The organism is Actinosynnema sp. NPDC002837 (assembly GCF_040295345.1).
In the GTDB taxonomy this organism is placed as follows: domain Bacteria; phylum Actinomycetota; class Actinomycetes; order Mycobacteriales; family Pseudonocardiaceae; genus Actinosynnema.
In genome coordinates, this window is the sequence record NZ_JBEOVG010000012.1 from 56,974 (window position 1) to 114,644 (window position 57,671).

Below are 57,671 nucleotides of genomic sequence, written 5' to 3' on the forward strand. Positions count from 1 at the left end.
AACTCGACAATCTAACCCGCAGACGGCTGCGCGGAGAGGGGATCGGCGACCTGGAGGCCCAGCGCTTGGCGGCTCAACTAGTGGCTGCGGCGACACACCGCCTCGTGCTACTCGCGCCGATCGCTCAAGATCACGTGGGCTTCGACGTTCGAAGTCTGCAGGAGTTCATGGCAGCTCGTGCCGTCGCCACCGGGCCAGACGATGACGTGCTCCGTCGTATGAAGGCTCTCGCCCCATCTGCGCACTGGCGAAACACGTGGTTGCTAGCGGCTGGACGAATCTTCAGGCACAGCGAGCATCTGCGACATGGCTTGGTCGCCATTCTGGACGAGATCGACACCAGCTCGCCACTGGCGATGATCATCACTCCGGGTAGTCGCCTGGCTCTCGACATGCTCGACGACGACACCGCTGTTCGCGCGCGGGGCATACAGCGCACGATCGTGAAGCGTGCTATGACTCTGATCGACCAACCTCCAAACCAATATACGGAGAATCTGGCGGCCACGCTTCACCCCATGCTCGATCGCGATCCTGAGCTTGAGGAGTTGATCATCCCGATGCTGCGGCGAGCGGTGCATGGAGGGGATTGGTCCCTTCTGTCGGGTGCCATCGTGCTCGCCGAGTTCGCCGATAGAGTCAGTCCTGTTCAGGCGGTCGCCCGCAACTACCTCAGGGCCTTGTTTCGTTCTGCTGACGGCGGCAAAAGGGAGGCGTTGATCCATGTCGCCCTGCAGTTCCCGCATCCATCGCTCAGGCGCTTCGAAAGGGCACCATCGGCAACACGCCTGCCAGATCCACATGCAGCTCTCGAACAGTTGCTACGAACACCGCTGGAAGACCCACGTTGTGAGGCCGCTCGCCGGGACGCCGCAGCCAGGATGAGACAATATGATCCGTCCCGGGAGGACGGCGGCGTGGATGCTCGATCGCTGTGGAACGCATTCGAGGTGACCAGGACCTATGAACTCGTGGCTGAGCATCCTGGCGCGGTCGACGAGACCGGTGAGGCCGAACAGTTCGCGCACAACCTCGCGTTGCTCAGCAATGAGTTGCCTCTTGTCGCGTTCGACGCGGCAGATCAACTACGCGCCTCATTGGTCCAGTTCTACGGCCAACAACAGGTCGCGACGAAACTCGGTAACCTGGTCGTACCCTTGGCGGAGGGCTAGACCGCCCAAACGGCGGGATGGTGCATCGGCACCTGCTATCGCATAGGTGCAGCCCACGCACCGCAGCTCTGAACCCCGTGCTTGTCGGGAATGTCATCCATGCAGGTCAGATGGCTTTCGTGCTGCTCGGTGAACCGGTGTGGCTGTGGCACCTGTCGTCGCGCCTGGCGGTGGTCCACGCCGCAGCCTCCGCCGAGGTGTGCAGTCTGGCTTGGGGCGTGCTGTGCACCGCGCCAGCGCATCAATCGGCATGATGTCCAGCGTGTTGTCTGCGTGGATCTCGGGGGTGCGCGGGCGCGTGGTGGTGTCTTCGATGCCTGTTGGCGGTGGTTGGGGCTACCATCCGGGGTGTGGGTACTCCGGCTGCGCGCTCGTCCCGGTCCGACCGGTCTGTCGGCCGGGTGGTGGATGCGGATGGTCTGGAGTCGGCGCCCGACTGGGTCGGAGATGGCAGGGCGGCTGAGTTGTTCGGCTCGCCGGAGCTGATCCGTGCCGCGTTGCTGCCCGAGCACGCCGACGAGTTCGACGCGGCTTTCGATGCCGCGTTGACCGCGGCCCGGCGGACCCTGCGTCTGGACCAGTTGCGGTCGACCTTGCAGGTGTGGCGGCGGGTCGCGCTGCTCACCCGTGAGGATCCGGACTCGGCCCGTCGACTGGTGGAAGCCACGGTTGAAGTCCGGCGTGCCGGTGCCTCCCGGCCGGGCAGTGTGTCGTGGGACGAGTTGCGGGCCGAGTTGGGTCTGTAGTCGCCACTGGTGAGGTGGCGGTCGACGACGATCATGGCGTATACCCTCGACATCGATCCTGACGCGCAAGAGCAGATCCGGGCACTCCCGTCCGAGGCGCTTGTCGCGCTGGGTGAGGCGTTCGAAGTCCTGACCCTGGTGCCCGAGCGGGGCAGTCCGCTCAACCCGGACAATCCGGATGGTGGGCTGTTCCACCTGACGTTCGGCCAGGGGCGTGGGTTGATCACCTACCTGCTGCTCGCCGTGCACGACCGGGTGGACGTCCTGCTGGTGACTTGGGTGTCGTTCGACCGCGAGCACGGTTCCTGATCCGACTGGTTCTCGGAGCCCCAAGGAAACCCATGGGAGCGGGTCGTGGGAGCAGAATGGGAGCCCTCGGACCCGTTCAACAGCATTGAATCGCATTCAACGGCACCCAATAACTGCATTTTTCCTGCGGTAATTACATCTCCGCTGGTAGAGGCATCGTTCCGGCTTCGTACGCACCGAAGAGATCGTAGGGTGCGGTTGATTGCCGTTCGAGTCGGTTGGGGCGACTTGTGCGACGTCTTGCCGGGGTCGGTTCGGCTGTCATCACCGTGTGCCGGTCCGCTTCCTTGTGAACTGGCTGGTGCCGTCGCGGGAGGGCGCCCGATGATCGAACACCAGCCACGGCTTGATGCACCAGTGCGGCGATCGCTGTGTGATCGGTCCGGTCCGCAGGCGGGGGTTGGTCCGGCGCGCTACGGCGGCCTTATGCCGCAGCGCTGGCAATTGCACATCCTTGGTCGCGGACGATCGGGCGAGCAGAGCCAGCCAGTCGACAAGCCGGACAAAGATCAGGTTCAGCAGTCGTAACGCCACGCTGTAGGGCCATGTCCTACAGCCCGTGATGCACGATCACGCAGCTCAATGCCCCGATGCAGAGTGCTGGTACCCCACAGCCACCGGCCGTTGCGGTGCTGCGACTGGCCGACATCCGACAGCCGCATCGTCCCCACCACCTTCGTCGGCAAGGCCTCAGCCTTCCTCGCCTGCGACGGCCTGGTGTTGTCGACAACCCCGACCGTCCACCTGATCTGCGTGTTCTAACGCGACACGGCCCCTGCGCCACCTGGCCCATGGTGCATGATCACCGCAGCTCAGCAGCCGAGTGCAGAGTTCTGGCACCCACGGGCGGGTGTCTCGTCGTCGATACCGGTCGTCTACCTCTTCCTCGTTCCCTGCCGCTGCCTTCGGCTTCCCTGATCGTTGACGAGGGCGGCCACCAGCGCCGGCACCTGCGCCGATGACGACTTCTCGAGTGCCTTGCAGCCGAGTCGGAACAGCCAGTACTGCCGCAGGACGTGGGTTCCTAGCGCACAGAGACCGAGGACCACGCAGGCGTACCAGGGCATTCCTGCCAGGTACATGGAGGTAGCCAGGGGCGGGAGCACTGCTGCGGTGGCCGCCCCGCTGCTGATCGACATCAGTAGCCCTCGTCCAGTGCCTTGCGGAGCCGTGTCAGCGCGCGGTGTTGGGCCACCCTGACCGCTCCCGGAGTCGACCCCACAGCCTCCGCGGTCTCCTCGGCCGACAGGCCGACCACGACGCGCAGCACGAGGATCTCCCGCTGCTTGTCCGGGAGGACTTGCAGGAGCCTGCCCATGCGCTCGGACAACTCACCCCGGAGTGCCCGCTGCTCGGGACCGATCTCGGCGTCGGGACCGTCCGGGACTTCCGGCACCGATTCGGATCGGTTCCGCGCCGCGGCGCGATGGGCGTCGGCGACCTTGTGCGCCGCGATGCCGTACACGAACGCGAGAAACGGCCGGCCCTGGTCCTTGTACGCGGGCAGTGCCTTGAGTACGGCCAGGCCACTGAGGTTCCCCCGGTAGCCCGGTGGCTTTGATCCTCCCCTCGTTGCACGGAGTCGGGTTACTGGATGATCACTCATCTCAGTAGCCCGGAGGACAACCCACGATGCCCAAGCGGTACCCACCCGAGTTCCGGCGCAAGGTGCTCGACCTGATCGCGTCCGGCCGCCGTGTCGCCCAGGTCGCGGCGGACCTCGACATCAGCGACCAGACGATCTACGCCTGGTGCCGCCAGGAGCTCATCGACACCGGACAGATGCCCGGGACGACCAGCACCGACAACGCCGAGCTGGTCGCGGCGCGTCGGCGGATCGCCGAACTCGAGGCCGAGATCGCCGTCCACCGGCGCGCCGCCGAACTGCTCAAGGAGGGCAGCACCCCAAAAGACGGTACGAGGTGGTCACGGTGATCGCCTCCGAAGGGCGTTCGATCCAACTCGCCTGCCGCGTGCTCGGAGTGTCCGAATCCGGCTTCTACGACTGGCGAGGCCGCGCGCCCTCGCCACGGGCGATCCGTCAGGCCTGGCTCGTCGACCTGATCCGCGAGATCCATGTCGAGTCGTTCCAGGTCTACGGCGCCCCACGAGTGCACGCCGAACTCACCCTCGGCCGCGGGATCACGGTCGGACACAACACCATCGCGCTTCTCATGCGCCGCAACGGAATCAAGGGCCTGCCCAACCGGCGCAGACCACGGCCGAAACACGACACGCCCACCGCGGTGGACCTGGTCGACCGCGTCTTCGCCAGACCTGCGCCGAACCAGCTGTGGGTCACCGACATCACCGAACATCCCACCCGGGAGGGAAAGGTGTACTGCGCGGTCGTGCTCGACGTGCACTCCCGCCGCGTCGTCGGCTGGTCGATCGACTCCAGCCAGACCGCCGCCTTGGCGACGAACGCGCTCGGCATGGCGATCTCGAACCGGTCCCCGCTGTCGGACACGGTGATCCACTCCGACCACGGAGTCCAATTCACATCGTGGACTTTCACCAGGCGTGCCAAGGAATCCGGCCTTCTACCCTCGATGGGTTCGATCGGTGACTGCTACGACAACGCCATGATCGAATCGTTCTGGGGACGCGTGCAGACCGAGCTGCTCGACCGCCGACGATGGCGCACCCGCCTCGAGTTGGCCAACGCCCTGTTCGAGTACGTCGAGATGTTCCACAACCGCCGCCGACGCCACACCGCACTCGGCATGCTCACACCGATCGAGTACGAACTCCGACACGCCAGGATCGCTCCAGTAGCCTGAACTCCAGCAACCCGACTCCGCCAAACGGGGTGAGGATCAAAGCCACCGGGCTACCGGGGGAAGCTCACGGTGAGTTCAGAGGCCCGCGACACACCTCCGAACACGGACGGTGTCCTGTCCTTGGTGCAGCGGCAGGTCCACGTGGTTCCGCGTGTCGCGATCCGGCGCTGGGCCTGGACGTTGCCGACCGGAGGTGTTCGGCCATGCGCCTTCGCGCCCACGACGACAGGAATCCCCGCACGGCTACGGACATCGCGTAGCCGCATTGCAGGTGATTCGTCCGGTATCAGCCACGAGTGTCGTCGGCCGTGGTCAGCGGGAGGGCAGGATGATCCACAGGGCGATGTAGATCAGGAACTGGGGGCCGGGTAGCAGGCAGGACAGGACGAACAGGAGTCGGACCGTTCCGGGCTTCATGCCCCACCGCTGGGCCAGTCCCGCGCAGACGCCGGCGATCCTGCGGTTGTCGCGTGGCCTGCTCAACGTCGAGTTCGTCATGTCGATCGTCTCCGTCGCGGGTTGTGGATCCGCCTGGATCGGCGATACCGCCCCGCACAGTCGGGTGGGAGCGGGTCGGCCGGGGGTGCGGGGTTCAGCCGAGGTTGTCGGTGTCGAAGGTGTTGCAGCGTGCGGGGTCGCCGGTCTGGTAGCCGGTGGTGTACCACTTCTGGCGTTGGGCGGAGGTGCCGTGGCTGAACTTGGTGGTGTCGACGCGTCCGCCGCCGAGTTCGCGTTGGATGTAGTCGTCGCCGATGCGGGCGGCGGCGTCGAGGGCGTTGGCGACGTCCTGTTCGGTGACGCCGGTGATGAGGGGTGTGCCGGAGGCGGTGGGGGTGGCGGTGGCGTGCTGTGCCCAGGCGCCGGCGTAGCAATCGGCCTGCAACTCCAGCCGCACCGAGTCCGACTTCGGGCCTTGGCGGGTCCGCACCCGGTCGGACGTGCCGAGCAGGTTCTGCACGTGGTGTCCGAATTCGTGGGCGAGGATGTAGGCCTCTACGAACGGGCCGCCGGTGGCGCCGAACTTCTGCTGTAGGTCCTGGAAGAAGGTCAGGTCGATGTAGACCTGGGCGTCGGCGGGGCAGTAGAAGGGGCCGACGGCGGAGGTGGCGTTGCCGCAGCGGGTCTGCACGCCGCCGGAGAAGAAGTTGGTCTGCGCCGGTTGGTAGGTGCGCCCGGAGCGGGCGAACTGGTCGGTCCAGAAGGCTTGGATCGAGTTGATGAACGCCACCGCGCGGCAGTCGGCTTCGCGGTTGGCGTCCGCGCCGGTGCGGCACTTGGTCCTGATGGCCTCGGAGCCGACCTGTTGGCCGCGGTTCACGTCGCCGAACCCGGAGCCGGCGGGCAGTTGCGGGGTGCCGCCGATCTGGGAGAGCACCAGGTAGAGGATCAGGCCGACGATGCCGAGCCCGCCGCCGCCCAGGGCGGCCCGGCCGCCGATGCCGCGTTGGTCGGTGACCTGGGAGGTGTCGAGTTCGGCGCCCTCGTTGAACTGCACCCACGTGTCCTTTCGGTGCTGTCGAGCAGGGTTCGGGCGGACGGGGCCCGCCGAGGGGGTGTGTGGCGCGATCGGGTGATCGTGGGCCTGGTGACGCGGTGCGGTGTCCGCTGCGTGTGGTGTGCCCGTCCGGCGGTCGGTCCCACGTCCGGTCCATGTGCGGGCCGATTCTTCGATCCCGGCGTCGGGTGCTCTACGTGTGTGGGCAGCGGGAGACGGGCGGCGCGGCAGGCAGTGGAGGGGGGAGTGGCCGCCTGCCGCGCCGGTCTGGTGGGGTGTCAGACCCGTTTGCGGCCGTACATGCCGGCGGCCAAGGCGACGCCGCCCGCGGCGAGAGCGACCTGGATGACGATCTCGATCCAGTCGATGCCGCGGGTGTCGCCGACGCCGAGGGCGTTGGCGATGAACGTGCCGATGATCGCGGCGACCACACCGATCAGCATGGTCAGCCAGATCGGGATGTTCTGCTTGCCGGGCACGACGAGTCGGCCCAGCGCACCGATGATCAGGCCGCGATCAGTGCACTGATGAGTCCGGAAACGGGCATGTCCACTCCTTGCACGAGGCTCGGGTGAGCCGTACTTGCCCTGTCGGTGTCCGGTTACTCCTCGAAGGCCATGTCCTCACCGCCGCCGTCGTCGCCCTCGAACGCGTCGTCGAGGACCTCGCCGAGGATCATGCCGCCGACCACGCCGGCCGCCGCGCCGGCGACGACGCCGCCCACGCCCGAGCCACGGTGATGCCCGTGATGGTCGTCGTGGTGGCCACCGTGGTGCCCGTAGCCCGGCTGTCCGTAACCGGACTGGCCGCCGAAGGCCGGGTTGCCGTGCTGCGGGTAGCCCGCCGCGTGGCCGCCGCGTTCGGCGATCTGGGCCATCCACTGGTTGATCGCACCGGCCCAGTCGGTGTTCATCGCGTCCTGATGCGACACGTGGAACCGGCCGAACGAGTCGCCACCGGAGGAGAACATGCCGCCGCGCTTGTCGGCTTCCAGCACCACCACGAGCTCGTGCGGGTTGGTGACGAAGGTCAGCTCGACCTGGTTGACCCTGCCCGCGTACTGACCGGGCGGGAAGAACTCGATCTCCTGGTAGAAGCCAAGTTCCTGGTTGACGCCGTGGATGCGACCGGCTTCGACGTCGGCGGAGCGGAACTGGAACCCGAGCTGCCCGAACGCCTCCAGCACCCGGTCCTGCGACGGCAGCGGGCCCACCAGCACGGGGTCCAGGTCGCCCTTGTCCGGGGCGCCGGAGATGACCAGCTCGGTGCGCACGCCCACGGTCATGCCGGGCAGCTGCTGCCCGCCCACGGCCGTGATCGGGGTCTCCCACGGGATCGGGAGCTGGAACGGCACCGTCATCGGCTGACCGGCAGGGACACGGACGCTGTGGGCCACTGTAAGGCGTTGGAACTCCGACACGCCGCCGTACTCGTGGTCGCCGTGCTCGACCTCGACTCGCGTCACGAGCGACAGCACGATCTGGTCGATGTTGGCGTCGTTGCTGCCGCCCTGGATGCGGACCTGGCCGGTGATCACCTGGCCGGGGGTGGCGTGCGGGGTGTCCAGGACGGTGTCGACGGACGGTCCGCCGACGCCGAAGGCGCTGAGCATCCGTTTGAACATCAAGGGTTCCTTCCGAAGGGTGCGGGTGTGAGGGCGGTGCGAAGCGGGGTGTCGGTCTCGTCCTCGAAGTCGCCGATCAGCTCTTCGAGGAGGTCTTCCAGCGCGGCGATGCCGATGACCCGGTTCTCGGCGTCTGCCACCAATGCCAGCTGCGCCCGGTCGGCGCGCATCGCGGTGACCGCGCTCGCGACCGGCATGGCGGCGGGCAGGGTCAGCGCGGGGGCCATCATCTCGCGGGCGGTCCTGCGGCGCCCGGTCGCGGCGGCGCGCACGGCCTCGCGGATGTGAACCAGGCCGACGAAGTGGCCGTGCACGTCCATCACCGGGAAGCGGGAACGTCCAGATTCGCGGCTACGGCGTTCGACCGCTCGTGCGCTGCTGTGCTCGGACACGCTCAGCGCGTCCTCGATCGGCACCATCACCTGAGTCAGGGTGGTGTTCTGCAGTTGCAGCATCCGGGTCAGCAACCGCCGCTGCCCTTCGGGGATCAGACCGTGCTCGGCGGACTGACGCACCAGCATCCGCAGGTCCTCGGGCCGGTGCGCCTGCGCCAGCTCGTCCTGCGGCTGCACCTTCATCGCCCGCAACAACGCGTTGGTCACGCCGTTGAGTCCGCTGAGGATCCACCGCACGGAGTGCGCGAACGCGCGGAACGGCAACGCGAGCAACCGCGCGGAGCGTTCGGGATGGCTGATCGCCCAGGACTTCGGCGCCATCTCGCCCACGACCATGTGCAGGAACACCACCAGCACCAGACTGAAGGCGAACGCGATGCCGTAGGACACCCCCGAAGGCAGACCGGTCGCGAGAAGCAGCGGGTCGACCAGATCGGCCACCGCAGGCTTGGCCAACGCGCCCAACGCCAGTGTGCACAGCGTGATGCCCAACTGCGCCCCGGCCAGCATCAGCGACAGCTCGCGGATACCGGCGACGGCCGCGCGCGCGGCGCGGCTGGTCTCGGCGTCCTGTTCCAGGCGGTGCCGCTTGGCGGCGATGAGCGCGAACTCGGCGGCGACGAAGAACGCGTTGGCGACCAGCAGCACCAGGGAGATCAGCAACGACCAGGTGGTGCTCATCGGGCGGCCTCCCGGTCGGCTGTACGGGCGTCGGCGCGGGTGGCGAGCAGCACGCTGCCGGGCACGTTGCGCCTGACAGCGGTGACCCGCAGGGACACCCCGTCCAACTCGATCTCGTCATCCACCCGGGCGGTGCGGCCCAGCCGGCTGAGCACCAGGCCGGACACCGTGTCGTAGCTGTCGTGCTCGGGCAACTCCACACCGGTGACGTCGGCGATCTCGTCCACCCGCATCCGACCGGGCACCCGCCACACCCCCGCGCCCAGCGGCTCGATGACGTCCTCGACCACGTCGTCCTCGTCGTGGATCTCCCCGACCAACTCCTCGGCCAGGTCCTCCAGCGACACCACGCCCGCGAAGCCGCCGAACTCGTCCACCACGCACGCCAACTGCCGCCGCTCGGCCCGCAGCCGCTCCAGCACCGCGGGCAGCGGCAGCGAGGCGGGCACGACCAGAGCGGGGGAGGCGATTTCGCCGATCAGGGCGTCCACGCGCCGGTCGGGGTCCACGGTCAGTACTTCGGCCAACCCGACGACGCCGCGCAGGTCGTCCAGGTCGTCGCCGAAGACGGGAAAGCGGGAGTGGCCGGTGTCCAGCAGCTCCACCACCCGCACGACGGGCTCGTCGGCGCGCACGGTGTGCACCATCACGCGCGGGGTCATGGCCTGCTCGGCGACCAACTCCCGGAAGCCCAGGCCGCGATCCAGCAACCGGGACAACTCGGCGTCCAGATGGCCCCCGGCGTGTGCGTCGGTGACGATCTGGCGCAGGTCCTCCGGCGTGGCGCCCTGCGGCAGCTCCTCCACCGGTTCGATCCCGACCGCGCGCAGCAGCCGGTTGGCCGTCGCGTCGAACAGCCGGATCACCGGACCGGCCACCTTCAGGTAGGCCAGGGTGGAGGCGCTCAGCGCCTTGGCCAGCGGCTCCGGGCGGGCGATGGCGAAGTTCTTGGGCAACAGCTCGCCCAGCACCATCTGCACCACCGTGGCGAACACCAACGCCACCACCATCGACAGCGACACCGCCACGGCCGTGGACAGACCGGTCAACCCGAGCAGGTCGGCCAACCCGGTACCCAGCAGCGGTTCGGCGACGTAGCCGGCGAGCAGCGCGGTCACGGTGATGCCGAACTGGGCGCCCGACAGCATGAACGACAGCTTCTGCGTCACCAGGTAGGCCCGCTCGGCGGCTTTGTCGCCGTCCTCGGCCATCTGCCGCAACTGGCCCCGGTCCACCGCCATGTAGGCGAACTCCTGGGCCACGAAATATCCCGTGGCCACGGTGAGGGCCACGATCGCGAGCAAGCCGGTGAAGATCAACACGGCGCACCCGCCACGCGCGGGGAAACTATGATCAGCCGGGTCGTCGCACCCGGCCGACTACTACAAGGCTCTGTGTCGGCACCATCAGGCATGCTTCACACTAGCACGCGGCACTGTACGGTTGACGGTGAGTGCCCCGGAAGAGGAGGTGGCAGTGTCCGAGGTTCTGCTCAAGATCGGCGAACTCGCCGCCCGCGCCCAGGTCAGCCCCCGCACCGTCGACTACTACACCAGCATCGGCCTGCTCACCCCGGCCAAGCGCACCGCGAGCAACTACCGCCTCTACGCCCCCGCCGACGTCGACCGCATCCACCTGGTCCAGCGTCTGGAGGTCCAGGGAGTTCCGCTGGAGGAGATCGCCGCCGCCCTCACCACCGGCCAAGTCGACGTCGCCTCGATCCTGGACCGCATCGACGTCGACCTGCGTGCACTCCAGGCCGCCTCGGAGACCGCCTCGCCCGAACTGCAGGGCCTGCTGGCCGCCATCGCCACCAGGGTCCACTCACTGATCACCGTCGCCCTGCAGATCCCCCCGGACCTGCTCCTGCCCTGACCCCGGCTCCGCCCGACCCGTACCGTCCGTCGCCGGTCGCGGACGCAGCCGCACCTCGGTGATCGCATGGTGCTCGACCCCCAGCACCTCGATCGTCCACCCCGACACCGTCACCCGGTCACCCGGCGCCTCAGGGATTCTGCCCAGGACGACCAGGACCAGGCCGGCGATGGTGGCGTAGTCGCCCTCGGGCGCGTCGGGCAACTCCACCCCGAGGTCGACCAGATCGTGCGCCGGGAACGTGCCGGGCAGCACCAGTGAGCCGTCCTCGGCGGCGTGGACGGCCATCACGTCGCGGTCGGTCTCGTCGTAGATCTCCCCGACGATCTCCTCCAGCAGGTCCTCCAGAGTGACCATGCCCGCCACCGCGCCGTGCTCGTCGACCACCAGCGCCATCTGTTCCCGCTCGGCCTTGAACCGGCGCAACGCGTCCGACACCCGCACCGTGTCCGGGAACACCAGCGCCTCACGGGTCACCCGCGCCAACGGCACCTCATCAACCAGCAGGTCCCGCAGGTGCACCACGCCGACCAGGTCGTCCAGATGCCCGCCGCGGGCCACCGGGGCCCGGGAGTGCCCCGAGCCGGCCAGCTGTGCCCGCGCCGAGGCCACGTCCAGCTCCGCGGCCAGGGTCACCACCGACCGGCGCGGCACCAGCACCTCCCGCAGACGGCGCTCGTGGATCTCCAACGCCCCCGAAATGATCATCCGCTGCTCGACGTTCAACCCGCGCTGCGCCGCCACCAACTCCCGCAGCTCCTCCGGCGACATCTCCTCCGACTCCGCGTCCGGCTTCCCTCCGAACAGTCGCACGACCAGGTTGGTCGAGGCGCTGAGCGCCCACACCGCCGGCCGAGAGATCGTCGAGAGCAGGTCCAGCGGTCGGGCCACCAGCAGCGCCCACCGCAGCGCGTTCTGCATGGCCAGCCGCTTGGGCGCCAGCTCGCCGAACACCAGCGTCAGGAACGTCAACACCACGGTCACCAACGCGATGGCCACCGCGCCCGCCGCACCGCCGAGGAAGCCCAGTAGCGGCACCAGCGGCTCGGCCAGCGACACCGCCGCCGTCGCCGAGGCCAGAAACCCCGCCAGGGTGATCCCGATCTGGATCGTGGCCAGGAACCGGTTCGGGTCACGAGCCAACCGCACCAGCGTGCGCGCCCCGGCGCGGCCGTCGCGCTCCAACGCGCGCAGCTGACCCTCGCGCAGCGAGATCAACGCCATTTCGCTGCCCGCGAACACCGCGTTGAGCAGCACCAACACCGCGACCAGCGCGACGGTGAAACCGTAGCCGTCCACACCCACTCCGCATCCCCAACCGAGTGGCGACACGCTACTGCGGACATGCCCCGCCCACCGGGCGAAGCCACGCCTCGTCCGTCACCCTCGTATAAGGCGGTACGCCGCAGGTCGTGCGGAAAACCGACGGGGTGCGGGCCCCAAGGTCCGCACCCCGTCGTAATCAGCGACCGCGTGACGCTACTTGGCGGCCTGGTCCAGGTCCACCAGCGCCGCGGCGAGCTTGAAGTACTTGCTCGTCCCCAGGTCCCGCACGGTCTTGATCCCGAAGGCCGCGGCCAACTTCTCCGCGTCACCCTCGCTGACCCCGGCCAACGCCGCGACCGGCGCGTCGAGGACCTCGGCCACGGTCAGCCCCTCGTACGCCTTGTCCAACTGCTTGGCCAAGTCCACGGAAACAGCCACTGGTGACTTCCCCTCACGTTCGTAATCGATCATGACCACACCACCCTATCGGGCCCGACGTCCGCTTCGCCGCCTATGACCGGATCAACATGCACGACCACCGGGATGGAGCACCGGCCCCACGCTGGCCATCGACCCCACGGCACCACGTCCCACAAGAGTCCACGGCGATAACCGAGGACAGACCCTTATAGCCCTGTGGCCTCGCCACTAGGACCGTCCGCCCGTCTTGCGCCACAGGTGGCCAGGCTGGGATGAAGTCAAATAGAACCCGATCGTGTTCCCGTCGGCGTGGGCTGCTGGCGGGATGGGTACGCCGATCGGTCGCGTCCTCAAGGGCGGGGTCGAGCTTGTCGATGACGACACTATGAATATGCCCGTGGCGGACGGTCTGACCGAGCAGTTCGTCAACGCCTCGGTTGGGGTGTACGTGGACTTCGAAAACCTGGTCTGCGGCGCGGGCCGAGGGCTGCCGGGTCGGGCCAACCCGGTGCCGTACGCGGCGATCACCCGGCTTGTGTCGGGACTACGGCAACGCGGTCATCCGCCGCGCGTACGCGGATTGGGCTAAGAGGGCATCTGATCTTGGTTTGGGGCGGTCTGTCCGGTTTGCCGACCGCTCTAAAGTTGATCACCCGTGAGCTCTCGGCGTGCGTACCCCAGTGACCTGTCCGATACCCGGTGGGCGTTGATCGAACCGGTGCTGACGGCCTGGCGGGCCGCCCGGCGCGGGCCGGGAACCGCGGCACGGGTGCACGACTTACGGGAGATCGTCAACGCGATCCTCTACGTGTGCCGAACCGGGATCGCATGGGCCTACCTGCCGCACGACTTCCCGCCGCACAAGACGGTCTACGACTACTACGCCAAGTGGGAGACCGACGGCACCGCCGAGGCGTTACACGACCTACTCCGAGAACGGGTCCGTGTCGCGAGTGGACGCGCGACCTCCCCGACGGCAGCGATCCTCGACTCGCAGAGTGTGAAGACTTCCTGCAATGTCAACGAATCCGATCAGGGCATCGATGCGAACAAGAAGATCAAGGGCCGGAAGCGGCACATCGCCACCGACGTACTCGGCCTGATGCTCGCGGTGATCGTGATCGTGATCGTGACCTCGGCCTCGGACTCGACCGCCGGTCGGCAGCTTCTGGACCACTTGGCCGTCACGCAACCGGACGTGTCGATCGCCTGGGCGGACGGCGGCTACAACGACGAGGTCGTCCGCCACGGCGCTCGAAGGGGAATCCGCGTCGAGGTCGTCAAACGCATTGCCGCACAAGGGTTCCACGTGCTGCCCAAGAGGTGGGTGGTCGAACGGACCCTGGGCTGGCTGATGCAGCATCGCCGACTCGTGCGCGACTACGAGACCCTGCCGCAACGCTCACGCACGATGACCCTGTGCTTGCCGAAATGTCATCCGTGCAGGTTAGGCGGCTTTCGGGGACTGTTTCAAGATCGGTGTGTTCGGCCCGACACGCCGGGCCTGGGGTCCGGCGGGATGGGCACTGTGAGTGATGACATCTGAGCTTGTGAGCGCACGGAAGAGTGAAACCGGGCGGCAGCTGTCGCCGGAGCAGGCCGCCGCGGCGACGATGGTGGCCGAGGCCAAGGCGCGAGGGCTGGCGCTGACTGGGCCGGACGGGCTGCTCAAGCTGTTCACCAAGAGCGTGCTGGAGACCGCCTTGGCCGAGGAGATGACCGAGCACCTCGGGCACGAGAAGAACCGCGCGGAACCCGGACGTGAGTCGACCAACGTGCGCAACGGCAGCCGGACCAAGACCGTGATCTCGGACGCGGCCGGCGAGGTGGAGATCGAGGTGCCCCGGGACCGGGAGGGCACCTTCGAGCCACAGATCGTCAAGAAGCGGCAGCGTCGTCTCACCGACGTCGACGAGATCGTGTTGTCCTTGTATGCCAAGGGATTGACCACCGGGGAGATTTCGGCGCACTTCGCCGAGATCTACGGCGCCTCGGTGTCGCGCGAGACGGTCTCCCGCATCACCGACAAGGTGGTCGCGGAGATGAACGACTGGGCCGCCCGCCCGCTCGATGCCGTCTACGCGGCGGTGTTCCTGGACGCGATCGTGGTCAAGGTCCGTGACGGCCAGGTCGCCAACCGGCCGGTCTACGCCGCCATCGGGGTGACCGTGGACGGGCGCAAGGACGTGCTCGGGCTGTGGATGGGCACCGGCGGCGAGGGCACCAAGTTCTGGATGAGCGTGCTGGTCGATTTGAAGAACCGCGGCGTGCAGGATGTGTTCTTCCTGGTCTGTGACGGTCTCAAGGGACTGCCCGAGGTGGTGACGAACGTGTGGCCGCAGACTGTCGTGCAGACCTGTGTGGTGCACCTGATCCGCAACACCGTCCGGCTGGTGGCCCGGCAGGACTGGGACGCGGTGAAACGGGGCATCACCCCGATCTACACCGCACCCACCCCCGACGCCGCGGCCGCCGCGTTGGAGGACCTGGCGGAGAAATGGGGGCGCAAGTACGGGGCGATGATCCGGTTGTGGCGCAACGCCTGGGACGAGTTCGTGCCCTTCCTCGACTACGACGTCGAGATCCGGCGGATGATCTGTTCCACCAACGCGATCGAGTCGCTCAACGCCCGCTACCGTCGGGCGATCCGCGCCCGCGGGCATTTCCCGACCGAGCAGTCCGGGTGGATTCAACCGGTCAACGCAACACCGCTGATAAGCGAGGTGTTGCGTGGGTGTTGGAGGTCGACCGGCGATTCCGGTCGCGGTTCGGCGGGAGTTCTGGGCCGCGGTCCGGTCGGGGATGGTCGTGGCGGAGGCGGCGGCATCGGTCGGCGTGTCGATCACGGTGGCGTGGGAGTGGTTCCGGCACGTTGGCGGCGTGATGCCCGAGCCCTTCCCCGCAGGCCTGACTTTGTCCTGTGCGCGTCGTCTGTCGTTCCGGGAGCGGGAGGAGATCAGCTGCCGCCGGGCCGCGGGCGAGGGAGTGCGGGCGATCGCGCGGGTGCTGGGGCGATCGCCGTCCACGGTGAGCCGGGAGCTGGCTCGCGGGACCGTCCGTCGGAAGTCCGGGTACCGGGCCTCGGTGGCCCAGGCGGTGGCCGATCAGCGTGCCCGGCGGCCGAAGGCGAGGCTGCTGGCGGTGGACGACCGGCTGCGTGAGCATGTGCAGGATCGGTTGCGGGCCAAGGACAGCCCCGAGCAGATCAGTCGGCGCCTGCCGCTGCTGTTCCCCGACGATCCGGGCATGCGTGTGTGTCACGAGACCGTCTACCGCAGCCTTTACGTGCAGGGTCGCGGTGGTCTGCACCGGGAGCTGGTGAAGACGTTGCGCACCGGGCGGGCTCTGCGCCGGACCCGACGCACCACCGAGCGGCGTGGGCGCCTGGCGGGCATGGTCAACATCGCGTTGCGGCCGTCGGAGGTCTTGGACCGCGTGGTCGCGGGGCATTGGGAGGGGGATCTGATCACGGGCAAGGAAAACAAGTCGGCGATCGGCACGCTCGTGGAGCGCTCCACCGGCTTCGTGGTGCTGTTGCACTTGCCGGACAGCCACGGCGCCCTTCCGGTCGGGGAAGCGACGATCGAGGCGATGAACCGGCTGCCGCCGTTCCTGCGCCGCACTCTGACCTGGGACCAGGGGCAGGAGATGGCCAACCACACGGCCCTCGCCGAGGCCACCCGACTCGACATCTACTTCTGCGATCCCCACTCGCCCTGGCAGCGGGCGACCAACGAGAACACGAACGGGTTGCTGCGGCAGTACTTTCCCAAGAGCACGGACCTGTCCGGCTACCACCGCGACTACCTCGAGTTCGTCGCGGCACAACTCAACGCCAGGCCACGCAAACGGCTCGGTTGGCGAACCCCGACCGAGGCATTCGACAGGCTACTCTCAGCACGGCACGACCGACCTAGTGTTGCGTTGACCGGTTGAATCCACCCCGCGATGAAGTGCCGGTACCTTGTCACCCGCAGCCTCGACCCGACCGGGACGGGACGCGCCAGGTGGACGATGCGCTGGAAGCCCGTGCTCAACGCCTTCGCCATCACGTTCGGTGACCGCTGGCCGAACGCCGAAACCTACTGATCAACAACGCCGAACACACCGATTACGGGATGGACCCGGCTTTCGTGCTGCTCGGTGAACCGGTGCGGTTGTGGCACTTGCCGTCGCGCCTGGCGGTGGTCCATGCCGCAGCCTCCGCCGAGGTGTGCAGTCTGGGTGGGGGCCTGCTGTGCACCGCACCGGTGCATCGATCGGCATTGTGTCCTGTGGGGTGTCAGAAGTCGGCCGCATGGTCTGACCTGCGGTTAGGCTGCGGTGGGTTCGTACTCGTTGATCAGGCCACCGAGGACTGGTCGGCGGCGTATCGAGGTGTAGCCCTGCTCTGCGGTCGGTGGGTCTGGTCGCGGTGGTGCGAGTTGCAGTGCTCGGTGGGGTCGTCGGTGGTTGTAGTGGGTCGCGTAGCGGTCCAGGACCGCTCGCAGGTGGTGTTCGTTGAGGATGAGCAGTCGGTCGGTGACTTCGCGTGGGACGGGTGCCGACGAACCGCTCGGCGTAGCAGTTGGCTCGTGGACACCGTGGTGGGATCTTCACGACCCTGATGCCTGCGCCGGAGAAGACCGCGTCGAACGAGGCGGTGAATTGGCCGGCCCGGTCCCGGATGAGGAACCGGAGGTCGTCTGCCGGGTCTCTGATGTCCATGAGCAGGTTGCGGGCTTGTTGGGTGGTCCATGCCCCGTCGGGGTTGGTGGTGGCGCCGAGGATGTGGACGTAGCGGGTGGCGACCTCTATCACGAAGAACACGTGGACCCGCTTGAGGGTCAGGGCGCAGTCGACGTGGAAGAAGTCGCAGGCCAACATGCTCGCGGTCTGGGCGCGCAGGAATCGTCGCCACGACGTGTCGGTGTCGCGCTCGGGTGCGGGCGGGATGCGTAGGCGCTTGAGCACGCGGCGGATGGTCGAGGCGGCTACCCGGTGCCCGAGTTTGAGCAGCTCGCCCTGGATCCGGCGGTAGCCCCAGCTGGCGTTCTCCCGCGCCATCCGTTCGATCAACGCCACGACCGTGTCGTCGATCGGTAGTCGGCCGGGTGCGGTTCGGGTAGGTCCACTTCTGTGCGACCAGGCGTCGGTGCCACCGCAGGACGGTGCCCGGCGTCACCAACCGGTGGAGTCGTAACCAGCCGGGTAGGCGTCGCACCAACGCGGCGAGCACCGCACGATCGGCCCAATCCAGTCGCGGGCGAGGGTTGGTCCGGCGCAGCACGGCGACTTCGTGCCGCAGTACCAGCAACTCGACGCCCTTGGCCGCTGAGGACCGGCCGAGCAGGACCAGCCAGTCACTGAGTCGGACGAAGATCAGGTAAAGCAGTCGTAGCGCCATGCCTCACGATCATGCTCCTGCAGCACATGGTGCGCGATTGCCGCAGCTCAGCGCCCCAGTGCAGAGTTCTGGCACCCCGCAGGACTTGGACAGCGTGAGCATTCCTCACTTCAGTGGTGGCCGGCGGATCCTTCGTGTCGGCGGTACGTGCGGACGCAGCCGCCTGCGAGGCCGTACCGACAGGGGTGCGGATCGAACCGAAGCGCCGCCGGGCGTGGACCTGGGTTCAGGCACGTCCAGGAGCCGGCGGGCGGCCTGGCCGGGCAGGGTCGGCTCCGCCGTCGCCACGATCCGGGTCCGACGGGCGCCGACCGGCGAGGTGGCGGTCGAGGACCCGGTCGACCAGCCGGGACGATGCGCCCAGGTAGCCGGTCGGATCGCACAGGGCCCGCCACCGGGCCGGGTCGCTGGAGTGGCCCTGGGCGTGGAGTTGTCGCACCAAGACCTCGGCGGTGTCGCCGGTGGTGGCGGTGACGTCCGTCATGATCTTCTTCGCCGCGACCCTGCCGAGCAGCGGGGTCAGCGCGGCGCTGAGGCGTTCCGAGACGATGGCGCCACCGGTGAGGGCGAGGTTCTCCCTCATCCGGTCGGGGAACACGGTCAGGCCGGAGGCGAGGTCCGAGGCGTTGCGCGCCGCGCCGGCGGCGAGGCGCAGTGCCTCGCGCAGCGGCTGCCACTCGGCGTGCCAGCCGCCTGCCGAGCGCTCGTCGGGCACGACCATGCACTGGTGCAGGACGGAGACCAGGGCCGGCACTTGACGGGCGGCGGTGAGGATGGCGGTGGCGTAGACGGGGTTGCGCTTCTGCGGCATGGCGGAGGAGGCGCCGCGGCCCGGCGCCGCCGGTTCGGCCAGCTCGCCGATCTCGGTGCGGGTGAGGACCTCGACGTCGGCGGCGAGCTTGCCGAGCGTGCCCGTGACCAGGCTGAGCGCGTTGGCGACGTCGACGACCGGCAGCCGGGCGCCGTGCCAGGGGATCAGCGGTGCGGTCAGGCCGAGGTCGGTGGCGAGGTGCTCGACGAGGTCGAGGCTGTCGGCCTCGGTGAACTCCTGGTAGGCGGCCAGGGTGCCGGCGGCGCCGCCCAGCGACACGGGCAGCCCGTGCGAGCGCAGGTGGTCGAGGCGGTCGACGACGTCGAGCACGGCGTTGAGCCAGCCCGCCGCCTTGAGGCCGAAGGTGATCGGGACGGCGTGCTGGGTCAGGGTGCGGCCGGCCATGGGGGTCTCGCGGTGCTCACGGGCCAGGCCGGCCAACGCGTCGGCGGTCCGCCGCAGGTCCCCGAGCACCCGGCCGAGCACCTCGTGGCAGATGAGCATGGTGGCGGTGTCGAGGATGTCCTGGCTCGTGCTGCCGCGGTGGACGAAGTCCGCCGCCTCCGGGTCGATCCGGCCGACGATGTCGGTCAGTTGCGCAACGAAGCCGACGGTCGGGTTGCCGGTCTCGCGGACCTTCGCGCCGAGGTCGGCCCAGTCGAACGCGTCGGCGTCGACGCCGACGAGCGCGGAGGCCGTGGCGGGCGGGACCATCCCGACGCGGGCCTGGGCGCGGGCCAGCGACTCCTCGACCCGGATCATGGCGGTCAGCCAGGCTCGGTCGTCGAGCAGGTCGTCGATCCCCGTGCCGGCCCACCCGGGTGAGAGCAGACCGCTGTCTGCGAACATGTCGGTTCCCTTAGGCGCTGGCTGGTTCGTTGACCGCGTGGGCGGTCAGGTTCAGGCACTCGCGGGCCAGCGCGTCGGCGTCGCCGAGGATGACCGAGTTGACGCCGGGTCGCACTCCGGCGGCGGTGGCCCAGTGCACGGTCTCCGTGGGCACGCCGAACGCGAAGCGCCGGGGGTGCGGCCGTCGTTGTGCGTCGAGCAACGCGTAGGGGCGCGCCGTCACGGCGATGCCTCCGGTCTCGTACCACCCGGTCGTGCGGTTCGGTATGCGGTTGAGGGCGCACGCGCCGCGAGCGAGCAGGCGGGCGAGCAGGGGATCGGTGGTGCGACGGGCGTCGACCTCGGGCAGTTGCGCCTCGACGAGCGTGCGAGCCCGGTAGTGGGACCCCGGGACGAGCGGGCTGCGGGCCAGGAAGCCCTGGCCGTCGTCGAGGTGCTCCACGACCATCCCCGGCCCGACGACGGTGAGGATGCCGGCCTCGATCAACGCCGCGGCCTGTTCGACGCGCTCGACGGGCGGGCCGATGGACAGGAAGGCGTTGAGCGGCGTGTACCAGTTGTCGAGGTCGTCGCGGTAGGAGGTGCCGGTGAGGCCGCCGTGGTCGACCAGGAGCCGGATCTCGTTGCGCAGGTCGCGCAGGACGTCCAAGGCGGCCTTGAGCGGGCCGCGGACGTTGCCCAGGCGCGCTTCGCGGACATCGGCGTCGAGGTAGGACAACAGCCAGTCGCGGAACGCGGCCGGTCCGGAGAACCGCGTGCGGCAGGGCGTGGCGACGGGCTCCCAGTCCCACCGCGGCGTCGGACCGAACCCGTACCGGCTCAGCAGTCCGTCCTCGGCACCGGTCGCGGGTGCCGACTCCGCCAGGTCGCGGAACTCGCGCAGGAAGCGCGCTCCCTCGGCTTCACCCGACCGGTTGACCACGATGGTGGCGTAGTAGACGGCGCGCACCTCCCGGTCGACCCAGGGCCAGATGTCGGCGCGGAAGTCCACCGGACCGGACGCGCGCAGGGCCGCGATGCGTTGCGGGGTCAGGAACAGCGGGACGTGCCGGCCCGCGACGCCCTTCTGGTTCTCGCCTCGCGCGTGGTAGGGCACCCCGCGCCGGGAGCCGGCGATCAGGTGGGGTTCCCCGTGGGAGGGCTCGTAGCGCAACCGCCCGTCCCGGTCGCGGTGGAACACCCCGCCGCGGCCCGAGGTCAGCAGCGCCAGGTGGTCGAAGAAGCTCAGGCCCAGACCGCGCAGGATGACGGGTTCGCCGCCGGTTACCGCGCTCAGGTCGACGTCGGCCGGGTTGCGCGGGGGCACGTAGCGCAGCCCGTCGCGGACGGCGAGGTCCTGAAACCGCTGCTGCGCGGGGGTCGCCGCGGTGTCGAGGTGGCCGAGGGCGAGCACGACGGAGTGCAGCCCCGTGAGCTGCTCGCCGTTGGACAGGACCACCGCCTGCAGGCCGTCGTCCTCGTCGACGAGGACGACCACCCGCTCGGGGTGCCGCGTGATGACGAGGTTGGCGGGGGCGTGCTCGACCAGGTGCCGCAACGTCCAGTCCAGATAGTGGCCGTAGAGAGCCCGGGTCGGGTACGAGTCGGGACCGAGGGTGAGCGCCTCGTGCCGTACCCAGGCGGGGAGGTCCGGGAACGGGTCGAGCAGGGCGACGAAGCGCGCCCACTCGTGCAGGCTGGGGCCGGGCACCACCGGGCCCGCGCAGTCGACGCTGTCGTCGACGAACACGGTGACCTGGGACGCCACGGTGTTCATCAGCAGGTGCCGGGACTGGTCGGATCGCCACACCTGGCCACCGACGCCCAACCGGGGGTCGACCAAGCGCACGCGCGCGGTGCGGTGCGGGATCTCGCGGGCGTTGGCGCAGAGCCGTTCGAGCACTGACAAACCGCGCGGGCCGACTCCCACGAGGCAGATGTCCCGAGCGTCCCGGGGATCGCCGGGTTCGCTCGGACGCGTGACGGTGAGGTGACCGCTCATCGCAGAAGTGTCCTGGGCGGTCGTGGACCGCGGAGCACGGAATCACGAAGCGACAGCCGACGCCTGCCGCGTCGGGTCCGTCTGCCGGTCGGCGGAACTCGAACGCCCCGGCGGCGCGGTGGTCGCGTAACTCCAGTCCCTCGGCGGCGGCGCGGGCCTGGTTCTGGACCTCACCGCCCGCAGGCGAGCGCGGGTACCCGACTTCGGCGGCTCAGGAGATCACACCTCCGAGGTGGAGGAACCGCAATTGTGCAGGCATGAGAGGCATCCGGGTGATCAGCGCTTCACATGACGGAACCAGCCCGGCCCGCTGGTCGACGGACCGCCGTCGACTTCAGTCTCGGAGGCATCACTCACAGCATCCCAGGCCCCGACCGGCGGCCGAGACGCTAATCGCGCACGAGTCGTATTTGTCACGTGGCCCCTCCGATTCTCCGCTGAAGTACGGTGACGTCGCACATGCCCCGTGAATGAGCGATCGATTCTATCGAGAGCGGGCTGTTCCCGGTGACAATGCGGAATATTCCAACGTCAATCGACTACGAGTCCGACCGCCCCGCGCAGGGCAGTCGTCCACGCGGCCAACACGGCCGGTAACCCTCGATGCCGAAGTCGAACTCCACGCGACGGGTGTCCACCCTGTGACTACGGCTGTATAGCTCCAACGAAACTTCGCCACTTGATTCGTGTCAGGGAGCGGGCGAGGAGGAGCGGGCGGGCGAGAACTCGTTGTGGTGCAACGGGTTCCGCCTGCATCGAACTGTCCTCAACTAGGGCGTGTCCGCCGGAAGGTTGATCATGAAGTTTGATCAAATGTCGTCGTGGTGGTACTCACTGAGGATGCCGCCCAACCGTTGCCGTCTACAACACCCGCCGGCCCCGCCAACGTCCGACCACTACACCCACTTCCACAGCCGACCACCGATCAAGCAGCTGTCACCCGGCTCGATATCCGCCGCCAAGTCCTCGTACTCGTGCAGGGCGTGGAGTAGGTCAGGGCGTCGTCAAAGTCGTGATATGACGGTGTGACCTGCGGTTTCGGTGCGTCGTTGTGGGCGGGCGCGATCCCACGGTGATGATCTTGGTTACCACACCTGATCGTCCCGAAAGCCGGTACCGTGCCCGCGTTGTCATCATCTCCTGTCGTATCCGTCCACGACCAATCGGCCTCGTCCCGAGCGGCCATCGGTGATCGTGACGAGCGATCGCTGGTTCCCGCCGGGTTGCTCAGCCTGCTGGCGCAGGTGGCTGACCCGCGCAAACGGCGCGGTGTCCGGCATACGGTGACCTCGGTGGTCGCGGTCGCGCTGGCCGCGACCCTGGCCGGCGCGCGGTCGTTCGCGGCGATCGCCGAGTGGGCCACCGATGGCCCGACCGAGACACTGACGCGTGTGGGGGTGCGACGCCGACCGCCGTCGGAGGCGACCATCCGTCGGCTGCTGACCAGGCTCCCGGCCGACACGTTCGACGCGGTGGTCGGGGCATGGATGTGGTTGCGCACCAGCACGATCGGCGGGCGCCGGGTGATTGCTTTTGACGGCAAGACCCTGCGCGGGGCGCGACGCGACGGGGAACCCGGTGCATCTGCTGGCCGGGTTGTGTCAGCGCACCGGTGTCGTTGTCGGCCAGGTCGCGGTCGGCGTGAGGACGAACGAGATCCCGATGCTGTCAGGCCTGCTCAAGATCCTGGACATCGAGGATGCCGTCGTCACCGCCGACGCGATGCACTGCCAGCGCGAGGCCGCCCAGACCGTCCGCGACCGCGGCGGTCACTACATCCTCACGGTGAAGGGCAATCAGCCGAACCTGCGCAAGCGGGTGAAATCGTTGCCGTGGAAGGACATTCCCTCCTTGACGGTCTCCCGGGAACACGGTCACGGCCGTCAGGACACCCGTACGTTGAAGGCGACCGAACTGTCCAGCGGGATCGGGTTTCCCGGCGCTGTGCAGGTGTTGCGGCTCACTCGTACCCGCACGATCCGCAAGACCGGCAAGCGCACGCGGGAGACCGTGTACGCGATCACCAGCCTGACCGTCATCGACGCCGGACCCGAGCAGATCGCCGCGTGGTTACGCGGACACTGGGTGATCGAGAACCGGCTGCACTGGGTCCGCGACGTCGACTTCGACGAAGACCGCAGCCAGATCCGCACCGGCTCGGGCCCGCAACTCATGGCCACCCTGCGCAACACCGCCATCGGCCTGCTCCGGCTGGCCGGTCACACCAACATCGCCACCGCCTTGCGACATCACGCCCACGACTTCAACCGACCCGTCGAACTGCTCCTGACATGCTGAAACACGACTTTGACGTTGCCCTGTGGAGTAGGTGCTGTTGGTTCCAGATGAGGGTGCGGTCGAGGAGTTCACGGCGGCAGGTCCGGATCCAGCGTTCCGTGGTCGCGTTCATCCGCAGGATTCGAACACAGCTAAGGAGGACCTGGACGTCGGTGTCGGCCAGAACCGCGTCGAACAGGGCGGGGTACTTCCCGTCGCGGTCGCGGATCAGGAACCGTGCGGTGCTGCCTACATCTTCGAGGTCCATGACGAGGTTCTTCGCGGCCTGGGTGACCCAGGATGCGGTCGGATGCACGGTCGCGCCGAGGACGCGGATCCGGCGGCTGGTGTGCTCCATGACCGCGAGTACGTAGAGACGGGTGCCGTTCAAAGTGGAGGTCTCGAAGAAAGTCGCAGGCCAGCAGAGCGTTAGCCTGGGAGCGGAGGAAGGTCGACCAGGTGGTCGAGGCCCGCTCAGGTGCTGGGTCGATTCCGGCGTCCTGGAGGATCTGCCACACCGTGGATGCGGCGACCTTGATGCCGAGCACGAGGAGTTCGCCGTGGATGCGGCGGTAGCCCAAGGTGAAATTCTCCCACGCCATGCGCAGCACCAAAAGCCGGATCGAGCGGACGGTCTGCGGACGGCCCCGCCGCTTGGGGCGGGACTCGACTGCCTGGCGGTGGGCGAGGAAGGTTCCGGTGCCAGCGCAGGACCGTCTCCGGGCGCACCAGCGGTCGGAATCCACGGAGGGCGTCGATCGGGACTCTGTGCAGCAGTGCTGCAAGGAAGGCCCGGTCACCTGGGGAGAACCGTGGACGGACGCTGCCCAGTTGCCGTTCCAGGACGGTGATCTTGTGCCGCAGTGCCAGGATTTCCACGTCCTTGTCCCGGTCACTCATGGGCAGCAGGCGCAGTAGCGCGAACGCGTTGGTCACGCCCAGATATGCCAGTCGTAGCAGCACGACCGTCCATCATGCCGTGCCGATCGATGTCGCCGCAGACCACGACCACATCGATTATCCTCTCGAGCACTTGTGCCGGGCACGCCATCAACCTGCGTGGATAGGTTTTCGCCAGGCACAGGGTGACGTGGCCGGGGTCGCAGGTAGCTACCTGCGACCCCGGCCACGTCACGGACGACAGTCTCAGAGCAGATCGCACTCCTCCAACGCGTCGGGTGTCACGGTCGGCAGGATCACGTCCGGCGGCACCGGCTGCCCCTGTTTGATCGCGTCCACCCAGAACGGATCCTTCTCCAGGATGCGGTTGGTCCGGTACCAGCTGGTCATGTGCGCACCCCCGCTACAGTTGTCCCCCAGCGGCACGATCTTCACCGAGAAGTGGATGCCGGCGGAGGCGCCGCCCTCGTGCGTGGAGGCGAACGGGAACTCGTCGCACGACGGCTTGTTGACCCCCGCTTTGCTCAGCAGCTCGCACTCGTCACGGGCCCGCTGGTAGTTCTTGTAGGCCACCGATCCGGTGGTTTTGCGGTTGGACGTGGTCCGGGTCAGGCAGCCCTTTGCCCCGGCGCACCCGGGATCCGACAGGTCGACCAGTCCGGGTATCCGTTTGGTCTGACCGGACGGCGCTTTCGGGTCGGTGTTCTGCGGGTCGTGCAGCGCAGTCCAGATGTGCTCTGCGGTCTTCTTCGCCTTCCCGTCGTTGGCGTTGCCGTCGAGCACAAAGACCGGTCGCACGGACCACACCACGCAGCCGCCCTTGTAGTCCTTCAGGCTGACGCTGTCGCAGCGGAAGTCCAGCCGGTCGTCGTCCAGCCAGTTGTGCCTTTTGCCCTCGGACTCGGGGTAGAGGATTGACGGCTTGATGGCGCAGATCTCCCGGTATTCCGGCAGCGCGGTGGACTTCGAGGTGAGCATGATCGTCCGCTCTCCGCCGTGGATCCACGAGTACGCGGACTGGCTGATCCCGTCGGGGAAGTCTGCCGTGCAGTTGGCGGTGGGGTTGAGTTTCACCACGACCGGCCGGTGGATCCCGGTCACCCAGTTCCTGTGGTCGTAGCCCTTGAAACTGATGGAGACCTTGATCTGCCTGCTGGTCGCGCCGGGCAGGCCACGTGCGTTACCGCTCGCGTCGCCCACGTAGCTGTGCACGGTGATGGAGATGTAGGACCGCCACCACTCGCCGGTCGGCGCGTCCTGCGCGTTGAGCATGTTCTCGCCGACCCGTCCGCTGTAGCAGACCGAGAAGTTGCTGTTGACGTAGCGGCGGACGCTGTTATCGCCAGGTGCCCTGGTACGGCACGCATCGTGGTTGATGTGCCCGTATGGGTGGGGTGTCGGCGCGGCGGCGGCCCGCATCGGCGCGGCGGACGGGTCGACCGGGGTGTCCATGTCCGCCTGAACCTGCTCCGGGGTCTGTGCCCGGTCGTAGATCCGGACCTCGTCGATCGCGCCCCGGAAGAACTCGCCCCAAGAGCCGTTGCCGCCGATGTGCAGCTCGCCGGAGGCCGTGTCGAGCGGGGTGGTGCGTGGTGCGGAGGCCACTTCGACGCCGTCGAGCAGGAGCCTGACCACCGCACCGTCGTAGGTGACGGCGAGGTGGCTCCACTCGTCGGTGGGCAGTGGTGACGGGCCGTCGAGGATGGTGTGGTCCGCGTCGTCGGCCAGCCACACCGACGGCACGTCGCCGTTGGAGGCGTAGAGGCCGTAGGCGGAGCCGAGCTGGTGGTCCTTCATCAGTACCGTGGACCAGTCGTCCACGGCTTCCGGAAGCACCCAGGCCGACACCGTCATACCGGTGGACAGCCGCAGCGACGGGCTGTCCGGTACGGTCACCATGCTGCCGTCGAGACCGTCGAAGGCCAGCGCCTCGCCGAACCGCCCGGCGCGCCGGGTCAGTCCGGTCGCCGTGCCGGTGTTGCCGTTCCCGGACCGGTCGGCGACCACGTCGCCCGAGCCCTCCTCCATGCCGTACGCGGCGACCAGACCTTCGGGTGTCGGGTCGGCGGTGCCGGTGGTGAACGTCCAGGCGTGCGGCGCTGCCATGGCGTTGCCTGAACCGTCCACCGCGCCGCCGACCTCGGCGGTGTAGGCGGTGGCGGGCGTCAACCGCGCCGACGGCGCGAGCGTCACCGTGCTTTCCCCGGTCGACACCGTGCCGCCCACCGCCGCGCCGCCCGGATCCTTGACGACGAGCGTGGCGTCGGTGACGGGTTCGTCGAACACCGCCGTCACGGTGGCGGCCAAGGGCACGTCGGTCTGCCCGGCGGACGGATCGGTCCACGCGACCGCGGGCGGTGTGGTGTCCGGTTCCGGCTCCCACCCGGCGGCGGGCAGGTCGAGGTCGTCCACCCACTGCTCGCGGGTGGCGTCGTCGGGCGGGTAGAAGCCGTAGCCGGAGTCGTGCTTGACGGCCTGGTCCGCGTTCTGCCGCAACGGCAACGCCTGCTCTTCGGTGAGCACCGGCACGTACGGCGCCTCGTCGTGGCCGTCGCTGTGGTCGGCCATCTCCTGCTCGGTCGGCGCGGGGTCGGTCTCGGGGCCCGGGATATAGAACGGCACCGCCTTCTTCGGTTCGGGCGCCTCGTACTCCACGAACAGCACCGGCCCGCGCCCGTCCACGCCGTTCCACTCCGACGACAGGTACTCGCGGAAGTTCGACGGACCGCTGCTCTCGTTGAGCGCGGCCACCTGGAGGCCGTAGTTGGGAGCGCCGTCGGCCCACGCCTGCACGACGCCCTCGATCGAGTAGTACAGCTCCTGGGCGGGCTGCGAGCAGTACTGGTAGCTGCCATCGCGCTTGAGTACGCGCCCGACGCCGCCCGCCTTCACGCCCTGGCCCGCCGTGGTGACCGACGGCTGGTTGTTCCACCGCAGGTCGACCGGGCTGTTGGCGTCCAGCGCCCAGTTGCCCGTGACGCGCCGCACCACGATGTCGCCGGCGGCGGAGCCGCACTGACTGGTGATGTAGTTCCACGGCCGCATGTCGGCGTTGAGGATGGGCCGCCCGTAGAACGGGGCGCTGTCCAGGTTGAACTTCAGGTAGCTGCGGTAGAGATAGTAGGTGGAGACGGCGCCGTCCCAGTTGTGCCGCCCGGCCAGGATCTCCTGCCGGTACTGGGTCGAGCGGGCCGTGGCGTAGCGCGAGTCGGTGGCCACGAACACGTCGGTCGGGAAGCCGGGGCCGAACCACGGCGTCGGGTTGCCCGCGATCGTGACCGGGTAGGTGGTGGCGGTGTCGGCGAGGAAGGCCGCGTCGGGCGTGTAGGTCAGTTCGGTGCCCTGGTCGTCGACGGCGACCGCGACGTCACCGGCCGACTTGTCGGCGTCGAGCAGCACGGGCGGGGTGAGGTCGGCGACCTTCGCGCCGTCGTCCAGCACCTCGCGCGCCCGGTAGCTGATGCCGTTGCCGGTAGCGACGGGCAGCCGGAACGAGACCGGCCGGTCGGGCCGCCGGTGCACGACGATCCGGTGCCGGATGCCCGCCGGGGTGACGTCTACGACGAGGTCGATGTCCGGGCCGTAGGCGGCGGGGTAGGTGGCCGTGGACCCATCGAGCACGGGCTTGGGCAGCACCGCGGGCGCGGCGAGATCCGTGGTGCCCTTGCCGTCCGCGTCACGCACCGACAGCAGCACGGTGTCGCCGCCCGCGGACAGCCGCACGTCGTCCCGGGCAGAACGGGGCCGGACGGCACCGCCGCTCTCGACCAGGGTGAGGTCGATCGCGCGCCAGCCGTCGGCCGCGGTGAACCGCACCGGATGGGCGTGCACGGTGGTGGACAACGTCCGGCCGCCGGGGTTGGCGACCGTGGTGGAGTTCTCGGTGTGCAGGCTGGGCACCTCGACCGGCGCCTGCTTCCGGTCGGCTTCGGCCAACGCGGTGTGCACGGGATCGGTGGTGGACGACTCGGGTGGCTGCGCGATGGCGGGGTAGGTAACGGCCAGTGACGCGACCAGCCCCACTACCGCGGCCATGGTCGGGCCCCGTCTCCGGAAGTATGTGCTCAACAGGATCCCCCTGGTCGGAACAACAGGTCCAGAACTTTGTTTTCCGGTCGCCGGGGCGGCTGCGGTGAACCGCCCGGCGGACCTTATGCGGCTTCGATCCAGACACAGGCGAGATCGCCGTCGTGCCAGGTGATCGCCCCGCTGGAGTCCGCGAGTCCCGCTCGCGTGCACACCCGTGTATCGGCTTTGAACGCGATGCCGGTCGCCGGGCGCCGGGTACTGTTCTCGCCGACCACGGCCGTGGGCCCTCCGACTACACGGGCGGGGTGGCCGCCGGAACGGCACGGCGGGTGCAGCGAAGCCTCGGTCTTCACGGTGTGCCCCGGCGTCACGCCAGCGGGAAAGCTCTGTTCACGCATGGTCCCCTCTTCCTCCGGGCGCCCAGCGTCACGAACCGAGGCGCCACGTGCACCATGACGAGTCCGGTCCCGGAACGGGTGGCGTCCGGCACCATGACGCGCCCCAGGGCCGCAGCGCGCGTCGACGATTTGGCCGGCGGAGGCCGCAACGGATTTCTCTCCCCCGAGAGAGGTCGATCGGAGTCGACGCGGTCGAGTGTCGTCCGCGGTCCGCCGCGTCGGCAACGGAAACGCCGTTCGGACGTGTTCGGAACGTTGCTCGATCCGTTCGTGAACACACCCGAACAGCCCAGCCCGGTCCGCTGGATCGGCGCTCGCCCGCACTGCACCGGTCCGCCATGCTGGGACGGTGAGCCAGGGAGGGGGTCAGCCGAGTCGCTGGCGACGTCACCACAGCCGACGGAGGCCGGCACCCCGTCGGAATTCACGGCGGCACCGCGTGCGTTGCGAGCCTGGTCCGGGCTGACCTACCGGCAGTTGGAAGGGAAGATCGCCACGTATCGGGATTCCCTCCCGGCCAGCATGATCGCGACCACCCTCGGCCGCTCCACCTGCCCAGGCAAAGGTTCGTCGACCCCTTCACCCGAGCGTGCGGCCTCGGTGACGACGAGGTGCGACAGTGGCTCGAGGTTCGCCGCCGCAGCGTCACGAGCCGCGCCTCGTTCCAGCGCCGTGGATGCCACCGGCGTTGGCCCGCGTCTCGATCGAAACGGCGCGGGGTCGATGTACTGGACGAGCGCGCCGTCCGACGCCACGCAGAAGTGGCTCTCCACGACCACTCCCAGCTGAGCGGAATCGTTGTAGAGGCTGGCCGCACGGGAAACAGCCTCATGCGCGATCACCAGCCTGCCGGACCGGCTTGAGCCGCCACGTTGTGCGGTGTTCTGCGCTGTGTAGGTGCAGTTCGGAGCGGTTGAGACCATCGGAGGTGGGCAGGATCGAGTCGCCGAGGTCACCGGTCACCTCCTCGGCGGCCTTGATGTCGTGCAGTCTGCACGGGTCGATCTTGCGATAGGTCGCCGGCGCCGCAGCGGTCTTTGTCGGGTATCGCCGGTTGGCTCTGCGGTGCCTGCCGGGTCTGGCTGTCCGGAGGCGGCCTGTCCGGAGGCGAGGCGCCGCCGGTGCATGCCGAGTGCGATCTTGAGACCGGTGATCGCCTCCGGGGAAGCGAGTCGGTGCGGTGCCCAGTAGGTCTTGCCGATCTCCGGGCCGGACAGGCGGGCCTCCAACGACCACGGTCCGCGCAGTTCGGCCAGCGCCCGCGAGCACAGGGTGTGCAGTTGTTCCAGCCGCAGGTCGAGTACGCCCGGTTCCAACGTGTCGACAGGCCGTCGACTTCCTTGAGCCATTTCATCGTGACGTCGCAGGTCACGGCGCAGGCTGAGTGGTGGGCGCGGTGGGCGAGGCTCCCGGTAAGACAGCAGTCAACCAAGATCCGATGCCCCAACCGGGAGCCTCACCGTGCTGTCGTACCCTGCCGCGATTCCGCTGTCCAACCACACCCTCGTCCGCCTGGCCGATCTCATCCGCGCCGAGCGGGCGCGGCGCCGGTCCCGGTGGCGGCGGCTCGATCCCGGCACGCCCGAGTTCGTCGCGCCGGTCGACCGGCAGTCGCAGGGCCACGGTGTGGTCGTCGGCGACGACACGGTTCAGGCCGTCGGTCCGCAGTGCGACCTGTGGGGTTCCAAAAGTCAGCCACATGGCCTGACCTGCGGTTAGGCGGTTGTGGCTTCGTACTCGTTGATGACGCCGCCGAGGACTGGTCGGCGACGTATCGAGGTGCAGCGCGGCTGTGTGATCGGCTGGTCCGGTCGCGGTGGTGCGAGCTGTAGCGCCTGGTGGGGTCGGGGGTGGTTGTAGTGGGCCGCGTAGCGGTCCAGGACCGCTCGCAGGTGGGTTCGTTGAGGATGAGTAGTCGGTCGGTGGCTTCGCGTCTGATGGCGCCGACGAACCGTTCGGCCTGGGCGTTGGCTCTCGGGCAGCGTGGTGGAATTTTTATGATCTTGATGCCTGCGCCGGAGAGGACAGCGTCGAACGAGGCGGTGAACTGGCCGGCCCGGTCCCGGATGAGGAACCGGAAGTCGTCGGCCCGATCGGCCAGGTCCGTCACCAGGTTGCGGGCCTGCTGGGTAGTCCAGGGACCATCGGGGTTGGTGGTGGCGCCGAGGATGTGGACGTAGCGGGTGGCGACTTCCATCATGAAGAACACGTACACGCGTTTGAGGGTGACGGCGCAGTCGACATGGAAGAAGTCGCAGGCCAACATGCTCGCGGCCTGCGCGCGGAGGAACCGTCGCCAGGAGGTGTCGGTGTCGCGCCGGGTGCGCGCGGTATCCGCAGGCGCTTGAGCACGCGGCGAACCGTTGCATCGCCTACCCGGTGGCCGAGCTTGAGCAGCTCGCCCTGGATCCTGCGGTAGCCCCAGCCGGTGTTCTCCCGCGCCATTCGCTCGATCAACGTCATGAGGGTGTCGTCGACCGGCGGTCGGCCTGTGCGGTTCGGATAGGTCCACTTCCGCGCGATCAGGCGTCGATGCCATCGCAGGATGGTTCCCGGTGTCACCAACCGGTGCTCGCGCAGGGAGCGGGGAAGTCGGCGAACCAGCGCGGCGAGCACCGCGCGATCGGCCCAGTCCAACCGCGGGCGGGGTTGGTCAGGCGCAGCACGGCGACCTCGTGTCGCAGCACCAGCAGTTCGACGTCCTTGGCCGCAGAGGACCGGCCGAGGAGCACCAGCCCGTCGCCGAGTCGGACGAAGATCAGGTACAGCAGTCGTAACGCCATGCCTCACGATCATGCCCTGGAGGTCCAGTGTGCGCGATCGTCGCAGCTCAGCATGCCAGTGCAGAGTTCTGGCACCCCACACGCCCGCCAGAAGATCCTGACCGACGAGCACCCTCGGCGCGCAGGAGCACGCGTCAGCGACGAGGTCGTGCTCTTCCCGCTTAGGGTCGAGCCTTTCGTGTTCAGAACGCTGAAGGAGGGGGGTACGGTTTCCGGTGTCACCGGAGCAGAATGGGAAGAGTATCGCAAGAAAGTCGTCATCGACGCCGAGAAGGCGTTCGTGCACCTGCTCGACCCTGAGTACAACGTGCAAAAGTTCGCCACCTACCCCCGGAGCCTGGACGGCCTTTGAGGGTATGGCCACCAGCGCTACGGTTTCGGACTGGCCGAGAATCTCACCTTCACGACGGCGAATGCGACCTTCTGCGGATCGGTAAACGCCCGGCTGGGCATCGTCGACGAGTATGCCGACATCATCCTGACCACAGGGGACGAAGTCGAGCTCATCGTCGGGCGCACGCGACCGCCGAACGAACCGTAGCGAGGTCCGCTCTCACCGCACTATTGCGGTCACACACATCGCCGAGCCGGTAGTTTGCCGACAATGTCACCGAGAAAGATCGACCACCGATGGAACCGGTAACAGCGGATCACCGTTCGGACGACTACACCCGTGCCACGGTCGACAACCCGGAGAACGCGCTTGAAGACGATCCTGTTCGTGCACGGCACCGGTGTGCGTGACAACGCGTACTGGAACACGTTCCGCCACGTCTGCGCCGGCGTGGCCTCGATTCGGCCCGGCTGGCGGGTGGAGCACTGCTACTGGGGCGACCGGCACGGGGCCAGGTTGAACGCGAACGGCGTCACGATTCCGGGCACGTCCGACCGCGGCTTCGGGGTCCCCGAGGACGACCCGGACACCGCCCTGTGGTGGATGCTCGACCACGACCCGCTGGTCGAGTTGCGTGCCCTGGCGGTCCGACCGGCCGAGGCGGTCGACCTGCCCCCGACCGCCGACGCACCCGGCGAGTGGCTGGTCGAGGCGGCGCGCGACCTGCCGGACGAACGGCTGGCCGCCCTGCTGGACGACGCTGGCCTGGCCGACGTGTTCGGTGACGCCGTCGACGAGGTGCTGGCCGACGACGGCTGCCGGCGGGCGCTGGACCGCGAGCACGAGCTCGGCGGCGTCCTGACCACGGCCCTGGCCAGGGCGATCGTGGCCCGGTGCCTGCACTTGGCCGACGAGCGCCAGGGGCCGGACTTCCCGCTGGACGGCGACACCCGGGACGACGTGGTCGACGCCATCGTCTCCGAGTTGGGCGGTTCGGACCGCGGCATCGGCGCGGTCGCGGTCGAGTTGGTGATGCGCGCGGGCGTCGGTCGGGCGATCGACCGCCGCCGCGCCGTGTTGTCGCAGGCGGCGGCGCCGGTGGCCGGTGACGTGCTGCTCTACCTCACCAGGGGTGCCGGGTTGCGGGGGTTCATCGCCGACCGGATCGCCGGGATCGACACGCCCGTGGTGGTGCTGGCCCACAGCCTCGGCGGCATCGCCGCGCTGGAGCTGATGATCGAGCGCGAGCTGCCCAACGTCGCCCAGCTGATCACCGTCGGGTCCCAGGCCCCGCTGCTGTACGAGCTGAACGCCCTGCCGGCGCTGGCGCACGGCGCGCTGCTCCCGGACAGCGTCCCCGCCGACTGGGTCAACATCTACGACCGGCGCGACCTGCTGGCCTACGTCGGCTCGGGGGTGTTCCCGGACCGGGTGCGCGATTTCGCGGTGGACAACCGGGCGCCGTTCCCGCGGTCGCACAGCGCGTACTTCGCCAAGCGGAACAAGCGGTTCTACGGGCTGCTCGACCGGGAGCTGGCGTGACCGCGTCACCGGAGCGCACCATTGCGATCGTCGTCGGCATCGAGGAGTATGCCGCCGGTGGGCGCTGGCGGCTCGACGGCCCGGTGCCGGACGCGTGCCGCTTCACCGCGTGGTTGCTCTCGCGCGGCGTGCCGCCGTCGAACATCACGCTGCTCACCGCGCCGCTGGAGCAGAACCGGCACCTGGTCGAGGAGCACCGCGCCGGTGGTGTCGACGTGGTGGACGCGCGGGCCGAGACCGTGCGCGAACGCCTGATCACCCGGTTGCCCGAGGAGCACAGCGACCTGCTGCTGGTCCACTGGGGCGGGCACGGCGTGATCGACGAGCGCAACGAGCGCCGGTTGATCTACAACGACTCCCGGGCGCACGACCGGCGCAACCTCAACGTCACCCGCCTGCTGGCGCTCCTGCGGAGCGCCCCCTACCGCGGCCACCCGCACCAGAGGATCATCATCGACTCCTGCCTCACCTCCGCCCGGGAGACGGGCTGGCGGACCGGCCTGCCCGACGAGAGCTTCCAGCCCAACGACACCCTGCCCGCGGTGGACCAGCTGTCCCTGTTCGCCGCGAGCGACGGCGAGCGCGCCAAGAACGACGACGCCCTGCAGACCGGCCTGTTCTCCAACGCCGTCCTGGAGAGCCTCGGCCAGGTCCCGGACGAGCAGTGGCCACCGGACTTCACCGACGTGCGGCGCGATGTCGGCACCACCTTCGAAACCCTGCGCGCCGAGCGCCGCACCCGCCAGGTGCCCAGCCACATCTGGTTCCGCGGAGGCAGCGACGAGGACTACCTGGTGTTCACCACCGAGCCCCGCTCCCCCAGCGCCGGCGCGGGCGCCCTCGGCCTGGCCCTGCTCACCCCCGCCGAGTACACCGAGCTGCGCCGGATCCTGCGCGTGGGCGCGCCGGCCGACCTGCGCGGGCCGTTCCGCGAGGCGACGCGCTCGGTGGAGCTGTCCCCGCCGGACAACCCCGACGACGTGCGGTCGGTCGTGGACGCGTTGCGCAAGCCGGTCAACCCCCTGCCGCTGTTCGAGTTCCTGGTCCGCTTCGCCGCCGCGACAGACGACGACGTGACGCGCGACCGGCTCTGGGAGTGGATAGAGCGGGTCGGGCCGCCCTACGTCGACGTCGACCTGCTGCGCGACCTCGACGCGCAACTGCACCGGACCTTCCTGCTGGTGCGGCTCGAACCGGACCTGATCGACCCCGGCTACCGGACCACCGTGTGGCGGTACCTCGGCGACGACGGCAGGCAGGTGGCCGTCTCGCCGGGACCGTGGCGGCTCGGGCAGGTCGCGGACGCGCTCGGTGACCTGCTGGCCGACTTCGACCCGGCGGACAAGGCTGCCCCGCCGGTCGTGGAGTTCATGGTCCCCACCGACATGGTCGACGAGACAGTTGACGAGCTGCCGGTCCGGCTGGCCCGGCAGGAGGTACCGCTCGGCGCCGCGTGCCCCGTGGTGGTGCGCCCGCTGGAGCGCTCCGACAACCCGGCCTGGCGCACCGCGCACGCCGTCGCGTGGGCGAAGGTGGCGGACTTCCACGCCTACGACGAGCACGCGATCCACTGGATCGAGCACGAACCCGGCGACCCGCCGCTCGACCCGACGGTCCTGCACGGCCGGGTGTGCGCGGCGCTGGCCTACGCCTGCCGCGACGCGGGCCGCAAGGACGTGCTCCACCGCCTGTTCGACGCCGGGCTGCCCATCGCCCTGTGGCACCGCGCCGGGCGCCCGACCGGCCGCGACGTGCTCCACCAGGTGCTGCGTGGACAGCCACTGGTGGAACTGCCCGACGTCGTCCACGGACAGCGCGACAGCTCGCGCCGCACCGCCCGCCCGGACCACCCGGGGCGCGACCTCGTCCTGCTCTGGGACGACCCGACCCGCGTGCCAGATCGTCCGGACTGGCGCGTCCCCGCAGTCCTCGAAGGAGTCGCGCCGTGACCGCCTGGCCGATCTACCGGGGTGTCGCCGAGCCCCACGACGGCGTCGACCAACTGCCCGAGCCGCCCAACTGGCGCAGGTTCGACGGCGCACCGGTGCTGTCCGTGCCCGGCGGCGCGGGCGACCCCACGGCGGCCCGCCGCCTGGGCCGGGCCGAACACCGCCGCAAGCCCTCCGAGCGGGAGGTGCAGATGGTCAACGCGGCCCTGTTCCTGCGCCGCCCGCTGCTGGTCACCGGGCGGCCCGGCACCGGCAAGTCGACCCTGGCCTACCTCGTCGCCGAGGAGCTCGGGCTCGGCCCCGTGCTGCGGTGGCCGATCACCAGCCGCACCACCCTGAAGGACGGCCTGTACCGGTACGACCCGATCGGCAGGCTCCGCGACGAGAACCTGCGCAACGCCCGCAACCAGAGCGCCACCGGCGACCGGGACATCGGCAAGCACCTGCGCCTGGGACCGCTGGGTACCGCGCTGCTGCCGTTCGGGCGCCCCCGCGTGCTGCTGGTCGACGAGATCGACAAGAGCGACGTCGACCTGCCCAACGACCTGCTCAACGTCTTCGAGGAGGGCGAGTTCGAGATCGACGAGCTGGCCCGGCTGTCCGAGGAGGACGAGCACGTCCCGGTGCGCACCGCCGACGGCGGCGACCCCGTGGAGGTCCGGCGCGGCCGCGTGAGGTGCCGCGCGTTCCCGTTCGTGGTGCTCACCAGCAACGGTGAGCGCGATTTCCCCACCGCGTTCCTGCGGCGCTGCCTGCGCCTCGACCTGGAACCGCCGGAGCCCGACCAGATCGACGCCATCATCGCAGCGCACCTCGGCCCCGAGGCCACCGCCGTGGCCCGCCGGCACATCGAGGACTTCCTCGCCCGTCGCGACCAGGTCGAGCTCACCACCGACCAGCTGCTCAACGCGGTGTACATCGCGATGTCCGGCGGTGACGTCGACTCGATGGACGACGTCGTCCAGGCCCTGCTGAAACCGCTGAGCGGCACCGGGTGATCGAGGACCTGTCGGCCAGGCTCGCCGCGGCCGGTCTGGACCCGACGCTCTACGAGCTGCGCGACGCCCTGTGGCTCTCGCAGCACATCGCCACGCCTTCACGGCCGACCGCGCCGGTTGATGAGCCGGTGTTGTCGGACGTGCCGGAGGATGCGCCGCTGCCTCCGGCCGAGGCGGTGCCCGAGAACGTCGTTGTGTCCGGCGGCACGACGACGGAGGCGTACGGCGAGATGTACGCGACCGGTGCCGGCACGGACAGCGGCCTGCGCGGCGTGGCGGTGCGCAGCCCGGCGGTGCTCGCGCTACCCGGGCAGTTGGAGCTGGCTCGGGCGCTGCGGCCATTCGGTCGGCGGGTGCCGAGCCGTCGGTCGTTCGAGGTGGACGAGGAGGCCACGGCCGCCCGGGTCGCCGAGGAGGGGTTGTGGGCCCCGGTGCTGCGGCCGGCGTCGGAGCGTTGGCTGAGCCTGACCATCGTGGTCGATACGGCGCCGTCCATGGTCGTCTGGCGGCGGACGGTGGCGGAGCTGCACGACCTGTGCGCTTGGCTCGGGGCGTTCCGGCGGATCCGGGTGCGGGCGTTTAACAGCGTGGCGGACGGGCCGGTGGTGGATCCGCTGCACGACCTCGATTCCGTGCGGCAGGTCGTCGTGGTCGTGACGGACGGTGTCGGTGCCGCCTGGCACGACGGGCGGGCGATTGCCTTGCTGCGCGGCTGGGCTGGGGTGGCGCCCACCGGAGTGGTGACGGTCCTGCCGCAGCGCATGTGGTCGGGCACCGGGTTGCACGCCGGGGCGGGGCGGGTCGTGGTGCCCCGGCCGGCCGCGCCCAACGCCGAGTGGCGGGCTGAGCCCGCGGGTGGCGTTCCGGTTCCGGTGTTCGAGCTGTCTCCCCGGTGGCTGGGCCTCTGGGCGCGACTGGCGACGGGGTCCGCGACTCCTCAACGGGTCGCCCTGCTGGCCGATCCGAGGGCCGGGCAAGGCGTCGAGGGAGGCCGGCTCGACGCCAAGGGGCTCGTGCGCCGGTTCCGGTCGGCGGCGTCGCCCGAGGCGTTCCGGTTGGCGACGTACTTGTCGGCGGCGTGGCTGACCCTGCCCGTCATGCGCTTGGTGCAGCGCGTGATGCTGCCCGACTCCACCATCGCGCACCTGGCCGAGGTGTTCCTGGGTGGGCTATTGCAGCAGCGCGGACGGGGATCCGACCCCGAGGCGGTCGAGTACGACTTCCTGCCGGAGGTGCGGGCGGAGCTCAACGGGTACCTGCTGCGCGACGACGCGCTGACCGTGCTGAGGGAGACCAGCGAGTTCATCTCCGAGCGGCTCGGCCAGCCGTTCGACTTCGCGGCCATGCTGGTCGACCCGGAGGGGGTTGAACTGCCTGCCGTGCGGGCTGACGGCGGGGCGCCGATGGCCCACATCGCCGCTGACGTCCTCGCTCGGTTGGGTGGGCGTTACCGCGCCCTGGCCGGTCGGTTGACGACGGTTCGCGGCGCGGTGTCTTCGGGTCATGGGGAGACGGCCGTTGCGGTCGAGACCCGGTACACGATTGACGACCTGTGGATCCGCCCGGTCGGCGCACGGACCTTCCGGGTCGGGATCACCAGCGCCGGCACGCCCGCGTTCGGCGCTCTATCGATGTATGAGGGGTCGTCCGCGTTCGCTCCGGGCGAGGACATCTGCTATCTGCACACGCTCTTCGGCATCCGGCACGTCAACCTGCCGGTCGGCGGACGGATGCACTCGGTCAACCACGCGGCGCAACAGCAGGAGTTCATCCCGACAGGTGAGCCGGAAGGGTGGATCCTGGAGTTCGAGGCGGAACGACCCGGGTTCTTCACGGACCTGCTGGACGACAACGCCTACCGAGCCTACCTGGAAGACAAACACGCCAGAGCACTGGCCCAGTTCTCCCAAGAACTGCGCCGACTCCGCGCTGTGGTCGGGTACCCATCATTGAGTGACATCGCGAAAGTTTCCCATTATTCACGCCTGAGGATAAGACGACTGTTCTCCGGCGGCCTGCGCACCGCCCCTCCGTGGACACTGGTCAAAAATGTCGTGACAGCATGCTCGGCGCTCGGCGCGAAGCACGCGGACGCCTTCCGAGTCGCCGACCTAGGGCGATGGCGGAACCTGCACCTGGAACTCCTGGAAGCACTCGGCCATGCCCCGGAGGGCGAGCCGTCGCCGGAAAGGTTCTTCGTCTTCCTCGACGCCGAGCAAGATCGTCCCGATAGCATACTCGCCATCGCCCAGGAGGCGCTCAGCAGCATCGGTGTCGATTGGACGGAGGTGATAATCGAAATTTCGGCCAGTGGATTGATGATCATCCTGCCCGACGATGTCGATGGGCCGACACTGAGCGATTCACTCCCGGGGGAACTACAGAACTCCCTGCGCCGACACAATTTTACGTCGGGTTTGCACGCATTGCTGAGCACCGTACACGTCAGCACCGAAAATGTTGCACTCGCCCGACTGGACGCGTCCCGCGTACTGAGCGCACTTCGGACGAGGGCGACCATTTCAACCACCACAACCTTGACCGTAGCGGTATCAACAGAATTCTTGCACGCGGTGGACGTCGACCTCACCGGGTACCAGAACGTCGAGGTCCACACCGAAAAATTCACCACAGAAGTGCGGATCCGCACTTTCGACGACCCTAGTGCGCGGCGACCGCCACTACACAGGGATGAGCAGGCCCAGCACCTCATACCTCGGGTCTACATCTCCTACGCCTACGACACCCCCGAGCACGTGGAATCGGTCTTGCGGTTCGCGACACTGCTGCGCCAACAGGGGGTTGACGCACGCCTGGACCTATGGGCATCGGACCGCAGGCGGGACTGGGCAGCGTGGGCGGTCGAGCAGATAACGGCTGCCGACTTCGTCGTAGTCGTCGCCTCGCCCGCCCTCCGCACGACACGCGAGAACGGTTTGATCGAACAGATCCTCCTCCGCCGCGAGGACCTCTCCTCCTATCAAGCTCTTCATTCACGACGCATCCTGCCGGTGGTGCTGCCCGGAGGGTCTGTCGATGACATACCGGCGTTCCTCCGACCACACACGAGCACCCACTACCGCCTCACCGAGTTCACCCCCGAAGCAGTAGAAGACCTTGTCAGAGCGTTGATCGGCCAACCCCCGTCGACCGAGGCGCGGTCGCCGCTGCTCCCGGCCCTGGACACGTCGAACGCGCTGCTGGTCGGCGTGGCCCGATACCAGGCGTTGCCGGACCTGCCGCAGGTGGAAAACGGTCTCCACAAGCTGCATCAGCGGTTGACCGGTCATCCCGAACCGACGTTCCAGGTGGACCGCACACCGGTCCTGATCAACCCCACCGGCGACGCCTTCCTCGCCGAGGTCGCCGAGGTCGCGGCTGCGGCGGAGGACACGTTGCTGCTGTACTTCGCGGGTCACGGCCTGGTGTCGTCTCCTCGCGGCGACCTGCTGCTGGCCACTTCGGACACGCGGCCGAACGCGCAGCACACGGCGGTGTCATACGACTCGATCCGCCGACTGCTCGCACGCAGCCCGGCGAGGCGGTCGGTGATCATCCTGGACTCCTGCTTCGTGGGCCGCACGATGAAGAGCACGGAGCACGCCGGCGACCTCGCTGGCACGCCTGGCACTCTCGTCCTGGCCTCGACCAGCGACAGCACCGCGGCATTCGCCCCGGAGCACCGCCGGTACCCGGTGTTCACCGGCGCGCTGGCGGACGTCCTGGCCAACGGCGAGCCGGGCGACAGCGAGTACCTGACCATGGACTGGATCTACCGGGGTATCCGCCGCCGAACCCCGGAGCGGGCGTCCGCGCCACAGTTGGTGGATTACGAAACGCCCCCACTGGCGCTCGGCCGCAACCCGGCGTTCCAGCCGCGCGACCTCAGCGCCACCTGATCACACCCCATAGTCCGGGCCGGGTCTCGGCGGCCACTGCCGGGTTGAATGCGACCACCGGCACCTCAATTGTTCACATGTGTGATCGGCAGCCGTCGATTCTGTTCACAAGTATGACTGCCCGCATCTACCCCACAGCTGGTCGATGACCGACTTCACGACCCTCTACCTGCGCGTTCGATCGTATTCGACACTTACCCGAAACCGGCCGTCGAAGCCGTTATTGACCGGCCACTTCCAGGGCATCTAAAATTCGGCGGAAGCGATTTCCCGCAACGGTGTGAGGAAGCGCCTCGCATACGTGGTATTGACTGTCGCGTGCCGGTGGATTTTGCGCCAGCGGGTTGAATAGTCACCCCTGCCAGTTCCCGCGTCCGGGTAAGTCAGAAGCGGAGTAGTCGATGAATGTTCAACTTTATACCACGCGCGACGCACGGCCGCGCCGCGCGCGATGGCGCGCGGGCCTGGCAGCAGCAGCGGGCGTCACGGCGTTGGCCGCCACGCTGGTCGCCTGGCCGATCACGACCGCTTCGGCGGCGGTCGGCGCGGGCACGTACACGGTGAAGAACGTGTGGGACTCTGTTGCTCAATTGGATATGCGCTGGTCATCGATGGTTTCGCATCGTGATCGGCGCGATGGATGATGATCCACTGCGGCAGGCGTCCGTCCTGTTCGTGGAAGGGGCAGGTGATGTCGGTCCAGCCGCGTGCGTGGTCAGAGGTGCCCGAGCAGACCGCGGTGGTGGTCGCAGCGGCGTTCCCGAAGGGGACGTTGCCGATGCGGGTCCGGGACGAATTACCGGAGCTGTTCGCCGACGAGGAGTTCGTGTCGGCGTTCGGGGTGAGGGGCCGGCCGGGGATCTCGCCGGGGTAGTTGGCTCTGGTCACGGTGTTGCAGGTCGCTGAAGGGCTGACCGATCGGCAGGCGGCGGACGCGGTGCGGGCCCGGATCGACTGGAAGTACGCGCTCGGGCTGGAGTTGAGCGATCCGGGGTTCGACCACACAGTGCTGACCGGGTTCCGGCAACGGCTGATCGAGCACGGGCTCGAGGAGAATCGGGCATGGTCTCGGCGCCGAGCGCCATGCGTGCCGGACTGGAATGTCGCGACCATCCCGCGGGGTCCGTTCCGCCTCGTGCGGGCGGACGGCCGCGGTGGTCCGGACCGTGCTGAACTCCCCCGTGCCGAACCTGACTTCGACTACGATGGGGAGTCCGGATCACCCAGGCCGCTGTCGCGCGAACTGATCGGATGGTCGGATGACGGAGATGGCTCCTCCTGACAACGTCGGCTCGTCAGCGAGACCGATGACCATCGCCGCCCTCGCCCGGCACGTCGTGGGGAAGATCGAACCGGCGCAGCTCGACTACCTGGATCTCGTGACCGCGGACCGGGAAGGTCGTGGCACGGCACCGGGTTCCCGGAACTGGACCGGGGGCACCGTCGGCTCCGGGGTGCAGCCATGGGTGCTGGCCGACCTCGTGTACCCGTTGCTGGCCGGGACGTTCGCGCAGGTGCTCGGCGCGACCGCGTTCGCCCGTCTCCAGCGCAGGCGGTGGTGGCGGCGCAAGCGTGAGGTCCCGCCGTCGGCGCGGATCTTCCTGACCCCCGAGCAGGTCGAACGGGCACGGACCGCCTGCGTCGAGCACGGCATGACGCTGGGTCTGTCGGAGGCGGAGGCGACCATGCTGGCCGACGCCGTGCACGGCGCATTACAGAGGACCGGCGACGAGTGAACACCCCCGCCGCGGGTGTGCCGGCACGGGCTGCCGCACCGCCCCGCTTGTGGTGGGTCTACGTCCTGGTGGGTACCGCGTTGGCCGTTATCGGGGCGGGTGCCGGCCAGGTCCTGTCCATCACCCTCGACCTCGGTGACGTCGCACCCTCGCACGCTTGCCTGGTGCGCAACGGGATCTCGGTGTACGGCGGCGACCCGGTGACGCTCGACCAGGCCGCGTACGGGTCGTGCATGGGGGACTACTCGCGTGTGCAAGCCCTCGCCGCCCTCGCGGGTGCGGTCGCACTGCCGGTGACCGCGTGGCTGCTCATGCTGGTGGGCGGCATCGGCACGCGGTGGCGGTTGCGACCGGGCCGGATCGCCGGGGCGCCTGCGGCCTCGCAGCGGCTGGCCGATCGGTTCGCCGTGCTGTGCGACAGCCAAGGGCTGACCGGGCGGAACCGACCACGCCTCGTGCCCGCGCCACCGGGGACCGGTGTGACGCAGGCGTTCACCACGGGCCTGCCCGGAACGCGCCCGTGGGTGGTGGTCCCGCTGGCCTACGCCTACACCGACCCGGCCGCGTTCGACGCGGTGGCGGTCCACGAGCTGGGCCACGTCCGGTCGCGCGACGTGCTGTGGGCTTCGGCCGTGTGGTGGGCGGGGTGGCTGGCGGTACCCGCCCTGCTGCTGGCCCTGCTCCCGTTGGCCGGCATACCCGCGGTGGTGTGGGAGCTCTATGGAGGGGCGCTGGTCGCAGCGGTGGTCGTGGCGCTGGTGATGTTCGTGCTGCGTGCAGGGCTGCTGCGCCGTCGCGAACTGGCCGCGGACCGCCACGTGCTGGAGGTGACGGCCGACCCGACCGCGTTGACCGCCCTGATCCGGCCTTCGGGGAAACGCAGGGCGGGCGTGTTCGCCACCCATCCCACAGCCGCCGACCGGCTCGCCCTCGACCCGGACGCGCGCGAGCGGGAAGGTGGATTCGTCTTCACCGCCGCGGTCGGCGTCGTGGCCATGGCGGCCTACCATGTCGTTTTCACCGCCTCGACCAGCCTGCAGTGGACCATCGACACCGATACGACCACCTGGGCCCCGGTCGTGGCGGCCCTGCTGTGGGCGTCGGTGGTGGTGCCGGCGTGGACCGGACGGGCGATGTCCGGGCCGTCCGGGTGGACCGGTCCGCTGGCCGGCGCCGTGGTGGGGCTGGTCGTCGGTTACTTTCTCCAACCACCCGGCGTGATCACCACCATCGTCGCCCTCTCCGGACGTGGCCTGCTGCTGTCGGTGCCCGGCCTGGTGGTCATCGCGTTCGCGGTCGCCCTGCTGACCTCGGGGATGGCCACCCGTCTTGCCAGGCACAACCGCCCGCGCCTGGGCGGGTTCGGCGCGGTGCTCGCCGTGACGGCCGCCCTCGCGGCGGCCTGGGGCACGATCACCTCGGCCGCGGTGATCCACGTCGCGATCGGGGGTGTCGAGTCGATCCGGTGGTTGCTTGTCGTCAACGGCCACCACGGGATCTGGCGCTACGCGGCGGCCTTGGCGCTCGTCGGGCTGGCGCTCGTCGTCCCGCGCTCCCACCTGCGAGGCCCCGTCCCGGCGGTGATCGGGATGGCCGCCGTGACCGGTGGCACGGCCTCGGCGTTGTCGTGGTACTTCCGCTCGGGCGGTGATCTTTCCGATCCCCGGCACGGCTTCCTGACCTACCAGGCCTGGTGGGTCTGCGCACTCGCCGGGTTGGTCACCGCCGTGGTCGTGGCCGTGGTCAACGGCGGCGCGCTGTCCGCCGCGCCCACATCAGTCCTGTGTGGACTACTCGCGGCGGCGTCGGCCGGTGCCGTCCAGTACGCGGTGCTGCGGTTCGGCTACGGCGTCCGCTCGGACCTCTTCCGGGGCACACTGCAACAACCGGGCTGGCTGCTGTTGCTGGCACTGATCGGCACCACACCGCTGACCGCGCTGCTCGCGGCCGCGGTGCGACGCCCGCAACCACGACGTGGGGCGGTCCGCTGGGCCACGGGCACGGCAGGTCTCACCGCGCTGCTGGCCCTGCTGCTCGTGGCGGGCGGCCTGACGAGCGTCACGGTGGCCGAGCGCGACCTCTCAGACCTCGCCACCCCGTCCGCGGCTGCGAAGACCCCTCCGGTCGCCCCCGCGGACACCCCGCGCCCCCTGGACCAGGACGCCGCCACCGCAGCCCTGGCCGACGTGCCCGCCGTGCTGCCGCCCGGCGCGCAGAACGTGCCCACCCTCCCGGACAGCTCGTCGACCCGCACTCCCGCCACCTGCGATGAAGCCGTCAAACGGGCGACGGTGAACGAGAAGGCCCTGCCTCGGACAGCGGAGGTCGAGCAGCGGTTCACCTTCCCGATGGGTGACATCCCGAACGGCGCTGGGATCAGGGTGGCCGTCACCTCGTACTCGGCTGCGTACCCCGGCTTCGCCGACCTCGACGCCGAGAACCAGGCATGCGCCAACTTCCGACAACCCAGCACGGAGGGCAACGGCTACCTGGACTGCTACATCACCCCACGACCCGCGTCCGACTTCCCCCTGGCACGAAAGCGGACCCTCACCGCACTGGGACAGGTGAAGGGAACAGCCCTCGTCGTCACCATCCACCACTACGCGGCGATCTTCGGCTCCACCCGCGTCGACGTCGCCGTCGATTGGTTCTACCTCGCCGCAGCCCCACCGCAAGCGGTCCTCGACGAAACCGACCGGCTCGTGACGAGCGCGATGAACGTCATCGCCGTGAAGCTGTGAGCCGGATACCGGGCAACCGGTCCCTGAGTGGTCGTGGCCGCGTGAGGCGGCCCCCGCAGCGCCTCCCGCGCTCGATCACGAGCAGGACGTGCCGACGCTGCCCGGCGGGCTGATCCGCTGGGCGGACCCGCCGAGCGAGGGGCGAGTAGATCATCTTCGACCAGTGGCAGGTGCCGTTGGTGCCGGTACAGCGCTGGATGTTGTGCCGCTCGAAAAGTCATCGCTGCCGGTCAGGCGGCATTCTTGTAATCGTTGATGAGGCCGCCGAGGATGCGGGTGCGGAGCGGTCTGTGGGTGTCGAGGTCGTGTACCGCGGCAGGGTGCTGTAGGGCTTCGGGTGGTAGTTGGTCGCGGGCTTGGTGGGGTCGGTGCCGGTTGTAGTGGTCTTCGTAGGTCTTGAGGACGTGTCGTGCGTGGGCTTCGCCGGTGATCAGGATGTGGTCCAGGAGCGTCGATCTACCAGCCCGGCCAGTGCGGCGAACCAGAACCGGTCCGCGGGTTCGTAGCGGACCGGACCCGCCAGTTGCCGACGGAGGACCGCGTTCTCGTGCCGCAGCACGAGCAGCTCGGCGCCCTTCGCCGCCTCGCCGCGTAGCAGCACCGACGGGACCGACAACAGCTTCCGGGCGACCTCGTACAGCAAAAACAGGATCACCCAGACATGCTCCAACACCGTGACAGCCTCGCTCTACCAGCGACGATGACTTTTCGAGCGGCACAGGGTCGATGCGGCGTCCTGGAGGATCCGCCAGATGGTGGACGCGGCGATTCTGATGCCGAGAACGAGGAGTTCACCGTGGATGCGGCGGTAGCCCCAGGCAGGGTTCTCGTGCGCCAGACGCAGCACCAGGAGGCGGATGGAGCGGACGGTTCGTGGTCTGCGGGGCCGCTTGGGGCGGGATCTGGCTGCGTGGCGGCGTGCGATGAGGTCCCGGTGCCACCGCAGCACCGTCTCCGGACGGACCAGTAGCCGGAGTCGGTGAAGCGTGGCGGCCGGGAGTCGGTGCAGCAGTGCCGCGAGGAACACCCGGTCGCCGGGGGAGAACCGCGGACGGGCCCTGCCCAGTTGGCGTTCCAGGATCGTGATTTGGTGCCCCCCGTGCCATGCGCTTGATCAACGCCACGACGGTGTCGTCGATCCGAGGTCGGCCGCGATTGAGATAGGTCCACTTCCTCGCGACCAGGCGCCGGTGCCATCGCAGGATGGTTCCCGGTGTCACCAACCGGTGCTCGCGCGGCCAATGGGGGAGTCGGCGAACCAGCGCGGCGAGCACAGCTCGATCGGCCATTCCAACTGCGGGCGGGGGTTGGTCCGGCGTAGCAGGGCGACTTCGTGCCGCAGTACGAGCAGTTCGGCGTCCTTGGCCGCGGACGGCCCGCTGAGCGGGACTAGTAGGACTTCGTTAGGTGCTGTTGAGCTGGGGTTTTGTCGGGCTGCTTGTGGTCTGGACGGGTTGTCGGCAGGTGTGACAGTGGCCGGTCCAGACCGCGAGTAAGTGTTGGAGGTGGCGCAGGACGGCGTAGAGCGTCAGCCCTGCGCAGGGGCTTTTGGGGTGCGGCGCAGCTGCGTGCAGACGGCCTGGGCGACGGAGGCGAGGGTGACGTGGCGGTGCCAGCCGAGCCAGGAGCGGCCTTCGAAGTGGTCCAGGCCGAGGGCGTCTTTGAGTTCGCGGTAGTCGTGTTCGATGCGCCAGCGGATCTTGGCGATCTTGACCAGGTCGCGCAGGCGGATGTCGGGCGGGAGGGTGGACAGCCAGTAGTCGGTGGGCTCGGCGGCGCCGGTGGGCCATTCCGCGAGCAGCCAGCACTCCGGGAGACTGCCGTCGGGGTTGCGCGGGATGTGGCGGTTGGCCGGGCGGACCCGCAGTGCGAGGAACCGTGACCGCATCCGTCCGGTGGGATTGGTCGGGCTCTTGTGGGAGCCGTGGCGCCAGACGACGAATTTCCCCGCCGACCGGCCCGCGGTCATGGACAGGGTCTTCAGGTCGACGGGCGGGTCGGGGTAGCGGGGTTCGGGTCGGCGGCCGGTCCCGCCGTAGGCGGCTGTGACCGGCACCGCCGTGGCGGGGTGGGCGGTGGCGATCGGGTTGACCGCCACGACGTAGGTCAGGCCGCGGTCGGTGAGTCCTTGGCGGAAGCCGGAGGCGTCGCCGTAGCCGGCGTCGGCGACCACGGGTCGCGCGGGCAGGCCCCACTCGATGAGTTCGTCGATCATGTCCAGCGCCAGGCGCCACTTCTCCCGGTGCCGTTGGTCGTCCGGGATCGCGCACCGTTGCCGCCTGCGCCGGGTTTCGGCGGCCTGGTCCGGGTCGGTGTGCTTGCGGTCGTCCCAGGACTCGGGCAGGAACAGCCGCCAGTCCAGCGCCGCCGACGCCCAGTCCGTCACCGCGTGCACGCTGACCCCGACCTGGCAGTTCGCGGTCTTGCCCAACGCCCCGCAGTACATCCGCGCCACCCCGGGCGAGGAGTTCCCGTCCTTGGGAAACGCGGTGTCGTCGACCGCGAACGCGTCCGGATCGACGAAGTCCCGCGCCCACACAGCCAACCGCCGACGCACCTCGACGTGATCCCACGTCGAGGTCGTGACGAACTGCTGCAACTGCTGGTGATCCACCCCGAGACGCTCACCCATCGGCTGCATGGACTTGCGCTTGCCGTCCAACAACAGGCCACGCAGGTACAACTCGCCCTTGGCTCGCTGGTCACGCCGGGCGAAGCCGCCGAACATGCCTGCGGCGAAGTCCTCGATCACCGGGCGAACCAGCGCCATCTCCTCCGGCCTCACCGCCATAGAAGATCACACCACCGACACACCCCACACCCGACCTAACGAAGTCCTACTAGCCAGTTGCCGAGGCGGGTGAAGATCAGGTACGGCAGTCGTGATGCCATATTTCACGATCATGCTCTGGGGGCCGGCGTGCACGATCGTCGCAGCTCAGCATTCCAGTGCAGAGTTCTGACACCCCACAGGGTTTCATTCCGACCATCGTCCCGGCTGCAGCGGTCGGGTACGCATCGACCGATTCGATGCACGATGAGTGATCGATTGGGTACGTTGCGGTCATGTCGGTGCTGCTCAATCAGGCCGTGGTCCGGGTTCGGAGCGCGGACGGCGGCGTGGTTGGTGCCGGGTTCCTGGTGGCGTCGGACCTCGTGGTCACTTGTGCGCACGTTGTGGGCTCCGCTCAAACCGCAGTGCGGTTGGAGTTCCCGCTGGTACCCGGTATTCCGGGTGGGTTAGCGCGGGTGGTCGAGTGGCGGCCGGAACTCGACGTCGCGCTGGTGCGATTGCCTGCGCCTGTCCCGGGAACCGCGCCGGCTCCTGTCATCAATCTGGGGGACGGCTGGCATCGGCCGGTCCGGGTGTTCGGCTTCCCCAGGGACAACGACGACGGAGTGTGGCTGACCGCGCGGTTGCTCGGGCCGACGGGCGCCGGCTGGGTGCAGGTGGAGGTGGACGCCGGCGGTCAACGGGTGCGGCAGGGCTTCAGCGGTGCGCCGGTGTGGGACGACGATGCCGGCGGGATCGTAGGCATGGCGGTTGCGGCTCAGCCTCGCGCCACCACCGCCTATTGCCTGCCGCCGTCGACGTTCTTGGACGGCGTGTCCGCCCTGGTGCCGTCGCCGTACCGAGGGCTGCGTCCTTTCGACGTGGGCGACGCGGCTGTGTTCCACGGGCGGAAGGAGGAGACGGAACGGCTGGTCGAGGCGGTGGCGCGCAGATCCCTGGTGGCGGTGACCGGTCCGTCAGGGGTCGGTAAGTCGTCGCTGGTGCGCGCCGGCCTGTTGCCGCGGATGACCGGCCCGGTCGCGATCCTGCGGCCCGAGGAGGACGTAGGTGTGGCGGACCTGCTCGCCGCCGCGCTCCTGCCGATGCTCGCGCCGGGTCTCGACCGCGCCGAGCGGCTGGCCCGTGAACGTCGGCTCGCGGCGCTGCTGGAGCCCGGACGGATACGCGCAGTGGCCGATGACGTGCTGCTGTTCGTGGACCAGTTCGAGGAGTTGGCCGAACTTGATCCGGACCGGGCGGTCGAGCTGCTGCGGTGGGTCCGGGATGCGCGCACGGTGGTGACGCTGCGGCCCGCGTCGCTGGACCGGCTGCTCGCCTCGGAGGCCGGTCGTGCGCTGGCCGACGGTCTGTTCGTGCTGGCGCCGATGACCTCCGAACAGCTGCGTGAGGCCATCACCGCCGCGCCGGGCGCCTGGCATGAGCCGGGCTTGGTCGACCTCGTGCTGCGGGACGCGGGCGGTGAGCCCGGCGCGCTGCCGCTGGCGCAGTTCACCCTCGACCTGATGTGGGCGCGTCACCATGGCGTGTTGACCGTCGACGGGTACCGGGAGATCGGCGGCATCGCCGGCGCGCTGTCCCGCTACGCCGACGGAGTGTGGTCCGACGAGTTCGCCGATGACGATGCGGTGCGACGGTTGCTGGTCCAACTGGCCAGACCCGACGTAGACGGCAGGTTCGTCCGCCGGTCGGTGCGCGTCCGCGACCTCGATCCCGCGTTGGCCGGGGTCGCCGGCCGTCTGGCCCGGACACGCCTGGTCGTGACCGGCCACACGCTCGGCGGCGAACCTGTCGTCGACCTCGCTCACCAGGCGCTGATCGATCACTGGGACCGGCTGCGGGAGTGGCTGGCCGACGCGCGAGACCTGCGAACATGGCAAGAACACCTGGACACCAGGATCGCGCGATGGCGGGCGACGGAACGCGACCGCGGATCCCTGCTCGGCGGCGCCGAACTGGCTCAGGCCGACAAGTGGGACACCGCCGAACTGACTGCGGAGCAGCGCGAGTACCTGGCCGCGAGTCGAACCCACCGCCGACGCTCGGTGCGGCGGTTGCAGACCACGGTCGCCGTGCTCACCGTGCTGCTACTGGTCGTGGCGGTGCTGACGGGACTGGCCCAACGTCGCGGCGACGAGTTGGCCAGGCAGGCCGCGCAGGCCATCGCACGGGTGCTCGCGGCCGAGTCGATCAGCAGGCAGCACAACGCGCCTACCGACGCGCTGCAGCTCGCGCTGGCCGCCTACCGTGCGGATCCCGAGGGCGAAGAGGCCCGAGCGGCCCTGCTGAAGCAGTATCCCGGGCTGGCACAGGCAGACCGGGTGTTCGCCGACCTGGCCGACGAGAACCTGCAGGGTTTGGATCTGAGCGCCGACGGCGACACCGTGCTGATATCCGACGGGAACGACATGACGGTCGTAACCGGCCTGGCCCACGACGAACCTCGACTCTGGGCCCCAACCGACGCCCCGGCGGACGCCACCTTCTCACTGAGCCCGGACGGCCGCTGGCTGGTCGCCGACGACGGAACCCGCTTGTTGCTGTGGGATCTGCGGCAGCGGGCAACGCCAGCCGTGCTGCGCACCGGGCCAGCCAGCAACGGACAGTCGCTGTCGTTCGACGCCGAAAGCAGCCGACTTGTCTGGGTCGGTACGGGACGAATCGAGCTCTGGGATCTGGGAACACGCCAACAGATACCGCACCGCCTTGATCCGACGAACGTGACGGCCGCGTGGCTGCACGGTGACGAGGTGCTGTTGCGCAGGTCCGCGCCGAGTGACGCGAACTCAACAATCACCGATGATGCGGACGTGGTGATCTCGGTACACAACCCGACTACCGGTACGGAACGCGCTGTCCTGCCCGCAGGAAGTGTTGTCGCCCGCCTGGGTGCCTACTACTATACATGCAACAACGCCTCCGACACGCCGAACGTCTACCAGCTTTCGGTGTTCGACACCATGAACAACGCGCTTCAGCGCACGATCCGGATGCAGAGCTGCGACCAAGTCAGACTCGAAGCGGGGAGAAGTTTCGTGGTCGAGCGCCCCTTCAGCGCCGAACCTCCGGACTTCACCAGACTCAAGATTACCGACGTCACCACCGGCAAGTCGCACACATTCGTCACACCTGCGCTTCCCCGGCCAGTGCTCCGGGAGGACCGGGCGACGCGCATGCGCTTGATAGGTACCTTCAGTGACGTATCAGGAAAGCTTGGTGTCATTGCCGCCTTCGGCCGATCTCTGGTCCGCTACAACAATCCGCCGTCCGCATTGCCGCCGCCCGCAGCACCGTGGAGTACCGTCACTGCGATCCATGACACGCTGATCGCACGGATCGACGGCAACGACGCCGCCGTGATCGACAACACGACCGGCAAGGAAGTATCCCGTGTGCAAGCCTCGGCTCTGCCCGACGGGCACACCTTGTATGCGGTCGGATTCATCGGCGATTGGCTCGAGGTGACGAGCCTCCGACGTGATGTACGGACCGTGTCGCTGTTCTCCTACCCCGAACTGGTACTCCGTCATCGATTCGATCTTCCCACTGCCGACCTCGGTTCGACCCCAAACCCTCAATACGCATCGAAGCCCTCCACGGCCACCGTCGAAGGCAACCGACTGCTCACCTCATACCTGGGCAAGGTCACCACCTGGGATATCGAAAGCGGAGTGATGATCGGCGAACCGCTGGACCTCGCAGAAATCCAAGCGGATCGCGAATGGCTGGCAGGCTACAACGTGACTCGGGTCCGCCCAGGGCATCCCGACGAGATCGCGGTCGCGCACCGCGACGGAACCTTGCGACTATGGGACCTTCGTACAAGAAAGCCTCGCGTCGAGATCAGCGCCAACCTCCGCCACGGCGACACACTTGAAGTTTCATTTCAGCCTGAGTTCTCACCGGACGGTACCCAACTAGCCGCGATGACAAGAGTTGGTCGCATCGACGTATGGAACGCCGACACCGGACATCATACCCAGAGTATCCCGGCCAACGAAGTAAGCAACATCCGGGGCTTCACCGCTAACGGACTACTGGTGGGCGTGGATACCGAGTACGGGTCGTCGACCGGTCACGTCAACTTCTGGCGCCAGCCTGAAGGTCGCAAAATCGCAGATCTGACGGTCGAGGGATTTAGGCTGAAAGTCTACCTGTCCGGTGACTCTTCGCTCATTGTCTTCGACGAGGTGAGCGTCACCACTGTCGCCCTGGACGATGCCGTGTGGTTCTCCCACCTGTGCCGGGTGGCCGCGCGCGATTTCCGCCAAGAAGAGCTTGCACTGCTTCCCCGTGGTACCGACACGAACGCACCGTGTTCCTAGTGGCGCGCCCCGAGGCCCTGTATCGCTCGAAAAGTCATCGCTGCTGGTCAGGCGGCATTTTTGTAATCGTTGATGAGGCCGCCGAGGATGCGGGTGCGGAGCGGTCTGTGGGTGTCGAGGTTGTGTACTGCGGTGAGGTGCTGCTGGGCTTCGGGTGGTAATTGGTCGCGGGCTTGGTGGGGTCGGTGTCGGTCGTAGTGGTCTTCGTAGGTCTTGAGGACTCGTCGTGCGTGGGCTTCGCCGGTGATGAGGATGTGGTCGAGGAGTTCGCGTCGGATGGTGCCGATGACCCGTTCGCGGTGGGCGTTCATTCGGGGCGCCTGGGGTGCGCTCTTGATCACGTGCAGGTCGTCGGCCTGGAAGACGGTGTCGAACGTCTGGCTGTACTTGCCGTCGCGGTCACGTAGGGGAAGCGCAGGGACTCCGTCCGATGTCCGAGGTCGGCCGCGATGATGCCCTGGGCCTGGGAGGTGAGGAACTGTCGCCAGGTTGGGCCGCAACGGCGTGGTGCCGGGTCGATGCCCGCGTCGTGCAGGATCCGCCAGACCGTCGAGTAGGCGACGCGGTGGCCGAGTCGGGCCAGTTCACTCTGGATCCGCCGATAACGCCACCGCGGGTTCTCCCCGGCGAGCCGCAGCACGAGCGTCATTACCGCCGCTCGGGTTGGTGGGCGTCCGGTGCGTCGACGAGCGGAGTAGTCCCACCTGCGGGCCACGAGTCTGCGGTGCCAGGCGAGCAGGGTGCCCGGGGTGACTGGAAAGATCTCCGACCAACGTCGACGATCCACCAAGCCGGATAGGGCGGCGAACCAGAGCCAGTCTGCGGGCTCGTAGCGGACTGGACTCGCGAGTTGCCGACGGAGTACGGCGTTCTCGTGGCGCAGCACGAGCAGTTCGGCATCCTTCGCCGCTTGGCTGCGCAGCAGCACCGCCGGAACGGACAGCAACCTCCGGGTCGTCTTGTACAGCAGGGACACGATCATTCGGCCATGCTCCCAAAGACGACGGTGCCCACGCTCTACCAGCGGCGATGACTTTTCGAGCGGCACAGGCCGCATCCAAGTGGTCCGAGCACACGGTTCGCCATGATGTCGATCATGAGGCAAAGCCGCTGTGATCTCCACCAGTCCTGATCACGCAACGTCACCGCTCCACAGAACTTGAGCCAGAGCCAGTTCTGACCTACGTAGCCACGGAATCGACTCGCGGACAGCTTGATCCGCGTCCATCTGGGCGAACCTGAGGTCCAGTTCCCGCTGAGAAGAGCTGTCGGTCGGATCGCGGCTCGCTCGGCCACGGCCTGGTGACGCGCTGTCCGACGTGGTGGGCGTATGAAGCTGGCCTCGGCGGGGTAAGCGACGACGAACTGCCCGAGCTCGCTGCCGACCCGTGGACGGTGGTGATGACGACCAACTTCCACAAGTCGCCCGCGAGGTCGAGGTGTGTCATAGCGGCCAGCGGCTACTCCCGCAAACTCTGGCCAGCCAACTAAGACGGGCAATGTGAGCGTGTGGGGTGCCAATAGTCGGCCACAGGGCCTGACCTGTGGTTAGGCTGCTGTCGGTTCGTACTCGTTGATCAGGCCGCCGAGGACCGGTCGGCGGCGTAGCGAGATGTGGCCCGGTTCTGGGATCGGCTGGTCCGGTCGTGGTGGCAAGAGTTGCAGTGCTCTGTGGGGTCTGCGGTGGTTGTAGTGGGCCGCGTAGCGGTTCAGCACGGCCCGCAGGTGGTGCTCGTTGATGATGAGCAGGCGGTCGGTGACTTCTCGCCTGACGGTTCCGATGAACCTTTCGGCGTAGCAGTTGGCTCGTGGACACCGTGGTGGGCTCTTCACGACCTGGATGCCGGCGCCGGAGAAGGCCGCGTCGAACGATGTGGTGAACTGGCTGGCCCGGTCGCGGATGAGGAACCGGAAGTCGTCGGCCCGGTCACCCAGGTTCATGAGCAGGTTGCGGGCCTGTTGGGTCGTCCAGGGTCCATCGGGGGTGGTGGTGGCGCCGAGGATGTGGACGTAGCGGGTGGCGACCTCGATCACGAAGAACACGTAGACCCGCTTGAGGGTGACCGCGCAGTCGACGTGGAAGAAGTCGCAGGCCACCAGGCTCGCGGCCTGAGCGTGCAGGAACCGCCGCCAGGAGGTGCCGCTGTCGCGCTGGGGCGCGGGCGGTATGCATAGGCGCTTGAGCACACGGCGCACGGTTGAGGCGGCTACCCGATGGCCGAGCTTGTGCAGCTCGCCCTGGATCCTGCGGTAGCCCCACCCGGCGTTCTCCCGGGCCATCCGCTCGATCAACGCCACCACGGCATCGTCCATCGGTGGTCGGCCGGTGCGGTTCGGGTAGGTCCACTTCTGTGCAACCAGTCGCCGATGCCACCGCAGGACGGTGCCCGGCGTCACCAACCGGTGTTGCCGTAACCAGGTGGGTAGGCGTCGCACCAACGCGGCGAGCACCGCACGATCGGCCCAGTCCAACCGCGGGCGAGGGTTGGCCCGGCGCAGCACGGCGACTTCGTGCCGCAGCACCAGCAACTCCACTTCCTTGGCCGCCGATGACCTACCCAGCAGAACCATCCAGTCGACGACCCGAACGAAGATCAGGTAAAGCAGTCGTAGCGCCACGCCTCACGATCATGCTCCTGCAGCACGTCATGCGCGATCGCCGCAGCTAAGCACCCCCCCGTGCAGAGGCGCGGCACCTCACAGGATCCGGACGCCGCTGAGAACGACTTGGATGCCCGCGTCGGCGAGGACGGCGTCGAACAGCGCCGGGAACTTCCCGTCCCGGTCGCGGATCAGGAACCGCGCGCGTCGGCCCTCGGCTTCGAGGTCCATGGCGAGGTTCCTGGCGGCTTGGGTGACCCAGGAGGCGGTCGGGTGAGCTGTGGCGCCGAGGACGCGGATCCGGCGGCTGGCGTGCTCGATCACCGTGAGCACGTACAGACGGGCGCCGCTCAAGGTGGAGGTCTCGAAGAAGTCGCAGGCCAGAAGTGCGGCGGCCTGCGAGCGGAGGAAGGCCGACCAGGTCGTCGTAGTGCGCTCGGGTGCCGGGTCGATCCCTGCGTCCTTGAGGATCTGCCAGACGGTGGAGGCGGCGACCTTGATGCCGAGTACGAGCAGTTCTCCGTGGATTCGGTGGTAACCCCAGGTGGGGTTCTCCCGCGCCAGGCGCAGCACCAGGAGTCGGATCGAGCGGATGGTCCGTGGTCGGCCTGTGGGGTACCAAAGTCAGCCACATGGCCTGACCTGCGGTTAGGCGGCTGTGGGTTCGTACTCGTTGATGAGGCCGCCGAGGACTGGTCGGCGACGTATCGAGGTGCAGCGCGGCTGTGTGATCGGCTGGTCCGGTCGCGGTGGTGCGAGCTGTAGCGCCTGGTGGGGTCGGCGGTGGTTGTAGTGGGCTGTGTAGCGGTCCAGGACCGCTCGCAGGTGGTGTTCGTTGATGATGAGTAGTCGGTCGGTGGCTTCGCGTCTGATGGCGCCGATGAACCGTTCGGCGTGGGCGTTGGCTCTCGGGCAGCGTGGTGGGATTTTCACGACCTTGATGCCTGCGCCGGAGAGGACAGCGTCGAACGAGGCGGTGAACTGGCCGGCCCGGTCCCGGATGAGGAACCGGAAGTCGTCGGCCCGATCGGCCAGGTCCATCAGCAGGTTGCGGGCCTGCTGGGTGGTCCAAGGACCATCGGGGTTGGTGGTGGCGCCGAGGATGCGGACGTAGCGGGTGGCTACTTCGATCACGAAGAAGACGTACACGCGCTTGAGGGTGACCGCGCAGTCGACGTGGAAGAAGTCGCAGGCCAACATGCTCGCGGCCTGGGCGCGGAGGAATCGTCGCCAGGAGGTGTCGGTGTCGCGCTGGGGCGCGGGTGGTATCCGCAGGCGCTTGAGCACGCGGCGAACCGTTGAAGCGCCTACCCGGTGGCCGAGCTTGAGCAGCTCACCTTGGATCCTGCGGTAGCCCCAGCCGGTGTTCTCCCGGGCCATACGCTCGATCAACGCCACGACGGTGTCGTCGGCCGGTGCGCGGCCGGTGCGGTGGGGGTAGGTCCACTTCTTCGCGACCAGGCGCCGGTGCCATCGAAGGATGGTGCCAGGTGTCACCAAACGGTGCTCGCGCAGCATCTGGGGGAGTCGGCGCACCAGGGCGGCGAGCACCGCGCGATCGGCCCACTCCAGTCGCGGGCGGGGGTTGGTGCGGCGTAGTACGGCGACTTCGTGCCGCAATACCAGCAGCTCCACGTCCTTGGCCGCCGATGACCGGCCGAGCAGAACCAGCCAGCCAACGAGCCGGACGAAGATCAGGTACAGCAGTCGTAGCACCACACCTCGCGATCCTGCCTCTACGGCTCATGATGTGCGATCACCGCAGCTCAGCGCTCAGATGCAGAGTTGTGGAACCCCACACGACCTACCGCCCGACGCTGGTCGACCCCTACCGCGAGCATCTGCGCGCCCGCCGCGCGGCCGATCCCGCGGTCCCGGTCACCGGCCTGCTCGCCGAGATCCGGAAGCTGGGTTATACCGGCAGCGCCAACCTGCTGGTCCGCTACCTCAACCAGGGCCGCGCCGAAGGCGAGCGCCCCGTCACCACCTCCCGCCATGCAAGCAGCCTCCTGCTTACCAAATCCGACAACCTGCGCCCGAAGGACACGGAGTTGTTGGAAAAGATCACCGCGGCCTGCCCGGAGATGACCGCGCTCGCTGGCCTGGTACGTGGCTTCGCCGCCCTGCTGACACCGGCCGCGGGCAACGACGTGAAACTCACCGAGTGGATCACAGCGGCCCGCGCCGTCGACTTACCGTACTTGCGCAGTCTCACCAACGGTCTGGAGATCGACCGGTCCGCTGTGGACGCTGCCGTGACCTTGCCCTACCACAACGGCCGCACCGAAGGCGTCAACACCCGCACCAAAAGGATCATGAGGCAGATGCACGGACGCGCCGGGTTCGACCTCCTCCGCCACCGCATCCTCCTACCCTGACAGATACACAGCGTCACCACCGACTACGGGTCAGAGCCGCTCGTTTGACAGACCCAACAAGGGATCTACGAATTCGAAGATCAGCTTAACCCCGGGAAGATGTACGTAGGAAAAACGAATAACCTTGGTCGTCGTTTGCAGAGTCACGTCGACAGTGGTCGACTGAAGAGTGTCGAGGAGGCGACCTGCACTCA

43 protein-coding genes and 9 pseudogenes (2 of these 52 only partly in view) are annotated in these 57,671 nt (G+C 68.6%); 26 read left to right on the forward strand and 26 right to left on the reverse strand.

What is annotated here, in order from left to right; translation table 11 throughout:
- The 4 genes from ABTZ99_RS11655 to ABTZ99_RS11670 form a co-directional block, all read left to right on the forward strand.
- On the forward strand, positions 1-1,172 hold the end of the coding sequence (locus tag ABTZ99_RS11655) for an NACHT domain-containing protein (protein WP_499610634.1). It extends 1,720 nt beyond the left edge of the window; the window shows 1,172 of its 2,892 coding nt (coding positions 1,721-2,892); its start codon lies off the left edge, out of view; it ends in the stop codon at positions 1,170-1,172.
- A 110-nt stretch (positions 1,173-1,282) separates the two neighbouring features.
- Positions 1,283-1,426, forward strand: a complete 144-nt coding sequence (locus ABTZ99_RS11660) for a hypothetical protein (protein ID WP_499610636.1) — start codon at positions 1,283-1,285, stop codon at positions 1,424-1,426.
- Positions 1,427-1,522: 96 nt separating this feature from the next.
- Positions 1,523-1,918 (forward strand): DUF6247 family protein, encoded by a 396-nt coding sequence (locus tag ABTZ99_RS11665; RefSeq protein ID WP_499610638.1) that lies wholly within the window; start codon positions 1,523-1,525, stop codon positions 1,916-1,918.
- 33 nt (positions 1,919-1,951) lie between these two features.
- Positions 1,952-2,227, forward strand: coding sequence for a hypothetical protein (locus tag ABTZ99_RS11670; RefSeq protein WP_499610641.1), 276 nt, complete (start codon positions 1,952-1,954; stop codon positions 2,225-2,227).
- A 264-nt stretch (positions 2,228-2,491) separates the two neighbouring features.
- Here ABTZ99_RS11670 and ABTZ99_RS11675 read toward each other — a convergent pair whose 3' ends face one another.
- Both ABTZ99_RS11675 and ABTZ99_RS11680 read right to left on the reverse strand, forming a co-directional pair.
- A complete protein-coding gene (locus tag ABTZ99_RS11675; RefSeq protein WP_499610643.1) occupies positions 2,492-2,761 on the reverse strand; it encodes a hypothetical protein in 270 nt (89 codons plus the stop codon).
- Positions 2,762-3,365: 604 nt separating this feature from the next.
- Positions 3,366-3,752 (reverse strand): annotated as a pseudogene (locus tag ABTZ99_RS11680) (sigma-70 family RNA polymerase sigma factor); the annotation flags it as partial.
- A gap of 107 nt (positions 3,753-3,859) precedes the next feature.
- Between ABTZ99_RS11680 and ABTZ99_RS11685 the strand changes: the two are divergent.
- Positions 3,860-5,010 (forward strand): annotated as a pseudogene (locus ABTZ99_RS11685) (IS3 family transposase).
- Positions 5,011-5,322: 312 nt separating this feature from the next.
- Here the strand turns inward: ABTZ99_RS11685 and ABTZ99_RS11690 are convergent.
- From ABTZ99_RS11690 to ABTZ99_RS11715, 6 genes and pseudogenes are all read right to left on the reverse strand, one after another.
- Complete coding sequence (locus ABTZ99_RS11690) at positions 5,323-5,508, reverse strand: PspC domain-containing protein (RefSeq protein ID WP_499610646.1); 186 nt, start codon at positions 5,506-5,508, stop codon at positions 5,323-5,325.
- 94 nt (positions 5,509-5,602) lie between these two features.
- Positions 5,603-6,505, reverse strand: a complete 903-nt coding sequence (ypfJ, locus tag ABTZ99_RS11695) for a KPN_02809 family neutral zinc metallopeptidase (protein ID WP_499610648.1) — start codon at positions 6,503-6,505, stop codon at positions 5,603-5,605.
- A gap of 278 nt (positions 6,506-6,783) precedes the next feature.
- Positions 6,784-7,052: pseudogene (locus ABTZ99_RS11700) on the reverse strand (GlsB/YeaQ/YmgE family stress response membrane protein).
- A 54-nt stretch (positions 7,053-7,106) separates the two neighbouring features.
- Positions 7,107-8,129 carry a sporulation protein gene (locus ABTZ99_RS11705; RefSeq protein WP_499610650.1) on the reverse strand — a complete coding sequence of 341 codons (1,023 nt, stop codon included), beginning with the start codon at positions 8,127-8,129 and terminating at the stop codon, positions 7,107-7,109.
- Entirely contained in the window at positions 8,129-9,172 is a 1,044-nt protein-coding gene (locus ABTZ99_RS11710) for a hemolysin family protein (RefSeq protein ID WP_499610653.1), read from the reverse strand. Before ABTZ99_RS11710 ends, ABTZ99_RS11705 begins: the two co-directional genes overlap by 1 nt.
- A 29-nt stretch (positions 9,173-9,201) precedes the next feature.
- A complete protein-coding gene (locus ABTZ99_RS11715) occupies positions 9,202-10,527 on the reverse strand; it encodes a hemolysin family protein (protein WP_499610655.1) in 1,326 nt (441 codons plus the stop codon).
- A gap of 154 nt (positions 10,528-10,681) precedes the next feature.
- On the opposite strand from ABTZ99_RS11715, the gene ABTZ99_RS11720 reads away from it, so the two are divergent.
- On the forward strand, positions 10,682-11,080 hold the full coding sequence (locus ABTZ99_RS11720; protein WP_499610657.1) for a MerR family transcriptional regulator: 399 nt from the start codon (positions 10,682-10,684) through the stop codon (positions 11,078-11,080).
- On the opposite strand, the gene ABTZ99_RS11725 is transcribed toward ABTZ99_RS11720, so the two are convergent.
- Positions 11,030-12,379 (reverse strand): hemolysin family protein, encoded by a 1,350-nt coding sequence (locus ABTZ99_RS11725; RefSeq protein WP_499610659.1) that lies wholly within the window; start codon positions 12,377-12,379, stop codon positions 11,030-11,032. The genes ABTZ99_RS11720 and ABTZ99_RS11725 overlap by 51 nt on opposite strands.
- Before the next feature lie 180 nt (positions 12,380-12,559).
- Positions 12,560-12,784 carry a hypothetical protein gene (locus tag ABTZ99_RS11730; protein ID WP_309112678.1) on the reverse strand — a complete coding sequence of 75 codons (225 nt, stop codon included), beginning with the start codon at positions 12,782-12,784 and terminating at the stop codon, positions 12,560-12,562.
- A 277-nt stretch (positions 12,785-13,061) separates the two neighbouring features.
- Here ABTZ99_RS11730 and ABTZ99_RS11735 point away from each other — a divergent pair, with 277 nt between their 5' ends.
- The 5 genes and pseudogenes from ABTZ99_RS11735 to ABTZ99_RS11755 all read left to right on the forward strand — a co-directional run.
- Positions 13,062-13,355 carry a hypothetical protein gene (locus tag ABTZ99_RS11735; protein ID WP_499610661.1) on the forward strand — a complete coding sequence of 98 codons (294 nt, stop codon included), beginning with the start codon at positions 13,062-13,064 and terminating at the stop codon, positions 13,353-13,355.
- Positions 13,356-13,421: 66 nt separating this feature from the next.
- On the forward strand, positions 13,422-14,312 hold the full coding sequence (locus ABTZ99_RS11740; RefSeq protein WP_499610664.1) for an IS5 family transposase: 891 nt from the start codon (positions 13,422-13,424) through the stop codon (positions 14,310-14,312).
- Between the two features lie 4 nt (positions 14,313-14,316).
- Positions 14,317-15,447 (forward strand): annotated as a pseudogene (locus tag ABTZ99_RS11745) (IS256 family transposase); the annotation flags it as partial.
- A gap of 49 nt (positions 15,448-15,496) precedes the next feature.
- The gene (locus ABTZ99_RS11750) at positions 15,497-16,702 is read left to right on the forward strand and encodes an IS30 family transposase (protein ID WP_499610666.1); all 1,206 of its coding nucleotides are present in this window, start codon (positions 15,497-15,499) and stop codon (positions 16,700-16,702) included.
- 9 nt (positions 16,703-16,711) lie between these two features.
- Positions 16,712-16,855: pseudogene (locus ABTZ99_RS11755) on the forward strand (IS256 family transposase); the annotation flags it as partial.
- Positions 16,856-17,079: 224 nt separating this feature from the next.
- Here ABTZ99_RS11755 and ABTZ99_RS11760 read toward each other — a convergent pair.
- The 3 genes from ABTZ99_RS11760 to ABTZ99_RS11770 all read right to left on the reverse strand — a co-directional run bounded on the left by ABTZ99_RS11760 (position 17,080) and on the right by ABTZ99_RS11770 (position 21,793).
- Positions 17,080-17,280: an integrase core domain-containing protein gene (locus ABTZ99_RS11760; protein WP_499610804.1), complete on the reverse strand. Its 201-nt coding sequence runs from the start codon at positions 17,278-17,280 to the stop codon at positions 17,080-17,082.
- 1,098 nt (positions 17,281-18,378) lie between these two features.
- Entirely contained in the window at positions 18,379-19,812 is a 1,434-nt protein-coding gene (pcaB, locus tag ABTZ99_RS11765) for a 3-carboxy-cis,cis-muconate cycloisomerase (RefSeq protein ID WP_499610669.1), read from the reverse strand.
- A 10-nt stretch (positions 19,813-19,822) separates the two neighbouring features.
- On the reverse strand, positions 19,823-21,793 hold the full coding sequence (locus tag ABTZ99_RS11770) for an FAD/NAD(P)-binding protein (RefSeq protein ID WP_499610671.1): 1,971 nt from the start codon (positions 21,791-21,793) through the stop codon (positions 19,823-19,825).
- Between the two features lie 1,244 nt (positions 21,794-23,037).
- Here ABTZ99_RS11770 and ABTZ99_RS11775 point away from each other — a divergent pair.
- Positions 23,038-23,271: pseudogene (locus tag ABTZ99_RS11775) on the forward strand (transposase family protein); the annotation flags it as partial.
- A gap of 55 nt (positions 23,272-23,326) precedes the next feature.
- Entirely contained in the window at positions 23,327-24,091 is a 765-nt protein-coding gene (locus ABTZ99_RS11780) for an ISAs1 family transposase (RefSeq protein ID WP_499610674.1), read from the forward strand.
- Here the strand turns inward: ABTZ99_RS11780 and ABTZ99_RS11785 are convergent.
- The 3 genes from ABTZ99_RS11785 to ABTZ99_RS11795 all read right to left on the reverse strand — a co-directional run bounded on the left by ABTZ99_RS11785 (position 24,057) and on the right by ABTZ99_RS11795 (position 30,239).
- Positions 24,057-24,428: an integrase gene (locus ABTZ99_RS11785; protein WP_499610676.1), complete on the reverse strand. Its 372-nt coding sequence runs from the start codon at positions 24,426-24,428 to the stop codon at positions 24,057-24,059. The genes ABTZ99_RS11780 and ABTZ99_RS11785 overlap by 35 nt on opposite strands.
- 788 nt (positions 24,429-25,216) lie before the next feature.
- Positions 25,217-29,005: a LamG-like jellyroll fold domain-containing protein gene (locus ABTZ99_RS11790; protein WP_499610679.1), complete on the reverse strand. Its 3,789-nt coding sequence runs from the start codon at positions 29,003-29,005 to the stop codon at positions 25,217-25,219.
- A gap of 859 nt (positions 29,006-29,864) precedes the next feature.
- A complete protein-coding gene (locus tag ABTZ99_RS11795; RefSeq protein WP_499610681.1) occupies positions 29,865-30,239 on the reverse strand; it encodes a hypothetical protein in 375 nt (124 codons plus the stop codon).
- Positions 30,240-30,858: 619 nt separating this feature from the next.
- Here ABTZ99_RS11795 and ABTZ99_RS11800 point away from each other — a divergent pair.
- Positions 30,859-30,975, forward strand: a pseudogene (locus ABTZ99_RS11800) (IS5/IS1182 family transposase); the annotation flags it as partial.
- A 618-nt stretch (positions 30,976-31,593) separates the two neighbouring features.
- Here the strand turns inward: ABTZ99_RS11800 and ABTZ99_RS11805 are convergent.
- On the reverse strand, positions 31,594-31,860 hold the full coding sequence (locus ABTZ99_RS11805; RefSeq protein ID WP_499610688.1) for a hypothetical protein: 267 nt from the start codon (positions 31,858-31,860) through the stop codon (positions 31,594-31,596).
- A gap of 95 nt (positions 31,861-31,955) precedes the next feature.
- The gene (locus tag ABTZ99_RS11810; RefSeq protein WP_499610690.1) at positions 31,956-32,180 is read right to left on the reverse strand and encodes a hypothetical protein; all 225 of its coding nucleotides are present in this window, start codon (positions 32,178-32,180) and stop codon (positions 31,956-31,958) included.
- Between the two features lie 52 nt (positions 32,181-32,232).
- Between ABTZ99_RS11810 and ABTZ99_RS11815 the strand changes: the two genes are divergently transcribed.
- The 9 genes and pseudogenes from ABTZ99_RS11815 to ABTZ99_RS11855 all read left to right on the forward strand — a co-directional run bounded on the left by ABTZ99_RS11815 (position 32,233) and on the right by ABTZ99_RS11855 (position 45,382).
- Positions 32,233-32,532: a hypothetical protein gene (locus ABTZ99_RS11815; RefSeq protein ID WP_499610692.1), complete on the forward strand. Its 300-nt coding sequence runs from the start codon at positions 32,233-32,235 to the stop codon at positions 32,530-32,532.
- Positions 32,533-32,883: 351 nt separating this feature from the next.
- Positions 32,884-34,056, forward strand: coding sequence for a hypothetical protein (locus tag ABTZ99_RS11820; protein ID WP_499610694.1), 1,173 nt, complete (start codon positions 32,884-32,886; stop codon positions 34,054-34,056).
- The gene (locus ABTZ99_RS11825) at positions 34,053-36,005 is read left to right on the forward strand and encodes a VMAP-C domain-containing protein (protein ID WP_499610696.1); all 1,953 of its coding nucleotides are present in this window, start codon (positions 34,053-34,055) and stop codon (positions 36,003-36,005) included. The genes ABTZ99_RS11820 and ABTZ99_RS11825 overlap by 4 nt, the downstream gene beginning before the upstream one ends.
- Positions 36,002-37,003, forward strand: a complete 1,002-nt coding sequence (locus ABTZ99_RS11830) for an AAA family ATPase (RefSeq protein WP_499610698.1) — start codon at positions 36,002-36,004, stop codon at positions 37,001-37,003. The genes ABTZ99_RS11825 and ABTZ99_RS11830 overlap by 4 nt, the downstream gene beginning before the upstream one ends.
- Entirely contained in the window at positions 37,000-40,902 is a 3,903-nt protein-coding gene (locus ABTZ99_RS11835) for a caspase, EACC1-associated type (RefSeq protein ID WP_499610700.1), read from the forward strand. Before ABTZ99_RS11830 ends, ABTZ99_RS11835 begins: the two co-directional genes overlap by 4 nt.
- 401 nt (positions 40,903-41,303) lie before the next feature.
- Positions 41,304-41,546: a hypothetical protein gene (locus ABTZ99_RS11840; RefSeq protein ID WP_499610702.1), complete on the forward strand. Its 243-nt coding sequence runs from the start codon at positions 41,304-41,306 to the stop codon at positions 41,544-41,546.
- Between the two features lie 47 nt (positions 41,547-41,593).
- Positions 41,594-41,935, forward strand: a pseudogene (locus tag ABTZ99_RS11845) (transposase); the annotation flags it as partial.
- Between the two features lie 274 nt (positions 41,936-42,209).
- Entirely contained in the window at positions 42,210-42,638 is a 429-nt protein-coding gene (locus tag ABTZ99_RS11850; protein WP_499610705.1) for a hypothetical protein, read from the forward strand.
- Between the two features lie 164 nt (positions 42,639-42,802).
- Positions 42,803-45,382, forward strand: a complete 2,580-nt coding sequence (locus tag ABTZ99_RS11855) for a M48 family metalloprotease (RefSeq protein WP_499610708.1) — start codon at positions 42,803-42,805, stop codon at positions 45,380-45,382.
- A gap of 230 nt (positions 45,383-45,612) precedes the next feature.
- Here ABTZ99_RS11855 and ABTZ99_RS11860 read toward each other — a convergent pair whose 3' ends face one another.
- The 3 genes from ABTZ99_RS11860 to ABTZ99_RS11870 form a co-directional block, all read right to left on the reverse strand.
- A complete protein-coding gene (locus ABTZ99_RS11860) occupies positions 45,613-45,867 on the reverse strand; it encodes an integrase core domain-containing protein (RefSeq protein ID WP_499610806.1) in 255 nt (84 codons plus the stop codon).
- Positions 45,813-46,037 carry a hypothetical protein gene (locus tag ABTZ99_RS11865; RefSeq protein ID WP_499610820.1) on the reverse strand — a complete coding sequence of 75 codons (225 nt, stop codon included), beginning with the start codon at positions 46,035-46,037 and terminating at the stop codon, positions 45,813-45,815. Before ABTZ99_RS11865 ends, ABTZ99_RS11860 begins: the two co-directional genes overlap by 55 nt.
- An 873-nt stretch (positions 46,038-46,910) precedes the next feature.
- Entirely contained in the window at positions 46,911-48,167 is a 1,257-nt protein-coding gene (locus tag ABTZ99_RS11870; RefSeq protein ID WP_499610809.1) for an IS701 family transposase, read from the reverse strand.
- A 281-nt stretch (positions 48,168-48,448) separates the two neighbouring features.
- On the opposite strand from ABTZ99_RS11870, the gene ABTZ99_RS11875 reads away from it, so the two are divergent.
- Positions 48,449-52,498, forward strand: coding sequence for an nSTAND1 domain-containing NTPase (locus ABTZ99_RS11875; RefSeq protein WP_499610710.1), 4,050 nt, complete (start codon positions 48,449-48,451; stop codon positions 52,496-52,498).
- A 47-nt stretch (positions 52,499-52,545) separates the two neighbouring features.
- On the opposite strand, the gene ABTZ99_RS11880 is transcribed toward ABTZ99_RS11875, so the two are convergent.
- The 5 genes from ABTZ99_RS11880 to ABTZ99_RS11900 all read right to left on the reverse strand — a co-directional run bounded on the left by ABTZ99_RS11880 (position 52,546) and on the right by ABTZ99_RS11900 (position 56,818).
- A complete protein-coding gene (locus ABTZ99_RS11880) occupies positions 52,546-52,839 on the reverse strand; it encodes an integrase core domain-containing protein (protein ID WP_499610712.1) in 294 nt (97 codons plus the stop codon).
- Complete coding sequence (locus tag ABTZ99_RS11885; protein ID WP_499610714.1) at positions 52,836-53,480, reverse strand: transposase; 645 nt, start codon at positions 53,478-53,480, stop codon at positions 52,836-52,838. Before ABTZ99_RS11885 ends, ABTZ99_RS11880 begins: the two co-directional genes overlap by 4 nt.
- 566 nt (positions 53,481-54,046) lie before the next feature.
- Positions 54,047-55,117, reverse strand: a complete 1,071-nt coding sequence (locus tag ABTZ99_RS11890; RefSeq protein WP_499610717.1) for an integrase core domain-containing protein — start codon at positions 55,115-55,117, stop codon at positions 54,047-54,049.
- A gap of 78 nt (positions 55,118-55,195) precedes the next feature.
- Positions 55,196-55,672 (reverse strand): transposase family protein, encoded by a 477-nt coding sequence (locus tag ABTZ99_RS11895; RefSeq protein ID WP_499610719.1) that lies wholly within the window; start codon positions 55,670-55,672, stop codon positions 55,196-55,198.
- Positions 55,673-55,747: 75 nt separating this feature from the next.
- A complete protein-coding gene (locus tag ABTZ99_RS11900) occupies positions 55,748-56,818 on the reverse strand; it encodes an integrase core domain-containing protein (RefSeq protein ID WP_499610721.1) in 1,071 nt (356 codons plus the stop codon).
- Between the two features lie 86 nt (positions 56,819-56,904).
- On the opposite strand from ABTZ99_RS11900, the pseudogene ABTZ99_RS11905 reads away from it, so the two are divergent.
- Positions 56,905-57,477: pseudogene (locus ABTZ99_RS11905) on the forward strand (transposase); the annotation flags it as partial.
- 63 nt (positions 57,478-57,540) lie between these two features.
- Positions 57,541-57,671, forward strand: partial view of a GIY-YIG nuclease family protein gene (locus ABTZ99_RS11910; RefSeq protein ID WP_499610812.1) — the 5' end (the start) only. It continues 160 nt past the right edge of the window; 131 of the gene's 291 nt are visible here — the first part of the coding sequence; the start codon lies at positions 57,541-57,543; its stop codon lies beyond the right edge, outside the window.

Coding starts and splice junctions, on each gene's coding strand:
- pcaB (WP_499610669.1), bottom strand. CDS start 19,812: ATGTTCGCAGACAGCGGTCTGCTCTCACCCGGGTGGGCCGGCACGGGG.
- ABTZ99_RS11670 (WP_499610641.1), top strand. CDS start 1,952: ATGGCGTATACCCTCGACATCGATCCTGACGCGCAAGAGCAGATCCGG.
- ABTZ99_RS11770 (WP_499610671.1), bottom strand. CDS start 21,793: ATGAGCGGTCACCTCACCGTCACGCGTCCGAGCGAACCCGGCGATCCC.
- ABTZ99_RS11840 (WP_499610702.1), top strand. CDS start 41,304: ATGAATGTTCAACTTTATACCACGCGCGACGCACGGCCGCGCCGCGCG.
- ABTZ99_RS11690 (WP_499610646.1), bottom strand. CDS start 5,508: ATGACGAACTCGACGTTGAGCAGGCCACGCGACAACCGCAGGATCGCC.
- ABTZ99_RS11705 (WP_499610650.1), bottom strand. CDS start 8,129: ATGTTCAAACGGATGCTCAGCGCCTTCGGCGTCGGCGGACCGTCCGTC.
- ABTZ99_RS11660 (WP_499610636.1), top strand. CDS start 1,283: ATGGCTTTCGTGCTGCTCGGTGAACCGGTGTGGCTGTGGCACCTGTCG.
- ABTZ99_RS11810 (WP_499610690.1), bottom strand. CDS start 32,180: ATGGCGTTACGACTGCTGTACCTGATCTTCGTCCGACTCGGCGACGGG.
- ABTZ99_RS11805 (WP_499610688.1), bottom strand. CDS start 31,860: ATGACGTTGATCGAGCGAATGGCGCGGGAGAACACCGGCTGGGGCTAC.
- ABTZ99_RS11785 (WP_499610676.1), bottom strand. CDS start 24,428: ATGGAGCACACCAGCCGCCGGATCCGCGTCCTCGGCGCGACCGTGCAT.
- ABTZ99_RS11875 (WP_499610710.1), top strand. CDS start 48,449: ATGTCGGTGCTGCTCAATCAGGCCGTGGTCCGGGTTCGGAGCGCGGAC.
- ABTZ99_RS11815 (WP_499610692.1), top strand. CDS start 32,233: ATGCCAGTGCAGAGTTCTGGCACCCCACACGCCCGCCAGAAGATCCTG.
- ABTZ99_RS11790 (WP_499610679.1), bottom strand. CDS start 29,005: ATGGCCGCGGTAGTGGGGCTGGTCGCGTCACTGGCCGTTACCTACCCC.
- ABTZ99_RS11850 (WP_499610705.1), top strand. CDS start 42,210: ATGACCATCGCCGCCCTCGCCCGGCACGTCGTGGGGAAGATCGAACCG.
- ABTZ99_RS11885 (WP_499610714.1), bottom strand. CDS start 53,480: ATGATCGTGTCCCTGCTGTACAAGACGACCCGGAGGTTGCTGTCCGTT.